We start from the raw sequence: 57,671 nt of genomic DNA on the forward strand, positions 1-57,671 counted from the left end.
AAAATCCTTTGAATTGTATGGTATCAACTTTTGAATTAGCTGAAAATGTAGTGGGAATAATAATAGATACAGATCTTGATGAGGAGCTTATTGAAAATGTGCAGGCTAAAATTCTGGATAAAATAGAAGTTCATGAGGAGATTAGTATCTTTTTTGAGATCAAGAGAGGTAGCAAATTAGGTTTTAAAGCTTTTTTAGAACAAATGGCTTTTAACCTGAACCACACGAGAAATTTCAGAAAGATTGCAGTGGTGTCAGACCTTGATTGGCTGAGGAACAGTATGTTTATCAAAGACCTTATTATGCCTACTGATATCAAAACTTTTACAAATGAGGAGCGGTTAACAGCTCTAGCCTGGATCTCCGAATAATTTTTTATTTTTTTCTTTGGTAAAGAAGAAATCGGTTGTATATTTGCAGTCCAATATCGCGGGATAGAGCAGTAGGTAGCTCGTCGGGCTCATAACCCGAAGGTCACTGGTTCGAGTCCAGTTCCCGCTACTAGCAAAGACAAGGCTTCACAGAAATGTGAAGCCTTTCTTTTTTTCCATGGGTACAGAATAGGTACAGAATATTTATTTTTTGCTAAAACCATCTTTTTCTTCTTCATTTTCATATAATTCCTACTAAATTTCTTCAAAGCGACATATCCGTTAATTATCAAAACGGAAAAAGCTTAGGATGAAAAAGTAATTGAGGATTTTTTCTGTGCTTTTGAATAAACCCGACTTATTTTGTCGCTTTCTCTCCGTTTCTTTACTTCACTAACAATGAGAAGCGATTATGAACATTCTTTACCTGCACGGTTTGAAGAGCAAATTAAGTAAGGAGAAACGGAAGGTCCTGGCGGAATTTGGAAATGTCTTTGCTCCCGACATTGACTACTCCGGTGGAGATGCCTACCATCTTCGTATTCTTCAAAATTATCCTCACACCGAATTCAATGTAATTATTGGCAGTAGTATGGGAGCTTTAAATGCCTATATCATTTCGAACTGGATTGGGCGTCCTGCTCTTTTATTTAATCCTCCCTTACATAAACATCCATGGAGTCTAATGCTCCCGGAGGAAAAATTCCTGAAGGCTGATTCTTCAAAACAGATACTACTGGGGGCAAAGGATGATGTGGTAGACCCTCAGAAAACTTTGGCTTTTTTGGGTAAACACCTGCAGGAGCATGAACTTGAGATAAGGGTTGATCCTCTTCTTGGTCACCGCATCCCACTTGAGCTTTTCAAAGAGCAGGTTTCGAATTTCTTTTCTAAACTATGTTATTAATCACTATGTCCGTACGCCAAACCATAAAACGACACTTCAAGATCATTTCATTGCTCAGAACAAGATCAATGAGTTTTGAAGAGCTCCAAAATGAGATGTCCAATGATCCTGATTCTATCGAAGAAAATCTCCTCACCTCCCAAAGAACCTTTCAACGTGATCTTGTAGATATAGACTCCATCTACGGAATCGCAATTAAGTCTAATCGGAGCCATAACCGGTATTTTATAGAAGATGATTTTGAAGACAATCATTCTCAACGGCTCAGGGAAAATTTCGAAATATTAAACGCTATTCGTCTTTCAAAAAGCCTTGGTAATAATCTCATTTTTGAAAACCGTAGATCTTTAGGCACAGAGCACATGGCAGGTCTCCTTCATGCCATTCAGAACCACCTCGCTGTCACCTTTGGTTACCATAAATTTTGGGATGAGTCAGAAAGCTGTCGGACTGTGAATCCCATTGCTTTAAAAGAAGCCAGGAACCGCTGGTACTTGATCGCATTGGATCAAGACAAGGTTAAAAATTTTGCCTTGGACAGAATTTCAAATCTGACGATTACAGCATTGAAATTCACTCCTGTAGAATACAGTGTTCATAAAAATTTTCATGATAGTTTCGGCATCATTAACGGCACAAATGAAGAAGCTGAAAAAGTGGTGCTGTCTTTTACTCCCCGGGAAGGTAGATATGTAGAATCCCTCCCACTCCATCACAGCCAGGAACTGGTTCTAAAGAACGAAGATGAAATCAGGTTTACCTATTTCATCCGGTCTACTTACGATTTCAGAATGGAATTGCTTTCTTATGGCGATCAGGTAAAGGTGCTGGAACCGGAAAGCCTGAAAAAAACTATCAAAGTACAGCTTCAGAATGCCTTAAAGGGCTATTAATAATTTTTTAACGCGTCGCGAATTGGCGTGAGCTTTATTCATTTTTGAATTATCAAATAAAAACATAATCCGTTTCGGGTGAAACTTTCCTGGATTGTAGGGGTAAAGGAGAGATGGTGCCGGGGCGGAATTTTATCTACAACTAAAAAAGCTATTATAAAACCATGAACTACGGCAATAAAACGGAGCCTCAATTTCTTCCGGAATTTAATCTGACTTTTATTATAGACAGGTGGGGCTCATTAAACCCAGAACTTCTTTATACAGGTTATTATGGAACTATAGCAAGTCAGCAGACGTTTAGTAATGTAGACATGAAGAAATTCTACAGGGAATTTCCGGTTCGTTTTCAAAAAAATATACTTGGACATCATTTCAAAAAAAATGATTCAGTTGAGGAATGGAAATGTGATTATAGCTATGTTTTAGAAGATGAAATTGTGGTTTATAAGGACAATGATGAGATAACGGTTTTCTTCAACAAAGAAGATCATGAATTGTTAAAAGACACCTTCAGCTTTACCAACTCTCTAAAGATAGCAGAGGATAAAGGAGCACGTATAAACCTCATTATATCGCAACCCCATGGCCTTGATAATAAAAAAATCAAATTTGCCAAACCCGAGCTTGACCTTAAAGAGGTTTATAATGATGATTTCACGGAATATCATAAGAAGATCTTTTCAATATTGGAAGAAAACGACAGGAGTGGTCTCCACCTACTGTACGGGAAACCGGGAACCGGAAAAAGTACCTATCTAAAATATTTATGTGGGATTTTGAATAAAGAAATCACATTTCTCCCCGGTCAGATGGCACAAAACTTGGATAATGTTGCTATGACACGGTACCTCATTAAAAATCCTAACTGCGTACTTATTATCGAAGATGCCGAAGAGCTCATTGTCTCCAGAGACCACCAACGCAATTCAAATCTCGCTATGATCCTCAATATTACCGACGGGATACTTGGAGAATCATTAGGCATACAAATTATTGCCACTTTCAACACTGATGTAAAAAACATTGATCCCGCCCTTAAACGCAAAGGCCGGTTAAAGTCTGCTTACGAATTCAAGCCTCTGTCTCCCGAAAAAGCGAATGCTTTACTCAGAGAGCAGAATACCGACTACTATGCCAGTAAGGAGATGACCCTGGCGGAGATCTATAACATTAGCGAAGAAGAGCAGTATAAGAGTCCGCAGCGGAAGGCGGTTGGGTTTAGGTAATCTGCGATGAAAAAAATGTTTCTTGATGACATACGGGAAGTAGAATGGATCTATGATGCTGAGTTAGCTGCGGAATTTGAAGTGGTTCGAAGCTATGCTGATTTCCTAGCTTATATTCAGAAAAATGGGCTCCCTGACTTCATCAGTTTCGATAATGATCTGGGTCTGGATGAAAATGGCCAAATTGCACCCGATGGTTATGCTGCCGCGAAATGGCTGGTTTACAAATCAGGTCTCGACCTGAGGAACCTGAAATTCAAAGTACATTCTGCAAATCCTGTGGCGGCTGAGCAGATAAGAAGTTTGTTGAAGAATAATATTCGCTACTCAAAATATTATGAAGAGAGCTTTAGTAATATATAGAAACAGTGCTTTTGGAAGGTATGTTTTCCGCAACCAAAAGTACGCTCCCATTCTTTTTTTTATGGGTGGTTTTATATTTGATACATTGACCTTAGGGCGAATAGATCGTGTTTATGATACGGTGGTTCTTTGCTCGCATATGACCTTATTGTCCCTAACACTTTATTTATATAATACAGTAGATGAAGCCAAGTGGGAAGGTACTTTTATCAGACGTTATTCCGAATATTTTCCGCTAGCCATACAGTTCTTCTTTGGCGCACTTTCAAGTGCATTTGTGATCTATTTTTTTAGAAGTGTGTCCATGTCAAAAACTATGTTTTTTTTCATACTGCTGGTCCTGCTCTTATTTGCAAATGAGTTTCTTAAAAAGAAGATCTCCAATAAATACCTTCAGTTTAGTGTTTATTTTTTTATCAGTTTTACCTTTTTCGCTTTTATGATTCCCACGCTGATAAGGAAAATGAATACCTTTATTTTTATCATTTCGGGACTCGTAAGTTTGTGGTCTACGCTGGCACTCATCAGGTTTATTTACAGGTCAAGCCCGGGCATGAGAGCTGAGATAAGTCTGAAAAAACTGATCACACTTATCCTTTCTATTTATATAACGATTAATATTTTTTACTATTTCAATCTTATTCCACCGGTACCGCTGGCTATGGATACCGGGTTGGTGGCCCATGATGTGCATAGAAAAAATAACGAGTACATCGTTACTTACGAGAAGAATCCATGGTATGTATTCTGGCGTAAACATGACACCAATTTTCATCTCCAGGCAGGTCAAAGAGTTTATGTATTTACTTCTGTTTTTGCACCTACAGATTTAAAAAAGTCAATTTTTCATAGATGGAAATGGTACAATCCGGAAACTGAGAAATGGGAAGTAACCGATGACATTAGCTTTAAAGTTACCGGTGGGCGTGATCTTGGTTTCCGTGGATATACTCATAAAAACAATCTTAGGGAAGGCCAATGGAAAGTTGATGTAATTACAGAAGAGGAACTGGTACTTGGTGTTGTGGATTTTGTGATTAAAAACACTTCTGAACCTCATGAAGAAGGAATGGTAAGGAAATCATTTTAATAACTGTTTTTCTCGATATCGAGAACAGAGGCGTACGGAATAGTAGTCAGTGCGCAGTGGTCAGTTAGCAGTTATATTCCAGAATGCCAAAATCTAAGTTCTGAATCTGGAATCGACCTCGCCGTCAGTTGGAGTGGTTTTTACTGAGCGAATGCGAAGGGAAAATTATATTGAGAACAGGAAGTATCGAGAACAGGCGACTCTGAAACTCCGTCGTTCTCGATACAAATCTGCCCCTGCTAGCGCTAGTGCAGATTCACTCGAACTGATGGGAGAAAATTTGAATAAAAAAGACCCAAATTACCGCAATAAGGAAAAATGGGAGCCATAGGTTTTCCCGTCAGCCAGGGATATCCTGAACCAGTAATCATCTGCCGGCATAGGTGTGTCGTTATAGGTGCCGTCCCACCCTTCACCTAAAGCAGAGAGTTGCTTCAAAAGCTTTCCGTAGCGGTCATAAATCTGAATTAGGGGATCCTCATTAGCGGGTAGTCCGCTAATATTCCAGCGGTCATTGTAGCCGTCGTTATTGGGGGAGAAAAATCGTAGATAATTGAGAAAATTTATTGTTTGAGAAACTTCTCCGCATCCATTGATATCCCTTACCGTTACTATATATGTTCCGCCTGCTTCCGGAGTAAAAATGTTGGAAGCCTGGAAATCATTGCCGTTTATTGAATATTCAAAGACTCCGTCACCAGAGGCAAGAATTTCAATCCTTGAATCTTTTGAAAAATTGCTGTACAAAATTTCGTCAATCTTTGGTGCTTCAGAATAAAGTAACTCAAATTCCTTAAAGCTTTCGCAAATGATCCCATTCTTTTCTTCCAGCACACTTAACCCGTAGGTACCTTCAGCAGATATGGTAACAGAAGCTGCTTCTGAAATAATATTTCCTGCCGGCCCGAACCAGGTCCAGGCGGTGTAACTACCATTTACCTGCAATTCCAGGGATTCCCCCAAACTGCAGATCTCGTAAGTTTCCTCAAGCTCAACTTTCGGTGGAAGGACAGTTTTTAAAATGAAGCTGACTTCAACACTACAGGAGGAACTATTAGGATCTTCAACTTTTGCGGTTATTTCCTGCTCATAGGGAACAGAATTTATGAATTCCGAATTGCTGAAACCGGACAGTTCCTTTCCGCTTTTATCAAAGTAAGAGATCAGTAAACCAGATTGGTTTCCAATCAATTCAGTTGCTATGTTGGATGTATCAAAAGCAGCTATTCCATTACCCGTATCACAGGCATAGCGTGTTGCAGGTTGATTAACTGCCGGTTTGGATGAAGTAACCAAATTTATAAGAGTCTCCGCGAAACAACCGGTTTGCAGATTCGTAACTCTAACTGTCAGGGTTTCCTTATTAGGTTGAGTATTGGTATAAGGATTGGGCAAGGGGCCGGGCAATGGGTTTCCCGATCCATCAAAATAAGATACTTCCATTCCTGCCTGGTTTCCCAGGACTTCGGTTTCAATATTTGAAGTATTGAAATATTCAGAAATACCGTCGTTGTTATCGTCGCAGCCGGTTATATCGCTTACAGTATTTGCAATTGGGGGAGGAGTTACAACAATTTGAAAATTTATTTCATTGTAGCAACCCGTTACAGGATTTGTAGCCCGAACGGTGATGGTTTCTTTATCCTTTACTTTATTAACAACTTCGTCTAACTGAGAATTAGAAATTTGCTGACCGTTCTGAAAGTAAAAACTTATATCGGTGCTATTTTTCGAAAGATCTGCATGGATCTGTGACAGGTCGAACGTAGCAAATCCATCAGTATCTTCAGTGCACATCATTATATCTTCAATAACAGACAGATCTGGCAAAGGATTTATAATTAAATCGAAAGAAGTTTCGGAGTAACAGCATAATTCATCGCTTCTCGCTACTCTTACCTTGATCGTTTCCCGATTCTTTACAGTGTTTGTAAAGGGATTAGGCAGCTCATTGTATCTATTTCCGCTCCCATCAATGAAAGTTACCACCTTATTTGTTTGATTTCCTAATACCAGCGATTTAATGCCTGAAGTGTCAAAACCTGAATAAACTCCTGTGCCAGACTGAGTTTCACAGGCTTCTAAATTATTAATGCCATAAGCTTTGGGAGGTTCCTTAACATCTATAGTTTCGGTCACCACTTCTGTAATTCCGTTTTTACCTTTAACAGTAGCGGTTACAGTGTAAGTCCCATCTTCTGAAAAATCGTGAAAGGGCGATAGATCTGTCGAAGTGTTAATTGATCCTGATGCGGGATCTCCAAAATCCCATGTGACCGATGATACTTCCGAAGCATCTGTAAGGCTGAATTCTTTTAAAAATTCTGAACAAATATTGCTTATGTTCATTTGAAAATCGTTGGCAACATGGTTTACCTTTCCCGTAACATTGATATACAATTTAGTATCTGGCCACCCCAATCCTTTAATGTCAACAAAATCTTCATAGCGGCTGCAGCCGCCTGCATAAAACTTAAACCAGGAAGTGCCGGTATCCTGGGCCGTAGAAGCCGGAAATGCGTAATTCCCTCCATTATATACTTCTACCAATATTCTTTCAACCCCTTCTGGAACGATGACCGGTTCCTCAAAATCTACATGGAATATCTTAGGTAACTGGGCATTGCTAACAAAATATGGAACCGGTTCCACCTGGCTACTACCAATTAGATCATTTTCTGAAAAGGAATCAGGAAAATTGGCATCAATTTTATATATCCTGAATTGCACGGTAACGGAATAACCCACTTCCTGAATTCCTACCTGTCCTGAATTGATGACAAATTCTTCATTTGTACCTATTCCAAAATCATTCAATATATAATCCCTGGACCAGCCTACACCTCCACCATTGCAGCCAGTGATATATGGCTTGAGTAAATCATCACAAACACTATGACTAAGCGTAGTACTCGATCCCGAATTGTAAGTGCTAAAGACTTCCCCGGTAGCATTGATAAAAAAATTGGCATTGGGAACAGGAACTTCCAAATCGTGGGTTGAAGTAAAGGAATAGTATTTTCTGCATCCATAGTAATACGATTCCCCGGTGTCTTCTTTTGTACCAGCAATAATTACCTCGGCGGAATTAGGATTATAATAATCTTGAGATTTTCCAATAACGATCATTATTCTTTCCACACCTGCCGGCACAACAACAGGTTCCTCAAAATCGAATTGAATAATTTGTGGGGTATCTATTTTGGGCAGGAGAATATTTTCTCTACTACCTATGAAAACTGGTTCAGATTCCGGGAAATTCGAATCAATACTATATACGCCAAACCCAATCCAGGCGCCATTATCAGATTTACTTATACCCACCTGCCCCGATCTAATGATAAATTGCTCATTTTTAGTCACTCCATAATCTGAGAGATTAAATACCCTCCCCCAGGTTTCTTCTTCTTCACAAGAGGACATTCCACTATCAATTAAATCCTCGCCAACATTATGGTTTAACTTTATCTGGGCGCTTACACTTTGAAAAAACAAAACCAGGAGTAGTAGTGCTACGTGCTTAAACATAATTATTTCTGATAACCTGATGGTAAAGATTTTGATCCTCAATATTATTATTTAAACCCATAAAATCTTAAAGAGGTTTTGAAATACCCTTTTGGGAGGCTTTTTTACCGGACAAAGGACAGGGTTAAGTATTCAAATGTTCAGATTGCTTAAAAAATTACTTCATCGCCTTCTTCCAATTCTTCCTCAAGATGGGTCTGGCAAAACAGGTTTCTCCAAAAGATTGTTCACCCGAATAATGACAGTAAGCTTCACCATAATTCACATCTTGAAACTGATTCCACTTTTTAAAGGCTTGTACTGACATAGGTTTTTCGGGATTAAATTCAATTTCCTCCCCTGTTCTAATGCAGTAACCTTTTCTCATCTCTTCAAGTGGCGACTTGTTCAAGGCTTCAACAACTTCGTCCCATTTCCTTCCTGAACTTTTAGCCACTCCTTTAATCTGTTCTTCTTTTTCCCAAACCCGTTCAGGCCGTACATCAACATTACTATCTAATTCATCCGGAAAATCTCCGAGTCTTTTTCCAGAATCCTTCCTGTTAGCTTTTTTACCGTAGAAGTTATCTGTTAAATCAAGAAGGGTCTCAGATTTTATATATTCTTTACCAAGATTAATGATAGCTTTTTTCGTTTTATAAATCGGTCTTCTAACAAAAACTGCTTCGTAATCATGTGCAAGATCTAAACAATGGTTCCAGGCATCAATATCGGCAGATTTTGAAAATTTGCTCAACATACTTTGTTCGGAAAAAACACCAAATTCAATATTATTTTTAAAGGAATAATCATATAAGTTTATAGAGGTAATGATTCCCTTTTTTTCATTGCCGTAATATTTTCCATGTAAATCCTGAACATATATAATACTAACATTTGGGAACTGTTTGAAAAAATCAAAATCCTCATTCCGAAGACTGCGATTAACATCTTTTTCATTCTTTCCAAAAACTATGGTCAATCTTAGCTTCGGATTATTTAAATGTTTTTGAAATAAGTTTTTGAAATATTCGTCAAGTTTGATGTAAGGAGAAACAATTAATAGTGACTGTTCTGCTTCCCAAATGATATCATAAACAGTATTTTCTAATTCTTCACCGGTTAAAAATTTACTCATGATAGTTGGTGTAATTTATAATTGATTTCTATTTTCTCCCATACTCACCATCCGCTTCATCGTATCAAAATAGGCCTTGTCAAAAACCCATCTTTTACGAAGAGGTGGTTGAGGTTGAATTCTTGTTTATCTTGATCAATACCCCCAATCGCTATTCGCAATGGGTAAACTGTTCAACTCATCACGATGCAATCGCCACTTCGGCATAAATTCATCAAGGTATGCAACAAAGCGCTCATTATGGTTTCGCTCTAACAGATGGATTAGTTCGTGAACAATTATGTATTCCAGGCAGATCTTCGGCTTCTTAGCCAACTCGAGATTTAACCAGATTCGCTTTGCTTCAATATTACAAGCTCCCCATTTGGTCTTCATTTGTTTGACCCTCCAATCATTCAGATTCACGCCAATCTTATCTTCCCAACTTTTAATCAATGGCGGAACCTGCTTCTTCAATTCACTCCTATACCATTCCTTTAGTAATTCTGCCCGTTTTGGTTTAGCCGTTCCCGGTTTACAGTACATGAGGATCTTTTTATTTCCTTTGAGCTCAACCTTATTCTGGTCTTCAGCGTCTATTACTTCTAATAAAAATCTCTTCCCCTGAAAGTAATGGCTCTCTCCTGAAATGAACTCCCGGGGAGCTTCCCTGGCTTGTTCTTCAAAACTTTTCACCTGCTTCTTGATCCATCCAAGCTTGGAAATTGTAAATAAGCGTAAAACCTCCTTATCTGTTTTCTCCGGAGCAGACAAACGTATTCTGCCATTTGGCGGGTAAACAGCCAGATGCATATTTTTTATATCCTTCCTCACCACATCAACTTTGATGCTTCCAATCTCTATCGTCTCCACTTAATATTCTTTTTGAGCCTTAATGATCTCCATTAATTCTTCGGTTCTTTCATCATCTTTTATCAACTCATTAACGGCCAACTTTAGCTTTCTTTCTCTAATACCTCCATCTCTCCAGTCATCCAGTTTACTCGTGCGAATTACATTGTCAAGAGCCAGGGCAAGCATTTCATTTTCCTCCAGGTTATCATAAAGCGCTCTTTTTGCAGGAGAAGTCAATGTTTTTGGATAGTTATTCTTAACATCAGAGCCCGACAATTCATCAGCCAGTCGTTTGATTTGCTCCAGATATTGCTGATAGGAAATAGTCTCAGTTTTTCTCTGCTGAATAAGTTCGTCCAGCAACAAAGACATTTTGCTATAGTATTTCGGATTTGTCTGGGACTCTTCAATTATTACCTTTCGAACATTGTTCTCGATGGTTTCCGCAACCGCTTCTTTTGATCTTTTTTTGGTATACTCATCTTCCGGCTCACTTAGTTTGACAATCAAATCTACTAAGGATCGGTTTTCAAAATCAGATAATTTCTTGCTGCTATGTGCATCCAAATACATGTCCATTAGCTGTCGCATACCCGGTTCAAATCTTTTGAAATCTACCCGCTCACCGCTGGCCTGTTTAATCGTGTCGCGAATATCAGTATAATATTTCACCTCCTCCTTTATGCTCTTAGCTTCAGCTTCTGACAAACCGGCTTTATGCATTTCATTAGCAAGATTTGCATAAGCCCGAATTAAACTTACTGTTGCTTTATAAAGACTGAGGCGCTTCTGTTCGGTTTCCTGAAGCTCGTTTTTATTTGCGGTATTTCCACAAAAATATCGAATGAAAGAAGGTTCATCTTTTGGATGTACGGGTTCACAAATCGCCCGGACTTTTTCCAATGCTGTTTCCAGTCTATCCCTTCCTTCCTCATAGCGGTCTTTCAGCAATCCTTTCACGTCCTCCTGGTCATATAGATCGAATGCTCCGGAAGTATAATCTGATATGGAATTTTTAAGGCTTTCAAAAAGGTCTTTATAATCTATGATATATCCGTACTCTTTATCATCAGTATCTACCCGATTCACCCGACAAATGGCCTGAAATAACCCATGATCCTGCATTTTTTTATCGATATATAAATAAGTAGCCGATGGAGCGTCAAAGCCGGTGAGAAGCTTATCTACCACAATGAGCAGCTTCATTTTTCCCGGTTCATTTTTAAATGTGGTCTTAACTTCATTTTCAAAATCCTCAGTAGATTTGCCATTGAGCATTTTGGTATATACCTCGTACTTCTCCAGATTATCGGTCATTCCCTCGCCGGTTTCCTCGCCTTTGATATCACTATGATGAGGCTCGTAGGAGGTAATTATCGCGCACTCTTTAAGGCCTGCATTCTGAAAAAGCTCATAATATTTACAGGCCTGGTAAATACTTCCTGAAACCAGCATTGCATTACCTTCACCGCTGGACAGTCTGGGCTTGACCTTAAAGTCCTTTATAATATCAAATACTATCTTTTGAAGCCTGGATTTAGAACCCAAAACTTTTTGCATAGTTCCCCATCGCTGTTTAAGCTGGGTTTTTGCCACATCTGTAAGACCTTTGGTTTCTGCCTCAAACCAATCATCGATACTTCGTTGGTCGGTTATGAATTGCTCTACATCTCTTGCTTCATACAAAAGATCCAGAACCACTCCGTCTTCAACGGCTTCATCAAATTTGTAAGGTTCACCTACGTACGGACCGAAAACCTCTATACTTTTTTGTTTATCCTTTTTCAGTAGAGGAGTTCCTGTAAATCCAAAAAATAATGCATCCGGTAGAATGATTTTCATCGCTTCGTGGAGTCTCCCCGACTGTGTCCTGTGACATTCATCTACAAAAACAAAAATGTCACCCTTTGGATTGAAATCACTGCTTAGGCTCCTTTTTACCTCCGCTATATAAGATTCATAATCTCCCCCTTCGGAATTCCTACCGAACTTATGCACCAGGCTACAGATCAACCAGGGCGAGTGGCTGTTGAGGGTAGTAATGAGATCTTTACCGCTTTTGGTGCGGTAGATATTTTCATCAACTCCTATAAATAGCTTTTCGATCTGGTCATCCAGTTCCTCGCGGTCGGTAATAATAAGCACCCGACTATTCTCAATATTCTCCCGGATCCACTTGGTGAGCCAGACCATCGTCAAACTCTTTCCGCTGCCCTGGGTATGCCAGAAAATACCACCTTCTCTTTGTGCGATCTTCTCCTGTCCGGCTTTGATCCCGAAAAACTGATTAGGGCGGCAAAGCTTTTTTACACCCTTGTCAAAAACCACAAAATCGTGAACCAGCTCCAAGAAGCGTTCTTTTTGAAAAAGAAGAAAGAGATCTCTATCAATGGTATAGTCAAACTCTTTATAACAAACTTCTTTCCACTTTAGATAGTATTTCTCTGTCGTTCCTATCGTTCCATACCGCAATCCCTGGGTATCATTACCGGCTAATGCCAATTGTATTGTAGTAAAGAATTTTGGGATAAATTCCAGCTTCTGGTTATCTAAATTCTGGCGAATTCCATATTCCAAACCTTTACGACTACTCTTTAATTCAAGAACTCCTAAAGCAATTCCATTTATGTAAACTACTACATCGGGTCGTTTGTCATATTTACCTTTTACAGTGACTTCTTCAGCAACTGCAAAATCATTAGTATCAGGATATTTCCAGTCAATCAACCAAACCGTTTCCTTTGACATTCCTAACTCTTCCCTAACCGGCACGCCATAGCGAAGTAGCTTATAAACTTCTTTATTAGCATCGTAAAGGTCCTGAGAGATATTAGCTACAGCCAAGTTAAATTTTGATATAGCTTTTCCGGCTAAATTCTCTGAATAGCCTTTTCCAACCAAATAACTTAGAAGCAGGTCCTCTTCCAAAGGCAACACCCGTTCTTCCTCCTGCCAGTTTCCTAAATATTGATATTTCAGCTCATTTTTAAAAAGCTGAATGATACGGTTTTGGGACTCACGTTCGGACTTGCCTATGCTATTCATATTAATCCATTATTTTAGTAATTGTATTCTGGAAAATTTCATTATTTGAATGGAATAAAGAGGAAAACTCGCTAAAGTTATCTGCATCTGGCACAACCACAAATAAAATATAAAAGTCCAAGATTTTACCTCCAACTGAAAGCTTCTCTGAATTAACTGATTTCCCAAGGTTTAACTTCTCGAAGTTTTTTTGAGACATTGGATAAACAAAACCAGCAGAAGTTACCTTTCCATAATTAGAATACTGCCCTACGTAAGTGTGTAGCTGAAAAAGATCCTCTCTTTTAACACCATAGCGAGGATCAAAACTTTTATACTTGACATCAAAAATTGCAAATTTTCCTTCCTCTTCTAATACAATATCAGGTTGAAGTTCATGTTTTTTATTGAACCCTTTAGTTATTCTCTTGGCATTTGAAAATTTATCCAAAACATTTAATCCTGATCTTCGAAATAGTCGTTTTACGAAATACTCAAACAACATAGATACATCAAACAAGAAAGCACTCTCCTCACTTTTATCACCGAATTCGAGACTTTTTCTCTTTAAAATTAACTTAGAGAGGGAAATTACTTCATTATATGAATGATAATAGGGATTAGAAAATGGATTAATTCGATCAATGTCGTGCGGTTTAACAAAGTTTCCTCCTGAAGCAATATAAAAAGCTGACCTTAATCTGATCTGATTTTTAAATATTGAGTTCTTTTCATTCCTTTTGAACACCGTAGCTATTAAATTTGTTGCGGGATTTTCGCGGCTTAAAGAACTATAATTACAGGTTAAAATAGCGGAATTTTTATTTTGATAATATTTAATTACGTCTACACTGCCTCTTATATAGGTTAGATTTTCTTCCTTTTTTATATAGTTTTTGGGAATTCCTAATCGGAAAGCTTTCTTAAGCTTGGTAAGCCATAAATGGTATATAAGCCAATCATAAGAAGATTTTTTATTAATACCGCCAGAGTTTTCAATTTCCAAGAAACCTTCAGCATCTGAAATTATATACCGTAGAAAATTATCACCGAACCTGGATCCGATCTTTAAATTATATCCGTTAACTTTAATTTCACCAATAATATTTCCGGTTTTAATTTTAAAATTCCCACGGTTGAAACCAGTAAAATTTATAAATGGATCATCAGAATTATGTTCGTAGTCTTTGCTGCCAAAAAGAAATATTTCATCTTTATTTCTTTTAATTTTCTCGTTCACCTTTACAACATCCCTCCCTAAAAACTCAAAGGCTCGCCGATAAAATTCAGCGTTATTAACCCGATAAGGTTCTTTTAGTTCAATTTCACCTAATCTATGATTTCGTAAAATATGTCCTGAAGCTAGGTACTCTTGATTATCTACGATATCACCTGAAGCCAATATTTCTGTTAAGAACTTAGACTCCAAAGCTTGTCCTGAATTGAGATGAATCTGAACCGGTCCCTCGAAGATACTCGTCTAGCAGTGGTGCTATTCTAGACTTCCATATCTGTCTTTTTAGCTCTGGTTTTGGTGTATCTTTGCGGTAGGGTAAGTTCATCAAATATGCATGTCCTATTTGGTGATCCTGGCTCAATAAGTCATGGCTTGCAATTTTTGCATTGAGTCTTTCCAAATTTTCCGCTAAATCTTCCCATTCTTTTAAATTCAACTGGTTATAATGATATTTTAAAACCATATAATCGGGATTTCTTCTTTCCCAGAAAAATCTTCTTCGCAAAGCAAAATCGAAACTTTCTACGCTGCGATCTATTGTATTCATTGTACCAATGATATATACATTCACGGGTACAAAAAATAAATGATTCGCCCCTCTCCTAATCAATGAATCTGAATCCTGATTCAATTGTGCATATTGAGTTTTAATAGCGCCCTCTATACCGCGATTTTCAAGACTAAACATAAGTTCTCCCATCACTCGGGAAAGTTCCGCTCGATTTATTTCATCAATTATGAAAAAATAGGGAGGTAATGCATCTGCCAGTAATTTATTGGAAGGATCGGAAATATCGGATAAATAAGTCCAATCTTCTTCCAAGCCGACCGACTGTTCCCGAAGATTATCAAGAAAATTTTGAATGGTATAATTACTCCAATTAACTTCTTTTCCATTGAGAATTTTGGAGAAATCAACTTCCCATTTTGAAGCTTTTCTACAAAATTCCTTGAATACTCCATTTACCAGTTTTAATTCCGTACCACTTTCTGTTGGAACCGGACGTAAGCCTTCAATAAAATCTTCATATCCAAATGAAGGATGAAATTGGACGGTTTCTATATGATCTTCTTTATTCCCGTTATATTTTGGATTATATTCCGCCTGCCAAATATCAAATTGGAGTTTAGAATCCAGGCGTGCAGTATAAGTTTTACCCGTTCCGGGTGCTCCATAACGAATTACTTGCTTTTGAAGATTAAAGGGTTTAGACAAATAAACATATAGTTCCCAAACAAATATGCTTAGCCAGACATCATCATCCATTTTAGCTGTGCCGTCTGTATAATGAGACAGACCATCCTTTAGCTCCTTAATAACGTGTGCGTTTTTCTCATACCAATCAGTCTCATCTCCGGCTTTTGAAACTAATCCATTCTTCTTAAGATATCTGTAAACTACATCAAACAAATCTTCATTTACAGTAGAGGATACGGATAATGTACAGGCAGCTATAATTCGGTTTATCAAAAGGTGATTCATTTTTACATTTTCACCCTTTTCTTTTTGCTCTTTCCAAACTGAAATTAATTGATGAAAGGTATCGTAATTGGGAATTTTAATAGCCTCTTCAATTGCCAACACGAAATTTGGATCATTAAGAAATAAGCCTTCTTCATTCGAAAAGTTTTGTTTACTAACAATTGACTGACCATTTGACGAAATTCCATTACTGTCTTCAGTAATTAATTTTCTCATAAATTTTTCAAATGCCTGCCCATCATTTTCCCAAGAAGTATTTCTAAATATTTCTTGATGATGACCTTTATCTGTAAATGATTTCCCTCGATTTAAATTTTCGCGAACTATTTCAATTTGAGACGTAAGCCATTTGTAAGCAGAATGCCAGTCATACCTTTCGTGCTTCCTATTTGTTATTATATAGGTGTACAAATTATCTAAACGACTTGGTGAAGTCTGGTTTTTTTTGTCCTCCATAGGATTGGCAATTGTTTCTGTCATCATATTTTTAGTTGGTTATTTTGATCCTGGTTAATGTTGCTTTTAAAACTTCCAAATCCCTCTCCCTATCTCTAACAATCCTCTTCCTGCCATCATACTCAAATTGGGTATAGTCTATCTCGATTAAGCGAATGTCATTTTTTGGAAGCAGTTCTCTTCTTCGCTGGTCGTAAATTTTTCTTTGTTCGCCGCGGTGGACTCCGCTAACGGTTATCTTATGTGGTTTGTCAAAATGAGAAACGGCTTCGGAGTGCTGGCGCTCCCGGTATTCTACTGCTAACTTTAGTTCTTCGTAGAAGGCATCTACCGGCAATCTCCTGCCGGAATCTCCTTTTAAAAAGTCAAATTTGTGCTGACGGGAAGCTTTTTGCCCCAGGATCTCATCACAGAGATCAAGCACATAAGCTTCATCACTATTTTGCCTTGCCGTTTTAAGAGAATTACTTTGGGTAGGTTTTGCCAGTTTATTAATCGACTGGCCGCCAAAGCTCTTTGAAGACCGCACAAAAAACCAATTGGTATTGGCCGCACCTCTTTCTGCAAAGGCAAAGGGAATGACCTTTAGTTGGTTATTCTTATCAAGATCTCGTAACACTTTTCTAATGGGCAAACCATTGCGGTGGTCTTTGGGGAAGATACCGTGCTTTACAAATTCAGGCATTAGATCTTTAGCAGGAATTTTCGTCTCTCTTGGATGCTTTCTAAAATACTGCTGCAGCACGAGATTTACTGCCGAAATTTTTTGTTCTAAATCCATTATTTTACTTCAAATAGTCTGTCATTAGAATCCATGTAAAAAGCTGTACGGCCGTATTGTTCTATCTCATTATTCCAAGCTTCCTGTATTATTGGATTATTGTCATACCAACTATCCATTCCTTTTTTCCAACTGGTCCAAATTAGTTCATCTATTCGCCCTTTTTTATGCCAGTAATATTCTTCTGCACACAAATTGAAATAGTCGCTAAGACTATAGTATAGGTCATTTCCTGTCTCACAATTTTTTAGTTCTTCAAGAGTGTCGTATTTAACAAGCTCCTCCAGTGACTCATTCAAACGGTCATAACGTTCATTGAATTCAGTAAAGAGTTCCTTTTGAAGTTTATCATTAGCAAGATTGATCTGGGTTTTATTATATTTTCTTGTTGAAAGCCAAACCAAAATTCCTAATGCAACAGGAGCAATAATTTTAGAAACATCTATCCATAAACTTAAATTTTGATACCACATAATTACAGCAACCTCGTTTTCCCGGTTAATAATTCCTGCATCATCCCCTGCTTAAGCTGCTCATATTTTGCCTTTTTTGACTCCAAAGCTTCTATTTCTTTATCCATATCCGATAAAATAGATGTTATTGATAATTGTTCTTCTAGTTTAGGTATTTCCAAATCAAATTCCTTAAGAAACTTAAAATGACGATTGTATCCCGTATTAGGAATTTCTTTCATCAAAAGGAGATAATAGAGAAACTTAGTTAAGGCCATTTCTTTTGCTAACAATAATTGCGTTCCATCAGCGCCCACGACAAAATCAAATTCAACAAACTTGATCTCTCTGGTATGATCACCAAAAACAATTATTCCATTTTTTGGAACAGTAAAAACTTTCTCACTAATCTCAGTATAACCTACTACATATTTTTGTCCTTGATCAACAACTGGATATTTTCCAGTGGAGTTATATTCTGCAGAAGAAATCTGGTGTTCCTTTGAAGATACTTTTTGAAATAGAAAGTCAAATTTATATTTCTCCCAATCCCCACTAAACCCCGGTAAGCGTTTTCCTCCTTTATGCGGCGGAGTCAACAACTGCTGCATCGCGCCTTGTTTGATGGCTTTCTTTTTGGCAATAAGTTTTTTCAGTCCGGCGATCAAAGCATCGGTATCGCTTAAGGTGGAGGCAATAGCTTTTTGTTCTTCAATGGTTGGAGGTACTCCAATCTTCATTTTATCAACTATTGTTATATAGATATGTTTAATAGTTGAGCCACCAGCATTTTCGATCATTGTACGCTGATAGTGAGAACTTTCTAATAAAATTTTCAGGAATGTTGGATCAACTTTTCCATTCGGACGAATAACTGCTACTGACTGATTTATGCAAATTTTGACTTCATCTACAACTGCCAATCTCCCCAATGTTCCATCCTTTGTTAAAAGAATATCATTAACTTTTGGCCTGCTCTTATCGGAGATGAAATTATTATAGGCTTCGTCTGAGGTATTTCTTGCAGTTTCGTAATTTATTTTACCATTCTTTATATCATTTGCGGTAATCATAAAGACTCCATCAGAGACAGTAGGCATTGGATTGGTAAATCCATAAGAGATATATGAAAAATAGTGGCTTAGCTGATTAACCTCCCAATCCGTAGGTAGTAAACCTACTTCTGTTTCTTTAAGTTGAGACTTCGCAATGTTGTTATCGATTAACTCCATACCAATCCCATTTTTTCAAGATGAGCTGAAACTTTGGTCTCAAATTCCTCCACTTCCGTATCCAGTTCTTCTAAGGTCTGAACATAGCGTTCTGCCAGTTCTTTGATCCTGCCAGTGAGGCTTTGGGAGATAGCATCAATTTCAGTTTGAATGGTAAACTGTAAAGTTGCCAGCCACTTTTTATTCAGCACCAGGTCCTGTACTTCGGCCTCGCTGAATTTGGGATATTGTTTTAAAGCCAGCTCATCCAGTTGCTGCTCTTGTTCTTTTACTTCTTTTTTCAGGGCTTTAATGGCTTCGTCATTGGCAAGCCAGGTCTGGATGATTTTCACCTCGGGAATATATTCCTGTTTTGAGCCGTTTTTGATCCATTCATCTACCAGAACTTTAATGATCAAAGCTTCCTTCTTCTGCTTTTTCACGGCAGCCGCCAGCGCTTTAAAGTTTTCTTCCCATTCGGTAAGCAGATTGTGTTCATTTCCGTAGCCATTCAACTGCTTCAGCCTTTTAGCCACTGCGGTTTTGGTAATGGCGCCTTTGGCATTTTTCAGAGCTTCAAATTCGGCTTTCTGCTCAAGGGAATTTTTCTTTTCAGATAATTCTTCGATCGCTTTTTCAGCCTCCTTCAGCAGTTTGTATTTATCGGGGAAATGAGCTTCCGCAGCCAGGCAATGGTATTCAAAAAGGGCATTTTCAGCATCCTTTTTTGAGCTCACCTCATTCAGCGCCCCTTCCTCGCCGGAATGATCTTCGGTAAGCGCATTTTGTTCGGCTTCCATAGATTCCAGTTGCGCCTCCAGCTCCTGTAGTTTGGCCTTTTCTTCAGCTAAATAATTAGCTACGATGTACTTTTTAGGAAGCAGGTCACAGGTCCAGCCCTTATCTACTTCCTTGCCCTTTTTATTCTTTTCCAGGATGCGCTTCACCCGTGCCTGCCAGCCATCTTCAATAATGATATACACATCATCCTTCATCGTTTCCTTCCAGTAATCCATCAAATGCTGGTAAATATCATAAGGATCTACCAGGGGCTTGTCATAATAGGCTGAAAGCAGTTTTTCTGAAATATGATGGATCAGTTCCTTTGGCGCGGTTTCCTTATTAATGGAAGTGAGTTCAGGATACACCTTATTTTTCCATTCGGTAAATACCCGGTCTATTTTTTCTGAATAGTCGGTAAATTCTGAATGTTCAAAAATGCGGTTTTTTACTTCGGAAGCTTTTGGCTTCAGTTTGCTGTAGTTTTCCCGAAGCGGCTCAAAAAGTTCCTGCTGAAGCGTGGGATACACCTCCCAATACTTCTGAAGATTGGCGATATCCCGGTTTGGGATCCCGCCATTCAAGTGCGCATTGAGATCCTGAATATCCTCTTCTTCCTGGGTATCTATATACCGCGGAATGTTCAGGTTGTATTCATTGGTTTCAATCTCATCGAAAGGCACCATCCTGGAGAATTTATCCAGTGGTTTCTGATAATTAAAATAATCGACGATCTTATGAAGATCCTGCTCCCTGAGACGGTTCTTATTTCCGTCTTTGATAAAACCTTTACTGGCATCAATCATAAAGACACCTTTTCGTTCCTGTACATTTTCCTTATCAATGACGATAATACATGCTGGGATTCCGGTACCGTAGAAAAGGTTAGCGGGTAAGCCAATAATGCCTTTGATGATCTTTCTTTCAATAAGGTTTTGCCTGATCTCTGCTTCGGCATTTCCACGGAATAAAACCCCGTGCGGGAGAATTACCGCAGCTTTTCCGGTGCTTTTAAGGGAAGCGATGATATGAAGTAAAAAGGCATAATCTCCGTTCTTATCCGGCGGAATGCCATAACCTTCGAACCTTCTAAACTCATCATCTGAAGGAGTGATTCCGTTACTCCAGTTTTTGATAGAGAACGGCGGATTTGCAACCACGAAATCAAAACGCTTTAAAGAGCCATCTTTCTCCTTGAACTGAGGATCTGAAATGGTATTCTTTCCTTTAATAGAAGCTTCCGGATTCCCGTGCAGCCACATATTCATAATTGCCAAACCTTTGGTGGCGATATCTTTTTCCTGTCCGTAAACCGTAAGTCCGTTTGGCGCCTCATCAACCACTTTCAATAGCAGCGATCCCGAACCGCAGGTCGGGTCATATACCGTATAAGAAGGAGTTTTAGCCTTATCAACATCAATGATCTTGGCCAGGATTCGGGAAACTTCAGCCGGAGTATAGAATTGCCCTTTGCTTTTTCCTGATTCGGTCGCGAAGTGACGCATCAAATACTCATAGGCATCCCCAAGAATATCATCGTCTTCGGCTCGGTTGTTTTTAAAGTTCAGCGATTCGTTCTGAAAGATCTCGATCAGGTTGGAAAGGCGATCCACCATTTCTTTTCCACTGCCAAGCTTATCCTCATCATTAAAATCGACAAGTTCCATCGAGCCTTCAAGTCCATTGGCCGCAAAGAGTGGCTTCAGGATTTTTTTGTTGATCTGGTCTCCAATATCCGGTTGCCCCTTTAAAGCGATCATATCTTCAAAAGTAGCTCCTGCCGGAACCTGGATTAAGCTGTTCGGATTGTGCCCATACTTATCCGAAACATATTTCACGAAAAGTAAAGTAAGTACGTAGTCTTTATATTGAGAGGCATCCATGCCGCCTCGTAATTCATCACAACTCTTCCACAGAGAGCTGTATAATTCAGATTTTTTTATAGCCATTTATAGGGTGTAGTTTTGAGTCAATCCTTATATCCGCGAAGTAGGGGGTGCGGTAAAGGTTGGTTTGTAAATCTAAATATTTTCTTAAAGAAAAGGAAAGGGATTGAAATAAAAGATCAAAAAGCAATATTAGCTTTTATTAAAAAACTCATGAATATCAATTATGCTACCTCGGCTGATCTGAACTAAATCACGGGTTTCTTTAAGGTATATTCCAAGGGATCTTTCATTATAGATTATTTTCATTTCAGATGAATAATCAGTAACCAGGTACATGTCTCCTTCAAGCTTATAAAAGGGTATGTCTTCACCTTTTCTTGTCTTCACTCCTTTGTTGACGATTTTTCCATCTCTGAGTGTTTCCCGAATGAGGTTCTCATTAGATTTGTCGGAAGCTACTTTGGAATAAGCTATCATCATATTCATCCATTCATCAGCATCTATTAGGTGCCATTTCACTTTACTGAAATCAATTCCATATTCGCTTATCCAACCGCGGCTGGTAAATGCAAAAAGAATTTGTTTTTTACCATTAAGCTCTGGCTTGTTTGCAGGCTCAAATTCCTGAATTTTAAAGGTCATTACTGATGCTGAAGATATGTCTTTGAGCTTCTTTCCGTCAAAATCCAAGGTTTTTAATGAGAAGTTCTCTAGTTCAGGTTGGTTGGAGAGAATCCATTCTGTAGCGGATAATTCTGCCTGTTCTTTCATTTGTTCTACCGCTGCTACCCCGGCACCAATGGCTATTAATCCTCCGGCAATTGCTGCAATAGCCTCACCTTCATTCTGTGAATAAATGTTTTTTGGTAAAATTGATAATACCATTAAAACTACAAGAGTAAATTTTTTCATTTTTAAATAAATAAATAAATAATTAATAATAGTGTAATCGTGCTTGTAGGGGTAGCATGTATTCTTCTGCAAGATACTCCGTTTAAGAAAAAATTAAGAATTATTTTTCCGGTGTTTTAGTCAAAGAGTTAATCTGTCAAAACTTCTCTTCCGGTTCCTGTACAATATCTCTCTCACATAGTATTTGAGGTTGAATGGAAATAAATTCCAATCCTCCGCAACAATGAATTACCGCCAAGCTATAGGTGACGTGAATTGATCTTGTTTACATTTACGATAAAGAAGTAGTAGAGTTCATGCCCTAGCACTTAACTTTTTTGAAGTTTTCGCATTTCTGATGACTTGAACAAGGGAGAAGGCGATAAATGATGGCGTGCAGAGTTTGATTGTAGCCCAGGGAGAAAGTCACAGGGGGTATAAGCAAGAGGATAACACGCTAAAGCGGAGTTATTTAATTAAACCCCCCAGTAATTAATTGATTTCAAGAGTTTTATGACAATTAATTATACATGCCAACACTTCCAATTTAGTTGCACTGTAATTAAATCCTCTAAACCCCCTGTTATTGCTGGGATAATTTAATTAGTAATTAATTAGCAGTAGAGAAATGTCACATTGCGCTCACCACATTCCCTTTCATTTCGCAAAAGCTTCATTTCAGGAAAAGAGGTTCGGCTAGAAGTCTTGGACACGAGCCAAAAAAGATCATGAATTTTTTAAGAGGAGATTGCGTGTTTTCTTTTTTGGCTCAAGTCCGCTGTTCAGAACCAGGAACTATTTTTCGTTTCAGAAGAATTAATTCGAAATTCAAATTTGCACCTTGTTTCAGACGCTTTACCTTTTGATGTTAAAGGAACAGGATTTGCAATTAGCGGCCTGCATAAAGCCGCTCCGCTTTTTATAAGGCCTTTCCTAATTCCAAATCCTGAAATGTAATACCACATCAAAAGGTAATGCATACGGCTCTGAAAGAAGTAAGTGAAAATGGCAGAATTAGTATTTTCATTTCAGTTGTATAAACACTAACCGTTTGTAAAAGATTGTGTTCTCACCATTTTTTAAATGGAACACCATCAAAAGGAAAATGCGCCGGGTAAAAAAAGTAAATGTTTTTTGATTCTGTGGTAAATCTATAATCCTCTTTCTGCACGAGGTTTATTTTCCTCTTTTTCATGGAGTAAACTGATAACTTCATCAATAAATTTCATCTCCGAAAACGGGAGCAATTTTATCACAATACCAATGACGTCCGCTATGTTATACTCCGGATCAGTGATATAAGTCTCTTCAGAAACATGAAGGCCATCAAGTGCTTTCTTAGAAGTTTTAAGAAGATCGGCAATAAGGTTGATCAGTTCTGAATAATTAGAAGCGAGCCCACAGGTCATATTGATTCCTTGATTAGGGTCAATCATTTCTATGTGAGTCCTTTTCAATTTATGGAGCTGTTTTATAAAATTTTTATTTTTCATTTTAGGTGGTTTTAGAGTTTCCAGAAAAATTATGCAACTGATATAGTTCTTGAAGCTTTTTCGTTCCCTCTAGATTTGCTTTGTCTAGAAATCGACGACATAGCGCGTGTGCGTGATAGGTTTCTTCCAGGGAAACATTGCTGTTTGATTTGAAGTTTACATTATACTGTGCATGACATAGGGCATGATATTCTTTGTAGGACCGGAAGGAGCTTTTAGGGAATAGCATCTTTGGGCTTTGGCAAAAGTGGCTACAAAGATTTAAAAGGTAGTTCAGGTCATAATAAGGAGTTTTCCATTCCCAAAAAACATATAACAAAGCGGCACATGCTTGTTGTAGTGCCTGAGACAGCAAGAGCATCTTAGCGTTTTGATCATATGCGGAGTCGGATACATCTGCTTTATCTTCAAAATAATAGGCGCGCTTCATTCTGAATTCCCACTCTTGATGAATAATGTCATACATTTTTGGGTGATGGCAATATCCAAAAACCAATAAGCGATGTGAACAAAAGAAAGTATTTTCAGGAAGTAGGACTCGGCTTAAGAAATTGTCACCGGAATTCAATCTGTACCTGACATCATTTAGGGTGTAATGGATGGAGTATAACTTTACCCTTTGATCCATTTTTGTAAATACCTCATTCATAAATTCTTTTGTTAGAGCAATGTATTCCTCGCTAATGATCAGGAGGGTAATTGTATATAGATCTCCTTCTGAACATTCTTTGTCGGAATCAAGAACGTATAAGGAAGAACAGCTTTCCCTTTGAACCCCGATGAGGTAGATGGAATGGACAGTAACGATTGACTGTATCACCTTCATTAATCTGGCAGTTACTTTTTTTGGAATGGGATAGTTTTCCATAATGCGAATTTTAAAAGTTGTTATTGTCTTGTTCTTAAGGATTAGGAACATAGCCATGAGCCATTTCAAACTCATTCATTTTTTTAGGTTCCTCTTACCCTTTTTTATAGCCTTCTGGGTTTAATCCGGCTTGATTCTCTTCAGGATGGTTGTGATTATAACTAAATCCTTGATCAATTATCTCTTGGATACGATCTATACAAACCATCTGGTCAGAAGGTAGCAGGTCAATGGCCATTTCCAGAACCAGGCTTACGGTGCTTTCTTTCGTGATAGGGGCGAATTTCTTAGAATAGAAACTGCCGTGTCCTTCCAATGCGAACACACAGACTTCCAGCAATGCCCGGATCCTCATTAGGTAGTCTTCATGATCTTCTACAGTAAACCCAATCTGCTTTAGGTTTTTTCGGCAACCAGGGATAGGCTGCAGTCTTTTTTCACGATTTTCCAATAGTTCCTTTATCGCATTGTACTTCTTATTGTTTTTGACTTTTGTTTTCATGGGCTTTGGAATTTAGTTGGGATATCCGTTCTTGAAGGATTGGTGCAACTTGTCCTTTAAATGCAAGCACGTTCTGATAAAGCAGCTGAACTTCTTTTTTGCTGAACCTATCGGTACTGTGGAATCGTAGAGCGCTGGCACTTGTTTTTAGTAGTCCTTTAAATTCTTTCTCCTGAAACAGACTATCAGGGAAAACCGGTGCGGGAAGTCCGCAGCAGCTTTTACAAAGCTGTACGAGGTACTGAACATTAAATTGATTAGGATGGTAATGAATGAAGGCATATAAAATTCCCAGACAAAGCTGTTCAATTGTATTGCGAAGCATATAAGCAGCAACAAGGGGCAGATCAAAGAACAATCCTGCATTTTCCAGTAAGCCCTCTGCAATGCTTAGACGGTTTCTTGTGTAGCTAATAATGCTATTATAATCCAGATCAGGAAAATTATCTAACTCTGGGAAGGCTAATTCTGGGTGTTCTCCATAGATCAACCAACCTGACCGGATTATTTTTGCAAAAAAATGTTTGTGTTCAATTTTGGATTTAGCGATCTCTCTGGGGCTGAAGAATAGAAGAATTAGGCTTATTTCTCCTTTGTATTGCTGTTTTACGATATCAGCCAGGTTCGCTGTGGAATTGAAGGGAATGTTCTCACCGATAAGCAAGGAGTTTAATTGCCATTGCCGGTGGTTTTGACGATTTGCTTCTATGATCATATTCTGCATAAAATAACACTTGGATTCAAAGCCAAAGCAATAAACTGCTTGTAAATTCACGTGCTTCAATAGTATTTGCAGCACATCGTTCAAAACTTGTTGAATAGTCTCTTGAACTTCTACCTTGTCTGCAGGATAAATTCCTATATTTGTTAATGCCTTCATAATGTGATCTTGTTTTGGTTCTTGTTGAAGGTAGAAAGATGCAGTGCCGTACCCTACCAAAGCACTTTGTATAATACCTGAAAGTATTTGTTTTTTACCCGTGAGGGTTATCCGCAATTTTTTAGGAAAAGAAATTTTTATTATTGTAGTATGGAAACAGCAACTAAACCGAACCACATCGGCCGTAAGATTAGCCGAATAAGAGAACTGCGAGGCATGAAGCAGGAAGCTTTGGCCGCAGAGTTAGGAATGAGTCAGCAGAGTGTGTCTCATCTTGAGCAGAGCGAATCTATAGACGACGATAAGCTTGAAAAAGTAGCTAAAGCCTTAGGAGTAACTAAAGAAGGAATAAAAAACTTTTCGGAGGAATCGATTTTTCATAACATTAATAACTTCAATGACAATAGCATAAACAATGGACCTTTAAACAATTTTCACTGCACTTTTAACCCCTTAGACAAAGTTGTAGAACTTTATGAGCGTCTGGTTGAGGCGGAGAAGGAGAAGGTGAAATATCTGGAGGAGTTGTTGAAGAGGAAGTAAGACTAAATTACCCTCTTGTGTAGAGAAAATTTAAAAATATATTTAGAGTTCAAGGAATAAATATTTAGTCAAGCCTGTCATTGGCTGGGCAGACAAAAATGGAATGAAGAATTATAATTACAGTCTAAGCCTGTGATTATAGCCTTCTAGGAGAACAGCTCATATCTCTTTTATTTATTTACATTTGGTCCAATATCCATAAAACATGAATCAGGTCCTTTTAACTAGGCTTTTTAAATCCATTGAGGGAGATGAAAATACTCCATTGATGAAGATTGCCCATAACATTATAGAAGATGAAAATAAAAAGGGACACACAAAATTGGCTAATAAGCTTCAGGCTATTCTAAATAAAAAACTAGATCAAAGCCAAAGGGCTCCTGCTTTAAAACAGGTAAAAGAGCACATTTATAAAATACCTTTAGACCGAAGGTACCGTTTGCCACTTGCCACCCATATTGAACATGAATTTCTGCGTCACGAAATGGTTCTTCAGGCCAGTGTTGAGGATAAAATCTTCCGTATAGAAAAAGAATATGCTGCTCGAGAACGATTAGCTCATTATGGACTGAAGCCACGTCGGAAAATTCTTTTCTATGGCTCTTCTGGTTGTGGAAAAAGTATGGGCGCTGAAAGAATAGCCTGGGATTTAGGTTTACCTTTTCATAAAGTAAGGTTTGACTCCATAATGTCATCATATTTAGGAGAATCTGCTGCGAACCTTCAGAAATTATTTGACAGTATAAAAGATTATCCCTGTGTCTTATTACTTGATGAATTCGATATAATTGGAAAGCAAAGGGAGTTGGCTTCGAATGATGTTGGTGAGATGCATAGAATAGTTAATATCCTGTTGGGTCTTTTGGAAGAATATGATGGGGAAGGAATATTAATTGCAACTACGAATTTGGAAGGGAGTTTGGATAAAGCCTTATTTAGACGATTTGATGATTTTATTGAATTACCCAAACCCTCTAACAAGGAAGTAAAAGAGTTGCTCGTAATGACTTTTTCAGCTCTGAATCTGAGTAAAGAAATTGACCTCAATTTGTACGCAAAAAAAATGATCGGATTTTCTTCTGCCTTAATAGTTAAAATTGCGCAAGATGCCGCCAAAAAGTCGATCATTAATTCTACCGGACTAATTTTACCAGTTCATTTGGATCAAGCCTTAGAAGAAAATATGGCTCTAAATAAGTCTTAATGGAACCTTTCCCCCATTTAAATTTCATAAAAAAACAATCTGGTAAACCTCGTTTTTTTGGAGGAGGCGACGATGAAAGGACAAAGTATAATAAAGAAAATCGTAAGGAACATAGTTCTAATCTTAGCAAGCAATCTATCAGCCTTCGTTCTCAATGGTTAGGAGATTTTGAAAAACGAGAAAAAGAAGGAAAAGCTCCGATTGAAGAGGAGGTTGTACCGGTTTTCCTTCAAATTAACCCGGCCTTGTTGGGAGATATGGAATTTAGTCTTCATAAGTTTGGAATTGAAATAATTTCAGAAGAAGATGATGGTTTCATTATTGGAGCCTCCACAGATAATTTAAGATCTCTTCAGGACAAAATAGAAGGTTTTATTACTAAGTCTCATAATACTGCGAAAATAGCCGATTTATGGGAGATAATTGAAGGGAACAGAGATGCATGGAGACCAGAACATATTCTATCAGAACAACTTCTTAAAGACTGGAGCAGTCTAAGTGATGAGGATCTATATGAAGTTGAAGTGAGTATTGCCTTTGATAAACCGAGCTTAAAACCACCTAGTCCCGGAGTCAGGGGATATGAGAAGAAGTTACAGGAATATCGAGATTCTTTAGTTGAAAGAGATGACCTTTTGATGGAGAGAGAAAATCATTTCCAAGAATTTATAAGCCATTACGGAGAAATAAGTAGTGACCTAGTTCATCTAGAAGATAGCTTTGGCTGTAACGTATCGATTTCAGGTAAAGGTTTAAAAGATTTAGTTTTAAACTATCAATATGTATTTGAGGTTTCTGAAATTCAGGGTATAAAAGGAGTTGAAGGTGCTGAATTAGAAGAAATTCCTTTAGAGTTCGAAGTAATACCTCCAGACGAAGATTCTCCTGAAATTGGGGTTGTGGACAGTGGAATAATGGAGGAGCACAAATATTTAAAGCCCGCTATCAATTCTGACAAGTCAAAGTCGTATGTCAGGGGCGATACAAGTACAGCCGATCATGTTCCAGGTGGTGGGCATGGTACAAAGGTAGCGGGTGCAATCCTTTATCCTGAAGGAATTTCTCATTTAGAACCTCCTTACAAATTGCCATTTTTTCTAAGGAATTTAAGGGTGTTAAATAGGAGAAATGTATTAGAGAATGTTTATCCTGCCGAATTGATGATGAAAATTGTAGAGGAAAATTCTGATTGTTCACTCTTCAACTTAAGTATAAATTCGGACTGCCCTCACAGAAAGAAACATATGTCAACATGGGCAGCCGCAATTGACTTCTTAACCCATAAGAATGATTTACTCTTTATTGTGTCGGCAGGAAATATACATAAAAGAATTATTCAGCGACTTTTACAAAGTGGGAATGATTATCCAAGATATTTAGAACAACCAGATTGTGGTATAGCTAATCCTGCTCAAAGTAGTTTTGCGTTATGTGTAGGGTCAATAAACCATGATGTCTTCAAAGATGATTACTTTGAATCTTTAGGGGGCAAAGATGAGATTTCTGCATTTTCCCGGATTGGAACAGGAATATGGGGAAAGATAAAACCCGATGTTGTTGAATATGGAGGAGGGCTTGTAAGGGCGAACAATGGATTAAATACGGTTAATCAGAAAACTACAACCTCACCAGAATTGATTAGGTCAACTCTCGATGGAGGAAGTGCCTTTGGTAAAGATAGTGTTGGAACCTCTTTTGCTGCGCCTAAAGTAGCTAACATTGTTGCGAAATTAAAGAAAATATACCCAGAAGAAAATGCTAATCTATTACGTGCCTTGGTGGCACAGGGGGCAAGATTACCAGAACAGCATTTTGAATCGCCTAGTGAACTAAGTTTACGCTACTTTGGATACGGTATTCCCAAGTTAGAGAGAGTTTCAAAAAATACAGAAACTAGAATAACTTTTTACGATAGTAATGTGATTAAAGCGGAGGAGGGGCATCTTTATTCGGTTAAAATTCCTGAAGAACTTCGTAACCCATCAGATGAATTTGAAGTTCTTATTGAGATTACATTAGCTTTTACAAGTAAGGTTCGACGGACAAGACAAAAGACAAAGTCATATCTTGGTACGTGGCTTGATTGGACTACTTCTAAAATTGATGAAAGTTTCGAGGAGTTCCAGGAATATGCCCTTTCCCGCATTGAAGGAAGGAGAACCGAATATGATAAAGATGGAAGAAATTCAAAAAATTCTTTCAATTGGAAAATAAGAGATCGTACAAATATTGGAGAAGTTCAAGATATTAGTAGAAATAATAGTACTCTTCAAAAGGACTGGACTGTTTTGTCTTCATATGAGCTACCGGAATCATTAAATATTGCGGTTAGAGCCCATAAAGGCTGGGATAAAAGTAAGGATGAAGTACCTTATGCTTTGGTAGTTTCGGTTGAATATCTTAATTCAGACCTCAATATTTACGAAAAAATCCGGATTGAAAATGAAATTGAGTTACCGCTGGAAACTGAGGTATGAAATCTTTAAATTCTTATTCCCTTTTTAATCTTCTCAGAAGCCGGTTTTCTTCTTTTAATTGCTGCCCATTTACTGCAGATTCAATAGGTGCACTTTTGATGACGGTAAGTTTATTGTAAAAGTGTTCCTGGTTAAGCATTTATGGTCCCTCACATCATCAAGATCTCTTTTAAGAATACATTAGATTTTTTTCTTAAAAATTGATTACACTTTCTAGGGCATCATCAGCCTCTTTATGAATAAAGTTAGCTTGATAATTTAAGGTGGTTTTTAGGTCACTATGCCTGTAAAGTTTCTGCAACATTAGTGGATGTATTTTGTCTCCTGCAATATTTCCGAAAGTATGACGGGCAATGTGATTAGAGAGGTTTTTATCTATTTCACACTCTATTGCAATGCGCTTCAGGAATTTGTTCAAAACCTTAGTAGCGTTCCTCATTTTTACGAATATATCCTTCTGATCCTGTGGATCTGCATCTTTTAAAAAAGGAAAAATATAGCCGTTGTTTTCCTTGATATCAAGAAGATAGAGGTTGAAAATAGTTCTGGCTTTGTCTGGGACTTTAAAGCTCAAAGGTTTCTCATTCTTATTCATCACATAATAAAGACGGCCGTCTTTTATATCTGTCCACTTTAGGGCTACAACATCCGAAATTCTTATACCTGCAAAGTAGAAGGAGACAAGCCAGACATTCCGGGTATGCCAAATGGAAGAATGAGTTTCTGCTTCGAGATTTTCTATTTTTGTCACCTCTTCAGAAGTCAGACCTATTTTATTTCCTGAGCCAATCCGTATTTTTTCTTTTTCGCCCGCGAAAGGATAATATTTAGGAGAGACAATCCCTTCCTTTATGGCGACATTAAAAAGTGTCCTGATGAAAATAAGCTGGTTTGTAATGGTTCGGGTCTTGTGTCCCATATAAGTCGAGCAAAAGATCTTGTACTTGTTGAGAAATGACTCATTCATTTCCCGAAACTCCAGTCGGGTATTTCTCCTGAAATAGGTGACGGCATCCTCAAAAGAGTATTGACCTTTTCTGGTTTTACTAACTCGTTGTCGTCTTCGTTCCTTGATGGCTTTTATTACATCTTCTTTCTTTTGACTGGTTTTAAGGTTCAGAAACTCTTCCAGGTTATAGAGAATGGACAGCTCAGATTTGGCGACGGAAAAAGTTCCTTTGTCGTATTTCTGTTTTACGCGTTCAGCAGCCACAGCAAAGAAAGATTGAGAGCCGCCCGGTCCTTTGAGTTTATGTTTGATCTGCCTGGGAGTTAAAGCATCTTCTGAATGAAAATACAGATCTTGTGCTTCAGTAATTTTCTTCGTGAGAAAGTAGTTTAGCTTTTTGTGGTTTGGATGGCTTTTCTTTATTTTTTTTAAATCATCGTCCCAATCCTTTTCTAAAATCGAATGGCCCAAAAAGTAATAATTTGTCTTGTAATTCTCACTTATTCTTAGCGCAAGAGGAATGGTGCCATTTTTCTTCTTTTTGTTGGGTCGTAAAACTACTTGAATATTTGACATAACCGACTAATTTATAATCCTTTAAATATAAAGTAATTTTTCAAAAAAGGGTACAGAATAGGTACAGAATAATTGCATTTTACTCCCTATTTTTTGATATCAAAAAAAATGTGAATCTCTGGAAACCCCAGAATTTATGCGGGTTTGGTAGATTTTGTTATTTCCCCAATTGCAGCTCATAACCCGAAGGTCACTGGTTCGAGTCCAGTTCCCGCTACTAAGAAAACCACCTTCAAAAGAGGTGGTTTTTTATTTTATATGCTTCAGTTTACTTCGCCCTTTAATATCTCTCTTTTCTCTTTTTTCGCATGTAATTCCTTCTGAGTAAAATTGTTACCTTGCCCGGTAATCATTAAATCTAAAATCATGAAAAGAGTTTTTACGTTGCTTCTTGTTCTTTTTGCCTTCACCGGGTGCGATGACACAGATGGAGGCATTCTTTGTGAAACAGGGCCTGTAGGGTTTACGTTTGAAGTCGTGAATGAAACGACAGGTGATAACCTTTTTGAGAATGAATTATTTGAAGAGAATCAGCTTCAAATAACTAATAGTGATGGGGAAGCTGTTGTGTTCGATTATGAAACAGATCGAAATGTAGTGAATGTACTATTGGGCTGGGAGTCAAAATCTGATGGGTATACAGTCACAATTGGAGATGAAATAACTTTTAATTTTGCCTTTACTCTGAAGAAATCGAGTAGTGGAGGTTGTACTTCAACAAAACTTACTGAATTAGAAATGAGCGGTGCCACTTATGAAACCAATGAGACGAGTGACGTTACCACTATATTTGTTAGTGTTGGAGGTAAATAATACCTAATGGTGTAAGAGGTTTTAATGGGAACCAGGACTTCTATGAAATCGCTTGATTTTTCTGCTTTTTTAGCCCTTAAATAAGCCACTCAAAAGAATGATTTGTATGTTTAGTGAAAGTGAACCTTTTTTACGTCTTGTTTTTTCTCAAAAAAGATTTTACCCGATGGAATTTCTTGGGGAAGTTGAGGTTTAGTTGTTAGGCGGAAAAATGGAATTCATTTTTAGATCTGAATAATGAATCCTTTCTCCCTTCCAGAGCAGCACTTTTTCTTCCTCATCTGTGGGAAATTCGGGGTCAATGTGTTTGTCTATGACCGCAGAGTTTTCGTTCGTGATTACCCAAAAGGTAGCAATATTACCATTGGTCCCGGTTTTAATCCATATATATTGGTGCCACTGGTTCTTTTTTGAATCGAATTCCAGGTGGAGTGCAATTTCTTTTTCTTCCAGAGGAATATCAAAAGCTGAAGGGTTGTGCGGCTTTAAAGTACCAAGGTCGCTAAACTTCCCTTTTTGATCCAGCTGTAAAGTCTCCTTGGCCGAATAGTTAAAAATGACATTTCTCCTGAGTTTTAAATTGGGGATTGGATCCTGGCCATTGAGAGAAATAAGAACAGTAGCCACAGCCGCTTTTAGCTTAGAGACTACAGTAGCCTGAGGGTAGCTGTAGATACCGCGGGAGGTCAATTCTTCCGAAAGTTGCTGATTCTTCTTTTCAAGAATCTCTATTTCTGCGTGGCGTTCTTCCAGCAGTTCTTCTACTTTGAGGTTTTCCTTTTTCATTCCTAAAAAGAAGGATGCTGCCGCGACTGCAAGTAAAGCTAGTGCCCAAATAAGATCTGAATTTATCTTCATTAACCAGAGGGGAGTTTTAATGCAATATAAGATTATCCCTTAAACTACAATTATTATAAGGATTTTAGAAATGAGTAATACTCCTGGCTTTTCGGCAAGATCATTCCGAAGTAGTCCAAAAGTCAGTAAGGGAAGCGGCTGGGAAACTATATAGTAGTTAAAACATCAAAAAAATGTCTCTGCGGATTCCCAAAAGTGAAACTTATAGAGAAATTTTATTCTCTCTAAGCTCTTCTCTGGCACTCAATTTGCTCTAAAGTACGAAAAATGGTTATATGTCAAAAAGGGATATCATAAAGCTTATTAATAACTCTCATGTGAGGTTAATTGCGTTATTTCTTTTTGCGGCAGTGGCGGGAATCATTCTTATTCTTTCTCTTCACCGGCTGTGGTCCTTATAAGCTGTATCTATTCCACAGGCTTTCCATTGAACCAGGTGCTGTACATGATGTAATTAGCAGCGGTTTTTTCCAGGTTGGCAATTTGAGCTTCAGATAATTTTTTCACCTTTTTTGCAGGGATTCCGGCGTAGATGTGGCCGGCTTCACATACTGTTTTTTCCAATATAACGGCTCCTGCAGCAATTATGCAGCCTTCCTCAACTATGGCATCGTCCATCACAATAGCTCCCATTCCAACCAATGCACGATCTTTGATGTGGCAGCCGTGAACTATCGCCCTGTGTCCAATCGAGACATCGTTTCCTATAGTTGTTGCTGCTTTTTTATAGGTGCAGTGAATAACCGCCCCATCCTGGATATTGGTTCTGTCTCCAATGTGAATTGAGTTGACGTCCCCTCTTATTACGGCAGTGAACCAAACTGAACAATCCCTGCCTAAAATGACATCTCCAACTATGGTCGCATTTTCAGCAATAAAACAGTTTTCGCCTATTCGGGGGCTTTTTTCTTCTACGGGTAAGATAAGTGGCATAACAAACATTTAGTACGATAAAGTTACGAAACAAGCGGGGTTTATCTGCTGCCTGGCCATAATTTTAAGCTCTTTTCATCTGAGTTGATTTGAAAAATAAATTTTACTATCTTCTGTTTTCCTGAACCAGAGAATTATGGAAGAGAATATTCCTGATAATAAGTACAATGTGGTTTTGCGCCTGCCGGTGAGAATTGATTACCAGGTGCTTGAAAACTATCTGCAAAAGAAACTACAGGGAAAAATCCTTAGTAAGGGAAAAGCCGATGGTGAAACCTCCGATCATGCCAGAATTCGCAACATTAACCTGCGAAAGAGTCATTTAGAAGATTTTGATTTGGCTGTGCATGTACAGCTAAGCCTTCTCACCACATTATTCAAAAATAAAGAGATCACCGCCGTTGCCCATCTTTCTATTCAGTTTCGGGAAGCAGAGCAGGAGGTGCTTATCAGTCATTTTAAGGTAGAAGGAGAAAATGATGGCTGGTTTGTGAACAGGCTGGTAGAGGCACTTATCAATAATTTTCTGTATTCTAAGCTCAAATCGAAGATGAAGTTTGATATTCGGCCTGTTGTTAAAGTGCAACTTGAAAAAATAAATAACAAGTTGGCCGATGCGCTAGAACTTACCGATGGGATTAATGTCACCGGAAAAATAAACGAATTCCGGATTCAGGAAATTATTGCAGGCCAGAGAAAATTACTGGTTTCTGTAAGTATCTTGGGGAGCAACGTGCTTAATGTTGAAAATATTGACTTTTAAAATATAAAGAGGTTCCCAAAATACCTTTTTTGGATACTATGGGAACCTTTGTTTTTGCTAAAGCTTCAGTGTAGCCCTATACTGTGGTTACATCTCCTGGCTGTTGCTGTCAATTAAATTCTTGCGAATTTCATCGTGCTTGTTCATCATTTCTTCATGCTCACTCCTCATGCTGCTGTGCTCATCCATCATAGTCTGGTGCACTTCTTTCATTTTAGAGATCTGCGCTTTCATTTCTGAACTGCTCAAATTTCCGAAGTTATCCTTCAGTTCGCGGTGTCCTTCCATATATTCTTTATGCCCGGCTAAAAGTCCTTCGTGTTTCTTGATGATCACTTCATTCTGGGCCATTTGATCATAATAGGTAGAGTCCGATACCTGCATGGTGTCCAGCTGTTGCATAAGGTCCTGGTGATTTTGCTTCATCCTTTCGTGGGTAGATTGAAATTCTGAATTTACCTGCGCAATGCTGTCATTCTGGGTCATTAATTCATCAAATTCTTTTGAAAGGTTCTCTTTTTCATTATCTCCACATGAAGCCATAAGTGCCATGCTAAAGATTAAAATCATAAATTTTTTCATTATTTTCTAATTTTGTGGGTTAGTACCTTTAAAAATACAAAAGATAGGATTTACTTCTTGTAATTATCTGTTAAAAGGGAAGTTGGGTGAAGATGGTGAGAAAAAATTATCTTCTAAATTATAAGAGCAGGTTCAAATTTTTGCCACTGGTTGCCTGCTTTATAATTGAGTATCTTTGCAAAGAAAAATTGAATTATGGCACATAAAGCAGGATTTGTAAATATTATAGGAAACCCAAATGTGGGTAAGTCTACGCTAATGAACGCCTTTGTGGGCGAAAAACTGAGTATCATTACCTCCAAGGCGCAAACTACACGACACCGTATTTTGGGAATAGTGAATGGAGAAGACTTCCAGGTGATTCTTAGTGATACGCCGGGGATCATTAAACCGGCTTACCAGTTACAGGAATCGATGATGGATTTTGTGAAGTCGGCTTTTGAAGATGCCGATGTCCTGGTGTACATGGTTGAAATAGGCGAAAAGGAATTAAAAGATGAAGCCTTTTTCAACAAGATCATCAATTCTGAAATACCTGTTTTATTACTTCTGAATAAGATCGACAAATCCAATCAGGCTGAACTGGAAGAACAGGTGCAGCTTTGGAAGGAAAAAGTTCCCAATGCCGAAATTTATCCTGTATCTGCACTTCAGGGATTCAATGTTGCCGAAGTATTTAATCGCATAGTAGAATTCCTTCCCGAATCTCCTGCCTTTTACCCTAAAGACACCCTTACCGATAAGCCCGAGCGTTTCTTTGTAAACGAGATCATCCGCGAAAAGATTCTGATGCACTACAAAAAGGAAATTCCTTATAGTGTAGAGATCGATACCGAAGAATTCTTTGAAGAAGAAGAGATCATTCGCATGCGTAGCATTATCATGGTAGAGCGGGAAACTCAAAAAGGGATCATTATTGGCCATAAAGGCGCAGCTTTAAAAAGAGTGGGCGTAGAGGCTCGTAAAGACCTTGAGAAATTCTTTGGGAAGCAGGTGCACCTTGAGCTGTATGTGAAAGTGAATAAAAACTGGCGAAGCGATATAAAACAGTTGCGACGCTTTGGCTACTCTGGAGACAAGAAGTAAATCTGCCTTTTTTGACAGGTTAATAATTTTTCAGGTGGAGGGGGCAATCCTTTATCAAAGGATTTTCCTCTCTGTAATTACTGAAAATTAGGCAGCTGTAAGTACAGGGCATTTGTTTTAAATCCCCTAATTTTGCACTCTTATTTAAGAGAATATATTTATGAGCAGTATTGTAGCTATTGTAGGACGACCTAACGTTGGGAAATCTACCTTTTTTAACCGGTTGATCCAGCGCCGTGAAGCCATTGTAGATTCGGTAAGTGGAGTAACCAGAGACCGGCATTATGGAAAGACCGACTGGAATGGCCGCAATTTCTCTGTAATTGATACCGGCGGATATGTGCTGGGAAGCGATGACGTTTTTGAAGCCGAGATTGATAAGCAGGTAGAACTTGCTATTGGTGAAGCCGATGCCATTATTTTTATGGTAGATGTTGAGACCGGCGTCACACCTATGGATGAAGACGTGGCACAATTGCTTCGGAAGGTGAACAAACCTGTATTTCTTGCTGTAAATAAAGTAGATAATTCCAAACGGCTTGAAAATGCTGTAGAATTTTACGCTCTTGGACTTGGGGAGTATTTTCCAATTGCCAGCACCAATGGTAGTGGTACAGGAGAATTACTCGATGCCCTTGTTGATGCCCTGCCCGAAGATACCCGCCCCGAAGAAGCCGAGTTACCCCGCTTTGCAGTGGTGGGAAGGCCCAATGCAGGGAAATCTTCGTTTATAAATGCCCTTATTGGAGAAGATCGTTATATAGTAACCGATATTGCCGGAACTACGCGCGACTCTATTGATACAAAATACAACCGCTTCGGATTTGAATTTAACCTGGTTGATACCGCCGGGATACGCCGCAAATCTAAAGTAAAGGAAGATCTTGAATTTTATTCGGTAATGCGCTCGGTTCGGGCTATTGAACACTGCGATGTGTGCTTAATAGTCATGGATGCTACCCGTGGTTTTGATGGGCAGGTGCAAAATATTTTCTGGCTTGCGCAGCGCAACCGTAAAGGTATCGTGATCCTGGTAAACAAATGGGATCTTCTGGAAAAGGAGACCAATACCATGAAAGAATACGAGGCCAATATTCGCCGCGAAATGGAACCTTTTACCGATGTGCCAATCGTCTTTATGTCGGTACTCACTAAACAGCGAATCTTTAAGGCCATAGAAACTGCAGTTGAGGTCTATAATAACCGAAGCAAAAAGATTAAGACCAGTGAGCTTAACGAGATAATGTTGCCTATAATAGAATCATATCCGCCGCCAGCCTATAAAGGCAAGTACGTGAAAATAAAATTCTGTATGCAGCTGCCTACGCCACAGCCCCAGTTTGCTTTTTTCTGCAATCTTCCGCAGTATGTGAAAGATCCGTACAAAAGGTTTTTGGAAAATAAATTGCGGGAGAAATTTGATTTCAACGGTGTGCCGGTATCGGTGTACTTCAGGAAAAAATAGTACGTGATGTAACTTTTGCCCTTTTTGGGAGTCCAATAAATGCTGTTACCTAAAGTAGCAGCATTTAATATTTAAGACCTCCCTTATAATGAAGTATTTTTTCTTCCTATGCCTGCTCCTAATCTCTTCAGGTGCAATGGCTCAACAATTCTCTATCTCGGGTAAAATTGTAGATGCAGAAACTCAACTCCCTTTAGAATCGGCTACACTATTTGTTGAAAAGGTGCAGGACAGTAGCCTTGTTTCCTACACTATTTCCAATAAAGTAGGAGAATTTGTAATTGAAGGTTCCGGGAAAATGGATAGTTTAAGGTTAGTGGGCACGTACAACGGCTACGATCCGCTTACCCGATTAATAATCCTGGAGCAGCCAAATATAGCTTTGGGACAGCTAAAAATGCATGTGGCCAACAACATGCTGGGAGAGGTTACCGTAGTTTCTCAAAGAGCTCCTGTCACTATAAAGTCGGACACCCTTGAGTTTAATGCAGGTTCCTTTAATACCAGGCAGGATGCTAACCTTGAGGAGGTGATGAAAAAGCTTCCGGGGGTCGAAGTAGATGCCCAGGGAAATATTACCGTCAATGGGAAACCTGTTTCCCGTATCCTCGTAAACGGAAAAGAATTCTTCGGAAATGATCCCAAGATCGCCACTAAAAACCTTCCGAAGGAGATTATAGATAAAATACAGGTAGTGGATACGAAAACCAAATCTGAAGAATTCACGGGCAAAGCAGGAAACCCCGATGATAAGACCATCAACGTAACCATTAAGGAAGATAAGAACAAAGGATATTTTGCACGCGCAACTGCAGGTGGGGGGACAGATGACAGGTACGAGTTAAGCGGAATTGGAAATTATTTTAAAGACGATATGAGGCTGAGTGTACTGGCCAGCTCCAATAACATTAATTCTTCGGGCTTCTCTTTTGATGAGGTTTTTGACATGATGGGGGGCAGGGCGCGCAGCGTCTCCTTTAATCGTAACGGTAGCTTCAGCATTAACGGGAATAGTTTTGGCGGCAGCGGTGGTATCACCAAAAGTGAGACTGCCGGCTTCAATTTCACTAACGACTGGGATAAAAAATATGAACTGACTGCCGATTATTTCTTCGGAAAAAATGACACCGAAACCTATTCAGTGGTAGAGCGGGAGACTTTTCTTCCCAATAGTACTTTCTTCACTAACTCTGAATCTTCAGGAAACATGGTGAACGAAAGTCACCGGGCAAACCTGGCTTTTGAGGTAGAACTCGATACGCTAACCAGGATCTCGGTAAGGCCATCGGTAAATATCAATAATGGATTTTCAGATCGCAACAGCGTTTCAGAAAGAATGGAAGGGGCCTCTCAACTCCTTTCCAACACCTTTGATAATGAAGAATTGTACAGCAGCAACTTCCGTAATAGAATAGATTTTATCAGGAAGTTTGGCAGCCGCGGGGCCTATTTGCAAATTGATTTTAACAACCGGAACGAAAAGCAGGAAAGCGAGAATTTCTTTTATTCCGAAAAGTTTACCGTAGAAGACGGCACCACCACAGGCACTGCGATACAGGATCAGTTCATTGATGAAGATAACAGCTCAGATGAATATGAGGCGGGAATCACCCAGCGCTCTGTTCTTGCCGATAAGCTTTTTCTTGATCTTTCTTACGATTTCTCTGTGCTCAACCTTTCCAATACCCGTTCTGTTTACCAGTTTGACGAAGACAGCGGTGAATATGACCTTTTAGAAGAAGAACTCAGCAACGACTTTGAGGTGACGAGTTACAAGCATATCCCAAATGCCGGACTTAATTACGAAGGCAAAAAATTAAGGGGAGGATTTAACCTGGGACTTCTAAATACATCTCTTGAAAATGAGGATTTCCTGGTAGAGAGCTCCTTTAAGAAAAATTACAACGAGCTTTTTATGGAAGCCGACATTAGGTATGAGATCACCCGTGGTAAATCATTTTACTTTAGGTATCGTACAGATAATAACATCCCATCAATTTCACAGTTGCAGCCGGTGCCCAACCTCACCAACCCACTGAACATCATTGTGGGAAATCCCGAACTCGATCCAACCTACTCCCAAAACCTGAATTTTGGGTACCATAACTTCGACTTCGCCACCCGCAGCGGAATGAATATCTATGCGTCGGCAACATTTTACGACAACCAGGTGGTGCCTTATTCAATTACTGAAGACCTTATAACCACCACCACTTACAGGAACCTGGATGGAGGTTTGACTTCCTATGCCGGAGTTTTCTATTCAAAGCGATATAAAAAGGAAAAGCAGGAGTATAACTATCGCGTTGGTCTTAACGGAAATTATAACCGGCAGTTAGGATTTTCAAATGGTACCCGCTATAAGGCAGATCGTTTTGGAGCTAATCCTTCATTGAGGCTGGGCTATAATTATGAAGAGGTTATCGAGATCAATCCGCGGTATGAGCTAAGTTATGTCAACACGCAGTACGGTATTAACAACAACAGGGAAGAAGAGTATGTGAATCATACGGTGGCCCTGGAAGCGACAACATACTGGCCCAAAAATGTGGTTTTTGGCAATGATTTTTCCTTTAATTCCTACGGAAATGTTGCGCCTGGGTTTGATGATACCTCACTTTTATGGAATATGAGCCTTGGCTACAAATTCCTGAAAGACGATGCCACATTAAAGCTGAAGGTTTACGATTTGTTAAATGAAAATGTGAGCACCTCCCGTACCACGGGCGAAGATTTTGTGCAGGACACCCGCGAACTCATCCTTGAACAATATTTTATGCTTAGCTTCACCTACAAACTAAGTAAGTTTGGAGGAAAGGATCCAAACCGAAGAGGCGGAGGGATCATAAGAATGTAGAGGAAAGTAGAAGGTAGATCTTAGAAGTACGAATAAAAAGGAGGGGTTCAAAAATGCCATTTTTGAACCCCTCCTTTTTTAGTTTGCAGTTGTTAGTAAGCAGTAAATAGGAAGGTTAAATCTCAGCTGGCGCGGATTTACAATCCGTGCCGTCTACATATTGGAATTTTTTATTCGGAATTTGGTGCTTGAACCATTGCTGGCACAGATTTGCAATCCTGCCGTGCACTAAATCATCTTTCAACCTCCCAATATGCCGTCCCTCCGGGACTCTTCATGATTCGGGAACAAAATGCTATAAATATGCCGCCCCGCTGGGGCTTTCCATTGGAATTTGTTTTTTGGGATTTGGTGCTTAAAAATTGGTACTTGAAAATTGGAATTTGCACTATTGTTGGCGTGGATTTGCAATCGGTGCCGTGCATTAAATCATCTTTCAATTTTCCAATATGCCGTCCCTCCGGGACTCTTTATGATTCGGGAATGAAATGCTATAAATATTTCACCCGCTGGGGCTTTCCATTGGAATTTGTTTTTTTGGGATTTGGTGCTTGGAATTTGGTACTTGAAAATTGGAATTTGCACTATTGCTGGACTAGATTTACAATCGGTGCCGTGCATTAAATCATCTTTCAATTTTCCAATATGCCGTCCCTCCGGGACTCTTTATGATTCGGGAATGAAATGCTATAAATATATCGCCCTTTCAGGGCTCCTGATGTGGGTGGTGCTCTTTAATCCCGGGGTTGAAAACCCCGGCTACCAATATTTTGCCCCGCTGGGGCTTTCCATTGGAATTTATTTTTTGGGATTTGGTACTTGAAAATTGGAATTTGCAATATTGTTGGCGCGGATTTGCAATCCGTGCCGTGTGTAAACTTATTTTTTGGAATTAAGTGCCTGAACTATAATATTTGAATTTTCCTGACAACTGCACGTCCCTGATATAGGTTGACCATAAAATCAACTTACATGAAGTCAAATATTCGATTGCTCAGTAAACATCGGAAGTTCTCCGATGAGTTCAAAAGATAAATTGTGAATGATTATGAAAGTGGCAGGTACAGTGTATTTCAACTGTCTAAGCTTCACGGAATGTCACGGTCTATGATCTATAACTGGATTCATAAATTTTCTACCTTTAACGAGAAAGGATTTAGAGTCGTAGAAATGAAAGACAGTAGCAGTAAAAAAATGCAAGAGCTGGAGGCCAGGAACAAAGAGCTTGAAGCAGCTTTAGGACGTAAACAGATACAGCTAGATTATCTTGAAAAGATGATCGAGTTAGCTAAGTCAGAGCTTGATATCGACATTAAAAAAAACTACAGCACCCCACAATCAACTGGTTCAGGAAAAACAAAGAAAAAGTGAGTTATTTCATGAACCAACTCTATGAAGGCATTGGGATCAGTAAACAAGCTGTCCATCAATATGCTAGAAGACAAAGAATTTTTGATCATCGTTTGATGGAATTAATGTCTGAAGCTGATGATATTCGTAGAGATCATCCTGGTTGTGGGGTGGAAAAAATGTACTATACTTTAAAGCCTGATTTTATTGGGAGAGATCGTTTTGTAGAGACTTTTATGCAATTAGGTTATCTTCTCAAAAGAAAGAAGAATTATAGACGCACAACCATTGCCGGTAATATCTACTATCCGAATAAAATTAAAGGAATAGAGGTCAATGCACCTTCGGTGGTATGGCAAAGTGATATTACCTACTACCGGGTGGGAGATAAATTTTATTACGCAGTCTTCATTATAGATGTCTACACTAAGAAAATAGTTGGTTATGAAGTCTCTGATCACATGAGAGGAACAGCAAATCTGAAGGCTCTAAGAATGGCTCTAAAGAACAATAAAGCTCCGAAGATCCACCACTCAGATAGAGGAAGCCAGTATACTTATAAGTCTTACACTGAACTTTTAAAATCCCATACAACAACTATCAGCATGGCTTTAAGTGCACAGGATAATGCCTATGCCGAAAGGATTAATAGGACAATAAAAGAAGAATACCTAGACCACTGGAAACCACAAACCTTTAGCCAACTCAAGAACCAGGTGAACAAAGCAGTAAAAAATTATAACACCAAAAGATCCCATGATCATTTAGAGAAAAGAAACCCCGAAGAGTTCATTAGTTATTGGTCAACCCTCAAAACAGAAGAAAGACCAATTATTACTATTTTTGATAATGAAAATTAATATCTAAAACCGGTCAACACTAATCAGGGAAGTTCAAACTGACCAGTGATCACTGACCAGTGATCACTGAACCCTACTGCCTACTAAAAAATTACCATCCCCCGCCGGCACCACCGCCGCCAAAGCCACCGCCGCCGAAGCCTCCACCAAAGCCACCGCCGCCGCCAAAACCGCCTCCTCCGCCACCAAAGCTTCCACCGCCAAAGCCACCACGGCCAAGGCTGCTAAGCACCAGGATGTCGAGGAGTCCGCCGCCACGACGGAATCCGCCACGGCCACCGCCTCTTTTGTTGCGGGAACTAAGGATGATGAGAAAAACGATAAAAATGAGGGCCAGGACAATGAATCTTGGAGAAGCTCCATCGCCCGAAGCTGGTCGCGAACCTTCAAAAGTGCCGTTAAGCACCTGGAAAATTGCAGTTGTACCCGCATCTAATCCGCGGTAATAACTTCCGGAGCGAAATTCCGGAAGGATCACACTTTCAATAATTTGTTTTGAGAGGGCATCGGTAAGCGTACTTTCAATTCCGTAGCCTGTAGAGATCCAGATCTTGCGTTCGCTTTCGGCCAGTAAGATCAAAATTCCGTTGTCTTCTTTTGCCTGCCCCACGCCCCATTTATGAGCCCATTCGGCAGCATAGGTGCCAATATATTCCCCCTGCAGGGATTCTATTGTAGCAATTACTATTTGGGTGGAGGTAGTATCGGCGTAGCTAATAAGCTTGCGTTCTAAAGCCTGCTCTTCCTGTGGCGAGAGTACTTCGGCTTCATCATAAATACTGGTCTCTAAAGAAGGTCTTGCGGGAATGTCCCTTTGAGCATAGGTAGTAAAGCCGAGGCTGAAAAGGATGATTGTAAAAAGGAAATTCCGAAGTAAATTGTTCATTATTTGGATATTTTATCCGAAAGTTCATTGGTGTCATCTTCGCTCCAGGGAAAATGTTCCTGTAATTCCTTTCCGGCCATAAGGATTCCGTCAATGAGACCTTGTTTAAATTCCCCATTTTTGAACCTTGAAGAAATGGCATCTTTGGTGGTTTCCCAAAAACCTTCGGGCACCACTTTATTGATCCCTTTATCGCCGTAGATCACAAACTGCCGGTCTTCAATGGCAACATAGATGAGCACCCCATTGTCTTCTTTGGTGTTATCCATCTTTAACAAATGAAAAACCTCCATTGCACGGTCCCAGATTTTGCCCTTGCTGGTTTTCTCAATATGTACCCGAATTTCTCCTGAAGTTTTATTCTCGGCCTCTCTAATGGCTGCTACCACTTCGGCTTCGTCTGCTTCGGAAAGAAACTCTTCTATTTTTGACATTTTTGGAACTTTTAGAAATCAAAATCTACTTCGGGTGCGTTTTCTGAACCTGGATCGGCTTCAAAAAGAGGCATTCTTTCAAAACCATACATGCCTACAATAAGGTTGTTAGGAAACTTCCTGATGTAGGTGTTGTAATCCCTTACCTGTTCGTTGTAACGGTTTCTCTCTACGTTAATTCGGTTCTCTGTGCCTTCAAGCTGTGACTGTAGCTGCTGAAAATTTTGTGTAGCCCGAAGTTCCGGATATCTTTCAACGGTAACGAGCAATCGCGACAAAGCTGAAGAAACTTCTCCCTGTGCCTGCTGAAACTGCTGAAGGTTCTCCTGGGTGATATTGCTGGCATCTACATTTACAGAAGTTGCTTTTGCCCGGGCTTCAATAACATCGGTAAGTGTTCCTCTTTCAAAGTCTGCCGCACCTTTCACGGTATTCACCAGGTTTGGGATGAGGTCGCTTCGGCGTTGGTATGCACTCTCCACCTGTGACCAGGCTGTTTGTGCAGTTTCCTGCTTTACTACAGCATTGTTGTATTTTCCAACGGTTAACAGGTAAAGACCTAAGACAATAGCCCCAATGATCAATACGGGGACGAGCCACTTTTTCATATTACAATTCCTTTTTTAAGTTTATTAGTGTAGACTTTATATTTTCTAACTTGCGAATGACTTCAAAGTTAGACAATGTTTTCCGGCTTTTCTCTTCCTTCAGATGGATTTTTGCACCCTCAAGGGTAAAGCCTCTTTCTTTGACCAGGTGATAGATCAATTCGAGGTTTTTAATATCTTCTTTAGTGAATTTACGATTGCCCTTGGCGTTCTTCCGCGGTTTTATGGCATCAAATTCTTTCTCCCAAAACCTGATGAGAGAGGTGTTCACGTTAAAAGCTTCGGCCACTTCGCCAATAGAATAATACAACTTATCGGGCAGGTTTACGTGCATTAATCCAGGGATTGGTTTTCAAGTTGTGCCTGCTCCAGGATTTCGTCATATTCAGCTGGAGATAAATGTCCGTAGTAAAAGTTGATAGGATTGATCTTTTCATCATCCTTAAAGATCTCGTAGTGCAGGTGAGGCGCCTGTGAACGGCCGGTGCTGCCAACAAAGCCAATAAGATCTCCTCTTTGCACCTTTTGTCCTCTCTTTACATTGTACTTGTACAAATGTCCGTAAAGGCTCACGTAGCCATAGCCGTGATTAATTCTAATGTGGTTACCATAACCGCTGGAACGGTTGTCTGCGCGTTCTACAACCCCATCACCTGTGGCATACACAGGCGTGCCCCGTGGCGCTGTAAAGTCCATTCCATAATGGAATTTTCGCACCTTGGTAAAAGGATCTGTGCGCCAGCCATAACCTGAAGCCATCCTCTTTAGGTTTTCGTTCTTCACCGGAATAATTGCAGGAATTGAAGCCAGCAGGTTTTCTTTATCATTGGCCAGCTCTACGATCTCGTCAAGGGAGCGGGACTGTACTACCAGGCGCTTGGTAAGCATATCCAGCTTTTTGTGGCTTTCTATAATGAGTTTTGAATTGTCAAAACCTTCCAGGTCTTTATAGCGGTTTATCCCTCCAAATCCGGCAAGGCGCTGTTCTTCGGGTATAGGGTTTGCTTCAAAGTAAAGACGGTAAATGTTGTTATCGCGATCTTCTACATTGGCCAGTACATTCTCAATTTGCTCAATTTTACGGTTAAGCATGCTGTACTGTAACTTCATATTTTCCAGCTCGCGGGAAAGTGCTTTTTCTTTGGGGGTTTCCAGCTGCGGGATGTTGAGGTAGATCACCAGGAGAACAAAGCCTGCCAGGAAGGTCCCCAGCACACTAAGAGCAGCAATTCCAAGGCGGCGGCCTTTTTTGCGCTCAATCTTTTTGTAAGATAGCGTCTCGCTGTCGTAATAATATTTAACCTTAGACATATAAGTTAAATTATTCTATTTTTGCTTTACTTAATATGTTGCAAAAACAGTGCAACAATCAGCTTGAGAAACGAACAAATATAAAAATTGTTTTCCCGACAGCATAATATTAAATTCTAGCCTTCATGAAATCCCAGGAGATACGTTCTAAATTCCTCGAATTCTTTCAAAATAAATCCCACAGCATAGTGCCATCGGCGCCCATGGTAGTCAAAGATGACCCTACGCTCATGTTCACCAATGCAGGGATGAACCAGTTCAAGGAATTCTTTCTTGGTAACGGAACCCCAACCAGCCGCCGCATCGCCGATACCCAAAAATGCCTGCGCGTGAGCGGGAAGCACAACGATCTCGAAGAGGTGGGCAAAGACACCTATCACCATACCATGTTCGAGATGCTGGGCAACTGGAGCTTTGGAGATTATTTTAAGAAGGAAGCCATTCACTGGGCATGGGAACTGCTTACCGAAGTTTATAAACTGAACAAGGAAGACCTCTACGTTTCGGTTTTTGAAGGCAGTGAGGAAGAAGATCTGCCAGTAGACCAGGAAGCTTTAGATCTTTGGAAGGCAATAGTGCCCGAAGACCGCATTATCTACGGAAATAAAAAAGATAATTTCTGGGAAATGGGTGACCAGGGGCCGTGCGGACCTTCTTCTGAAATTCATATTGACCTTAGATCGGCTGAAGAGAAGTCGAAAACACCCGGAAGGGACCTGGTAAACAATGACCATCCGCTTGTAGTGGAGATCTGGAACCTGGTTTTCATTCAGTTTAACCGAAAAGCCGATGGTTCCCTGGAAAAACTTCCGGAGAAACACGTGGATACCGGGATGGGCTTTGAGCGTCTCTGTATGGCGCTGCAGGGCGTAAAATCTAATTACGATACCGATGTCTTCACCCCGCTCATCAAGAAGATTAGCGAGGTGACAACTTCAGAATACGGGAAAAACGAAGAGACCGACATCGCGATACGCGTAATTGCCGATCATGTGCGGGCGGTATCTTTTGCCATTGCCGACGGGCAGTTGCCGGGTAGTACCGGCGCCGGTTACGTGATTCGTCGTATCCTTAGAAGGGCCATTCGCTATGGCTTCACTTTCCTCAACCAAAAAGAAGCCTTTGTTTATAAACTGGTTGAGACGCTGGCAAGCCAGATGGGAGAAGCATTTCCCGAACTACGTTCTCAGCAAAACCTCATCACAAACGTGATAAGGGAGGAAGAAAATTCCTTTTTACGCACGCTTGACCAAGGGTTAGTGCTGCTGGACCAGATCATGCAGGAGAGCGAAGACAAAAAAGTTTCAGGCCAAAAAGCCTTTGAATTATATGACACTTTTGGATTCCCTATTGACCTTACCGCCCTAATTCTGAGTGAAAAAGGCTACAGCCTTGACCAAAAGGAATTTGAGGCCGAGCTTCAGAAGCAAAAAGATCGTTCGCGAAACGCATCCAAGGTGACTTCGGGAGACTGGCAGGTGGTGAAGGAAGCAGAGACCGAAGGTTTTGTGGGTTACGACAGCCTTGAAGCCGAAGTGGAGATCTTGCGCTACCGCAAAGTGGAATCTAAAAAAGAAGGAGAACTGTACCAGCTGGTCTTCAGTAAAACGCCTTTTTATCCCGAAGGCGGTGGCCAGGTAGGTGACAAAGGAACTCTGGAGTCAAAAAATGGCGCTGTAAATTACATTTTAGACACCCGTAAAGAGAACAACCTTATTATTCACCTTACCAAAGAACTTCCCGAAGATCTTTCGGCTACTTTTTCGGCCAAAGTAAATGCTGCACAAAGAGCGCGTACTGCGGCCAATCACAGTGCCACGCACTTATTGCACCAGGCGCTCAGGGAAATTCTCGGGCCGCACGTAGAGCAAAAAGGTTCTATGGTGCAGAGCGATTACCTGCGTTTCGATTTCTCTCACTTCAGCAAAGTTTCTTCGGAAGAATTGCAGCAGGTAGAGGATTTTGTAAATACGCGGATTGCCGATAAACTGCCGCTTGTTGAAAACAGGGAGATGCCTTATCAGGAAGCTATAAACGATGGCGCAATTGCCCTTTTTGGAGAGAAATACGGCGACAAGGTGCGTGCGGTTCGCTTCGGAAAATCCATGGAGCTCTGCGGTGGAACACATGTTGGAAATACCGCCGATATATGGCATTTTAAGATCATTTCTGAAGGAGCTGTGGCTTCGGGGATCCGACGGATCGAAGCTATTACCAATGAAGCTGCCAAAGAATATTTTACTGCTCAAACCCAAACTTTCGGTGAGATCAAAGCTGTTCTTAAGAACGCCAAAGATCCTGTGAAAGCTGTGGTGAACCTGCAGGAAGAAAATGCTGAATTAAAGAAACAGATCGAATCTCTGCTCCGCGATAAGGCAAAAAATCTGAAAGGAGATCTTAAAAACCAGATCAAAGAAATCAACGGCATCAACTTCCTGGCTCAAAAAGTTGATTTAGACATAGGCGGCATCAAAGATCTTTCTTTCCAGTTGGGAGATGAAATTGATAATCTATTTCTTCTTTTTGGTACCCAACAGGATGAAAAAGCAATGCTCTCCTGCTACATTTCTAAAAACCTGGTACAGGAAAAAGGTCTTAATGCCGGAAAGGTAGTAAAAGAACTGGGTCGCTACATCCAGGGCGGCGGCGGCGGACAACCATTTTACGCCACCGCAGGAGGTAAAAATCCTGCCGGATTGGACGAGGCCTTACAAAAGGCTGAGGAGTTTGTGAAGTAAAGATATCGCAAACCTAACAGGTTTTGAAAACCTGTTAGGTTTAACCTTGTTCTAACCTGCAAGGTCTTTTTTTGACCTTGTAGGTTTTAAATTGTCTGGCTAAGATCTACAAGGTTTTTAAAACCTTGCAGGTCTGCAAATAGAAACCAATGGAATTCCGTACTCAAGTTCCCGTAACTCCGAAAGAACCAAAAATTGGTTACTCTTCAAAAGTGCTGCTTTTGGGCTCTTGTTTTGTGGAAAATATCGGGAAGAAACTGGAGTACTTCAAATTTCCGAACCTTCTCAATCCCTTCGGAATTCTTTTTCATCCTGCTGCGATTCACAACTTCTTAAAAAGGGTAAAAGAGCAGCATGTTTTTACTGAAGCAGATATTTTTTACCACAATGAGACCTGGAAATGCTACGAAGCCCATTCCGATCTTAATTCCGTAGAAAAAGAGGAGATCCTGAGCAAATTGAACGCTGCAGTCAAGGAAACCCGCGAATTTTTGAAGACAGCCACTCATGTGATCATCACGCCGGGAACAGCCTGGGGATATAGACTGAATGAAACAGGACAGCTGGTGGCCAATTGCCATAAAGTGCCACAGGCGAATTTTAGCAAGGAAATAACAGAGGTCAAAAATGCCATTTTTGACACCTCAGAAATTGTGAGGTCGCTCAATCCTTCAGCCGAAATTATCTTCACTGTTTCCCCTGTGCGACATTTAAAGGATGGTTTTGTAGAAAATCAGCTGAGCAAAGCCAAACTGATCACTGCAATTCAGGAAGTGGTGGCTTCAGAAGAAAAATGTTCTTATTTTCCGTCGTATGAGATCATGATGGACGAGCTTCGCGATTACAGGTTCTATGCTGAAGATATGGTGCACCCTAATAGTGTGGCGGTAGATTATATTTGGGAAAAATTCAGGCAGGCCTGGATAGCTTCAGCAGCTTCCGAAGTAATGAAACAGGTGGATACCATCCAAAAAGGGCTTTTACACCGGCCTTTTAATGAAACTTCTGAAGCACATCAGAAATTCCGAAGAAATCTTCAGCAAAAAATAGAAAAGCTCGAAAAAGAAGTGCCTCAGATTCATTTTTGAGAGAAATCTTCACATTTTCTTCAAAAAAAGCAGGTTCCTAATTCGTATTTTTAGAACATGAAGAAATACATCCTTGGTGCCCTTGCAGTACTGCTTATTTTCATGGTTTACCGATATTTTGAGAACCGGAATGCCGAAAGAGATCGCCTGGAGGAAAGCACTGCGCTTATTCAGCAGCAAATTAAGAACGTTGGGAAACTTGTGGTGACCGAGGGAACTTTTTCACAGGTCTATACATACAAAGACACGAAAAACAGGTTTTTGGATGTGCTTCCTGCCCGAAAAAGAGCGCTAATTATTGTGAATACGAAAGCTACAGTGGCGTACGACCTGAGTAAACTGGTCACTGAGGTTGATGTTGAAAATAAAACGGTGCACATAAAACATATTCCGGAAGAGGAGATCAATATCTACCCCGATATTAAATATTACGACATCACTCAGGACTATCTCAACCAGTTCACGGCCGAGGATTATAACAAGATCAAATCGCGCATCAATAAATCTATGCGGGAAAAGGTGGAGAATTCTACCCTAAAATCGAATGCCAAAAACCGGCTAATTAGTGAGCTGCAAAAGATCTATATTCTCACTAACACCCTTGGCTGGACGCTCACCTATAACAACGAGGAATTTGGGGCGTCGCAACAAATGCAGGAGCTACAACTGTAGCTAACCCGTAACCAGTGAAGATTGTACCAGCTCTAATCCGTTGTCAATCAAATGGGCAACTTCGGGTCGTCGTTTCTTGACATCTTCCAGGTGTTCAATCACCTTTTGGGCCAGTTTTTCATCATGACCATGCGCCAGTTCAAAGATCTCTACGGAAAGCAGCCAGTCTTTAGGATGGTATTTTTTAGCGATATCAAAAGCTGCTTCGAGCGAGAATTTGGTGTTCTTGCCCTGTCTGATGTTCCGAACCGATTCGTAAAGAGGTTCCAGTTCGGCGCGCTCTGGCGTCTTTTTGCTCTTGATGGTGGTGGAAGATGGGGTGTGGGTGATCAAATTAAAAGATTTCGCATCTGCCGGACCGGCAAACGCAGAAATAACCTCTTTACCAATAGCCATATCGTAATTGCCCCAATCTGGTTGAAACAATATTTCATCTTTCCAGGTAACGGTGCAATTCTTTAAGCTGATAAGTATGATCTTTCCCTGTAAATTCCTGGTGCCGGTGATGATCTCCCCCTTAACAGTTATCCCGCCTTCAAACTCAAAATTCACCTGTTCGCCCTCATAAATATCATAAGCTCGCAGGTCACGCGGACTCATATCTTCAATGGCAAGGTTGATGCCTTTTAACCTTCCAACGGGAGAACCAAAGCCATCGGGATGGTTTTTCTTGCCGTGGCCCACCAGTTCCTTTTCTCTTGCCGAGAGAGCAGTAGCGCCGCTGGTTTGAAAGTAAATGGGCTTGCCGTTGTGTTCTATTGCTCTGGAAAATATACCGGAGATTTGTATTCCGGTGCTCAGCTCAATAGTTCCGATGTTTTTGGAGTTGATGAGCTTCTGTAAACCTTCGAGGCCGCCCACCCGCAGTGCCATTTTATTTGCAAACTCTTCCAGGACAAGGCTCAGGTGAGCAAAATCGGGTGTTACGTAGAGCTGTGGCTGAGGTTTTGTAATGTCAAATTCCTGCTGTGCAGCGCTAATGTCGTAGGGTATTTTCTTAACCTTATCGGTCATACACCAGGTGCTTTCACCAATAGAGGAAAGGAGCCCGGCGCCATAGATCTTAGGATCTTCGGGCGTACCTATGAGTCCGTATTCCACGGTCCACCAGTGCAGGTTTCTAATTTGTGCCATTTCGCTTTGCTCCCGCTGGTCATTTTGTAATTCATCGACCTTTTTTTCGGCAGCTTCTATTTCCTCCTGCGGAGTGTCTTCGGCTTCCTTGATGATGGAAAGGTGGCGAATGGCCTCATAAATCTCGTAATCCTTGGCGCTGGAAATGGCTTTGCAACCAATCTCCCCAAAGCGGCGGAGGTATTCGGCGTATTCGGGATTTGCGATAATGGGGGCGTGGCCTGCACCTTCATGGATAATATCGGGCGCCGGGGTGTATTCTATGTGCTCGAGTTGCCTGATGTCACTGGCGATCACCAGTACATTAAAAGCCTGAAATTCCATAAAAGCTGCCGGCGGAATAAATCCGTCAACCGCTACAGCGGCCCAGCCAATTTCTTTGAGGATCCTGTTCATTCCGTACATATTGGGGATATGATCTATGGAAATCCCTGTTTGTTTGAGTCCGTCGAGATAAGAGGAATGGGCAACCTTGCTAAGGTAATCTACATTTTTGCGCATCACATATCGCCACACCGCCTGGTTAATAGGAGTGTAGTCCTCGTAATTCTGAGGTTTTATGAATTGCTTCAGGTGTGCCGGAAGCCGGTCAATGATCTCGTTTGATTCAAATTCTTGATCCATAGCTTTATAAATTTACGGAAGTCTAAATCTCTCTGGATCCTGCCTGGAATCCCAAATAGTTAGAATATAAACCTTATTATTTTTGAGTTCGTAAAACTTGAGATAATGGAGGAAAACCTTAAACTGAACATTACCATTTGAAGTGGGTTTTCCTATGTCTGAATGTAGGGAAATTAAATGGCTGGCTTCCTTGAACAGTTTATTTAATTTTTTACTGTAGGTATCAGATTTATTCTTTTTAATCCAGAATTTCAAAATTTCTGAGCGTTTTTGGACAGCTAAAGGAGACCAGACTATTTGTTTAGCCATTCATCGAAATCTTTTTCAACTTGATCAGATGATATTCCTTTTCCACGACTCAATTCTTCCCTGGCCTGAGTTATTTCGGCCTCTTGATCTTCGTTTAATTGATAAAAGGTATCATCAAAATTTAGGTCAAGAAGTCTCTTAACTTCATCAAGAACATTCTCATCATCAATTTTTCTGATTCTATCAATTAAAGCCTCGCGATGTTTTTGATTTCCCATACTTAAATATAATAATCACCCATCCAATTTTTTTAGAGTAACCTGTGTTAAAAATCAAAAAAATAGAATCAACTACAGGTTACCTGTTGAGTCAACAACAGGATTTAAAGATACAAAAATATTAGGTTTGTAAATTATTGATCTTCATTAGGATAGACTTTAAAAGGAAAAGAAAAAGCCGCTAAATTTTTAGGGTTAGCGGCTTTAGTTGGGGGACTTAAAATGTAAATTAGTTCAAAGAAGGTGGATATTTCTCCAGGATCTCTTCAACTATTTCGTTGATCCTTTCCTGTTTTTGTTCCACTTTGCTCGATAGTGCAGCAGTTCCCATTCCCTGCCAAACCAATTCCTTTTTTTCGGCATCAATAAGATCAATATAGAGCGTGCCTTCGGTAGTAGAGCTAACAGTATTATACCCTGAACCCCAATACCATGGGTTCCAGCCCCATCCATAGCCATAACCGTAGGCGTTATTATAGATGTTCACATTCTCTTTGGTCTTGGTGAAAATGCTGATGAGTAAATCGGGGTTGTCAGATTTGGTAAAACCTTTTTGCTGCATTTCTTCGTCTATGGCCCTCAAGATCCGTTTTTTGTCAAGATCAGAAATTTCTGCTTTGTCAATACCGGGTTTGAAGAAGGCATAGGTCTGGTACTGTGAGAAGTTGACTTCCCTGTCGTAATCTGTCGCTACTTTCACGGTACTACAGGAAGTCATTACCAGCACGAACAGAACGAGTACCGAAGTAATTTTAATCGCTCTCATATGAATAGTGTTTTTTAAGGTTAATTGTCCAACAGGCGATCATCTACAATGTTGGGCATAGTGACTTTTAAACGAGGTTCTGCTGCCATTGCACGTTGTATGGCAAAAACGGCGCCCTCGTTACGGGCCCATGATCTACGGGCAATTCCGTTGTTTACATCCCAGAATAACATTGAGTTAAGTCGTCTCTCCGACTCCTGATTACCCTCAAGAACCATACCGAATCCGCCATTGATCACTTCACCCCAGCCTACACCGCCGCCGTTGTGAATGCTCACCCAGGTAGCACCTCTAAAGCTGTCGCCAATCACATTTTGTATGGCCATATCGGCTGTAAAGCGCGAACCGTCGTAAATATTGGAGGTTTCGCGGTAAGGAGAATCGGTTCCCGATACATCGTGATGGTCACGACCCAAAATCACAGGTCCAATTTCCCCTTTGCCTATAGCATCATTAAAAGCCTTTGCAATTGCAGTACGACCTTCAGCATCGGCATATAGTATGCGGGCCTGCGAACCTACCACCAGTTTATTGGCCCTGGCACCTTCAATCCACTTGATATTGTCCTGCATTTGCTGCTGAATTACTTCGGGAGCCTCTTTCTTTAACTCCTGAAGTACTTCCCGTGCAATTTGATCGGTTCTTTCCAGGTCTTCTTCTTTGCCCGAGGCACATACCCACCTAAAAGGGCCAAAGCCGTAATCAAAACACATGGGCCCCATAATGTCCTGCACATAGCTCGGGTATGCGAAATCTTTGTCTTCTCCTGCTGAAGCGCCGCTTACAAAATCACCTGCCTCATCTTTATAGATTTTAGCACCTGCCCTTGAAGCCTCCAGTAAAAAGGCGTTTCCATAGTCGAAAAAGTAGGTGCCTTTTTTGGTGTGGCGGTTAATAGCTTCGGTTTGCCTTCGCAAACTCTCCCGTACTTTTTCTTTGAACCTTTCGGGATCGCGGCTCATCATGGTGTTTGCTTCTTCCAGCGTGAGGCCTGCCGGATAATAACCTCCTGCCCAGGGGTTGTGCAGGGAAGTCTGGTCGCTTCCTAAATCAATATGAATATTCTCTTCATCAAATTTCTCCCATACTTCTACCACATTTCCGAGGTATGCAAACGAGATTGTTTTTCCTTCTTTTTTTGCTTCAGAAACTTTTTGGACCAGCACATCAAGGTCTTTAACAACTTCATCTACCCAACCCTGAGAGTGGCGAGTTTCAACAGCTTTTGGATTCACTTCGGCGCAAACCGTGATACAGCCGGCGATATTTCCGGCCTTGGGTTGCGCGCCACTCATTCCTCCAAGACCCGAAGTAACGAATAAAGATCCCTCTCCTAAAATGCCCTTTTTGACACCCTTGCCCTGGGGTGAGGTGGACGTTTGAGCAATTTTCCGAAGTGCATTGAGCACCGTGATCGTGGTGCCGTGAACAATTCCCTGCGGACCTATATACATATAGCTTCCTGCAGTCATTTGTCCGTATTGGGTTACGCCAAGGGCATTGAATTTTTCCCAGTCGTCCTGTTTGGAATAGTTGGGGATCATCATCCCATTGGTTACCACCACGCGCGGTGCATCTTTATGTGAAGGAAAGAGTCCCAGCGGGTGACCTGAATTCATCACCAAAGTTTGTTCTTCGGTCATTTCGGTTAAATATTTCATCACCAGCCGGTACTGCGCCCAATTCTGAAAAACCGCTCCGTTGCCGCCATAGGTGATCAATTCATGTGGATGTTGCGCCACCTGAGGATCCAGGTTGTTCTGGATCATGAGCATGATTCCCTTTGCCTGCTCGCACTTTCCGGGATATTCAGAAATTGGCCGGGCATACATCGCGTAATCGGGACACATGCGGTACATATAGATCCTTCCGTAGGTATCAAGTTCCTCTCGGAATTCTGGTAGCAGCTCTTCGTGATGTTTGCTGTCAAAATACCTAAGCGCATTGCGCAGGGCGAGTTTCTTTTCTTCAGCAGAGAGAATGTCCTTGCGTTTTGGAGCATGATTTACATTAACATCGTAATCTTTTGCAGGAGGCAGGATGTTGGGAATACCTTCTAAAATGGCATTTTTGAAGTCCATATAGAATTATTTTTTCTGTTGATTCGTTTTTTTATTGAAGCCGTAAGGGCAGTGACGGCAGCCACTTTCACAGCAATAACCTCTTTTGAGGTGGTATTGTTCGGTAAAGCAGCGGTAGCCTTCGGGGGTGAGATAATAATCGCCTTCTTCAAGCGAAATTTTTTTTCTTGAAAAACTCATATCACAAAAATAGCATTTTCTTATCTTGCCCTAATGTTTGTGGTGGTTAATAAATTTATTCTTGCCAAACACTTTGATGGCGTAGTCCTTTGGCCATTTATTATAATAAAGCGAAAAGATCTTAAAAGTAATCCAGTCTTCATGAACCATGAGCGCATTCACCTCAAGCAACAGGTGGAGCTACTGGTGATCTTCTTCTTTGTGTGGTACTTTTTCGAATATTTCATCAGGCTCATAAAGTACAGGGACTCCTATAAAGCCTATAGTAGAATTTGCTTTGAGCGCGAAGCTTATGCCAACGAAAGGAACCTGAATTACATTCCCCGCCGTTCATTCTGGGGTTTCAGAAAATATCTCTAAAAAGACCTTTTCAAGGCTATAGCTCCCGAAGATTTTCTAGCATGGTGGGAATAAGTTCGCTTACCGTGGGGTGAATATGTACGGCATCTCGCATTACCTGGTAGGTTGCGCCTGCATACATCTGGTCTATTACGGTGTGGATATATTCATCTGCCCCGGTTCCTAAAAATGTTGCTCCCAGAATCCTGTCTGTTTTGGCATCAATGAAGATCTTCATTTTTCCGGCGGTCTCTCCTTTTTCTTTAGCACGGGCAACCTTCTTCATGGGCATTTCAGCAACTTTAGCTTTTATTCCCTGAGCTTTGATCTGTTTTTCATCAAGACCTATCCGGGCAAGCGGCGGATCGATATATGCGGCATAACAGGGAAAACGATCAGACAGTTTTCTCTTCCGGTCTTCATACAAAGTGGAATTTACAATTTGGAAATCATTGTAGGCGGTGTGGGTAAAGGCACCTTCTCCATTACAATCTCCCAAAGCCCAAATGTGCGACACCGATGTCTGCAGCTCATCATTTACTTTGATGAATCCGTGGTCATTTAGCTCTACGTTGGTTTTTCCCAGCCCTAGATCATCTGTATTTGGAACTCTTCCCACTGCCAGTAAAAGGTGAGAGGTGGTTATTTTTTTACTTCCTGTTTCACAGTTATAGGTTACTTCAATTTC

52 protein-coding genes and 1 tRNA gene (1 of these 53 only partly in view) are annotated in these 57,671 nt (G+C 40.0%); 22 read left to right on the top strand and 31 right to left on the bottom strand.

Annotation, left to right across the window (positions count from 1 at the left end; genetic code table 11):
• Positions 1-17: 17 nt before the first annotated feature.
• The 7 genes from ACQ93I_RS03200 (at position 18) to ACQ93I_RS03230 (ending at position 4,853) form a co-directional block, all read left to right on the top strand.
• Positions 18-371, top strand: a complete 354-nt coding sequence (locus ACQ93I_RS03200) for an STAS/SEC14 domain-containing protein (protein ID WP_431697107.1) — start codon at positions 18-20, stop codon at positions 369-371.
• 57 nt (positions 372-428) lie between these two features.
• Positions 429-501 (top strand) — tRNA-Met (locus tag ACQ93I_RS03205).
• 282 nt (positions 502-783) lie between these two features.
• Positions 784-1,278, top strand: coding sequence for a hypothetical protein (locus tag ACQ93I_RS03210; protein ID WP_431697108.1), 495 nt, complete (start codon positions 784-786; stop codon positions 1,276-1,278).
• Positions 1,269-2,171 carry a helix-turn-helix transcriptional regulator gene (locus tag ACQ93I_RS03215; protein WP_431697109.1) on the top strand — a complete coding sequence of 301 codons (903 nt, stop codon included), beginning with the start codon at positions 1,269-1,271 and terminating at the stop codon, positions 2,169-2,171. Before ACQ93I_RS03210 ends, ACQ93I_RS03215 begins: the two co-directional genes overlap by 10 nt.
• A 164-nt stretch (positions 2,172-2,335) precedes the next feature.
• Entirely contained in the window at positions 2,336-3,400 is a 1,065-nt protein-coding gene (locus tag ACQ93I_RS03220; RefSeq protein ID WP_431697110.1) for an AAA family ATPase, read from the top strand.
• Between the two features lie 6 nt (positions 3,401-3,406).
• Positions 3,407-3,763 carry a cyclic-phosphate processing receiver domain-containing protein gene (locus tag ACQ93I_RS03225; RefSeq protein WP_431697111.1) on the top strand — a complete coding sequence of 119 codons (357 nt, stop codon included), beginning with the start codon at positions 3,407-3,409 and terminating at the stop codon, positions 3,761-3,763.
• A complete protein-coding gene (locus tag ACQ93I_RS03230; RefSeq protein WP_431697112.1) occupies positions 3,738-4,853 on the top strand; it encodes a DUF2914 domain-containing protein in 1,116 nt (371 codons plus the stop codon). Before ACQ93I_RS03225 ends, ACQ93I_RS03230 begins: the two co-directional genes overlap by 26 nt.
• A 300-nt stretch (positions 4,854-5,153) precedes the next feature.
• Here ACQ93I_RS03230 and ACQ93I_RS03235 read toward each other — a convergent pair whose 3' ends face one another.
• From ACQ93I_RS03235 to ACQ93I_RS03305, 15 genes are all read right to left on the bottom strand, one after another.
• Positions 5,154-8,381, bottom strand: coding sequence for a T9SS type B sorting domain-containing protein (locus tag ACQ93I_RS03235; protein WP_431697113.1), 3,228 nt, complete (start codon positions 8,379-8,381; stop codon positions 5,154-5,156).
• Positions 8,382-8,538: 157 nt separating this feature from the next.
• Positions 8,539-9,498 carry a phospholipase D family protein gene (locus tag ACQ93I_RS03240; protein WP_431697114.1) on the bottom strand — a complete coding sequence of 320 codons (960 nt, stop codon included), beginning with the start codon at positions 9,496-9,498 and terminating at the stop codon, positions 8,539-8,541.
• A gap of 135 nt (positions 9,499-9,633) precedes the next feature.
• Entirely contained in the window at positions 9,634-10,350 is a 717-nt protein-coding gene (locus ACQ93I_RS03245; protein WP_431697115.1) for a M48 family metallopeptidase, read from the bottom strand.
• Positions 10,351-13,377, bottom strand: coding sequence for a type I restriction endonuclease subunit R (locus tag ACQ93I_RS03250; RefSeq protein ID WP_431697116.1), 3,027 nt, complete (start codon positions 13,375-13,377; stop codon positions 10,351-10,353).
• A gap of 1 nt (position 13,378) precedes the next feature.
• Positions 13,379-14,785, bottom strand: a complete 1,407-nt coding sequence (locus ACQ93I_RS03255) for a 5-methylcytosine restriction system specificity protein McrC (RefSeq protein ID WP_431697117.1) — start codon at positions 14,783-14,785, stop codon at positions 13,379-13,381.
• Complete coding sequence (locus ACQ93I_RS03260; protein ID WP_431697118.1) at positions 14,775-16,559, bottom strand: McrB family protein; 1,785 nt, start codon at positions 16,557-16,559, stop codon at positions 14,775-14,777. Before ACQ93I_RS03260 ends, ACQ93I_RS03255 begins: the two co-directional genes overlap by 11 nt.
• A 4-nt stretch (positions 16,560-16,563) precedes the next feature.
• Positions 16,564-17,313, bottom strand: a complete 750-nt coding sequence (locus tag ACQ93I_RS03265) for a hypothetical protein (RefSeq protein WP_431697119.1) — start codon at positions 17,311-17,313, stop codon at positions 16,564-16,566.
• Entirely contained in the window at positions 17,313-17,786 is a 474-nt protein-coding gene (locus tag ACQ93I_RS03270; RefSeq protein WP_431697120.1) for a hypothetical protein, read from the bottom strand. Before ACQ93I_RS03270 ends, ACQ93I_RS03265 begins: the two co-directional genes overlap by 1 nt.
• 2 nt (positions 17,787-17,788) lie before the next feature.
• The gene (locus tag ACQ93I_RS03275) at positions 17,789-18,997 is read right to left on the bottom strand and encodes a restriction endonuclease subunit S (protein ID WP_431697121.1); all 1,209 of its coding nucleotides are present in this window, start codon (positions 18,995-18,997) and stop codon (positions 17,789-17,791) included.
• A complete protein-coding gene (locus ACQ93I_RS03280; protein ID WP_431697122.1) occupies positions 18,988-21,705 on the bottom strand; it encodes a type I restriction-modification system subunit M in 2,718 nt (905 codons plus the stop codon). The genes ACQ93I_RS03275 and ACQ93I_RS03280 overlap by 10 nt, the downstream gene beginning before the upstream one ends.
• Positions 21,706-21,834: 129 nt before the next feature.
• Positions 21,835-22,629 carry a hypothetical protein gene (locus ACQ93I_RS03285; RefSeq protein WP_431697123.1) on the bottom strand — a complete coding sequence of 265 codons (795 nt, stop codon included), beginning with the start codon at positions 22,627-22,629 and terminating at the stop codon, positions 21,835-21,837.
• Positions 22,630-23,687: 1,058 nt separating this feature from the next.
• Positions 23,688-24,029 carry a hypothetical protein gene (locus ACQ93I_RS03290; protein WP_431697124.1) on the bottom strand — a complete coding sequence of 114 codons (342 nt, stop codon included), beginning with the start codon at positions 24,027-24,029 and terminating at the stop codon, positions 23,688-23,690.
• A 1-nt stretch (position 24,030) separates the two neighbouring features.
• Positions 24,031-24,897: a hypothetical protein gene (locus ACQ93I_RS03295; RefSeq protein ID WP_431697125.1), complete on the bottom strand. Its 867-nt coding sequence runs from the start codon at positions 24,895-24,897 to the stop codon at positions 24,031-24,033.
• A gap of 94 nt (positions 24,898-24,991) precedes the next feature.
• On the bottom strand, positions 24,992-25,399 hold the full coding sequence (locus ACQ93I_RS03300; RefSeq protein ID WP_431697126.1) for a hypothetical protein: 408 nt from the start codon (positions 25,397-25,399) through the stop codon (positions 24,992-24,994).
• Positions 25,374-26,279 (bottom strand): hypothetical protein, encoded by a 906-nt coding sequence (locus ACQ93I_RS03305; protein WP_431697127.1) that lies wholly within the window; start codon positions 26,277-26,279, stop codon positions 25,374-25,376. The genes ACQ93I_RS03300 and ACQ93I_RS03305 overlap by 26 nt, the downstream gene beginning before the upstream one ends.
• A 150-nt stretch (positions 26,280-26,429) precedes the next feature.
• On the opposite strand from ACQ93I_RS03305, the gene ACQ93I_RS03310 reads away from it, so the two are divergent.
• From ACQ93I_RS03310 to ACQ93I_RS03320, 3 genes are all read left to right on the top strand, one after another.
• Positions 26,430-26,822 carry a helix-turn-helix domain-containing protein gene (locus ACQ93I_RS03310; protein WP_431697128.1) on the top strand — a complete coding sequence of 131 codons (393 nt, stop codon included), beginning with the start codon at positions 26,430-26,432 and terminating at the stop codon, positions 26,820-26,822.
• 205 nt (positions 26,823-27,027) lie between these two features.
• Positions 27,028-28,026 (top strand): AAA family ATPase, encoded by a 999-nt coding sequence (locus ACQ93I_RS03315; protein WP_431697129.1) that lies wholly within the window; start codon positions 27,028-27,030, stop codon positions 28,024-28,026.
• Entirely contained in the window at positions 28,026-30,503 is a 2,478-nt protein-coding gene (locus ACQ93I_RS03320) for a S8 family peptidase (RefSeq protein ID WP_431697130.1), read from the top strand. The genes ACQ93I_RS03315 and ACQ93I_RS03320 overlap by 1 nt, the downstream gene beginning before the upstream one ends.
• A 193-nt stretch (positions 30,504-30,696) precedes the next feature.
• Here ACQ93I_RS03320 and ACQ93I_RS03325 read toward each other — a convergent pair whose 3' ends face one another.
• Positions 30,697-32,028, bottom strand: a complete 1,332-nt coding sequence (locus tag ACQ93I_RS03325) for a phage integrase SAM-like domain-containing protein (protein WP_431697131.1) — start codon at positions 32,026-32,028, stop codon at positions 30,697-30,699.
• A gap of 366 nt (positions 32,029-32,394) precedes the next feature.
• Between ACQ93I_RS03325 and ACQ93I_RS03330 the strand changes: the two genes are divergently transcribed.
• Positions 32,395-32,841 carry a hypothetical protein gene (locus tag ACQ93I_RS03330; RefSeq protein WP_431697132.1) on the top strand — a complete coding sequence of 149 codons (447 nt, stop codon included), beginning with the start codon at positions 32,395-32,397 and terminating at the stop codon, positions 32,839-32,841.
• Between the two features lie 192 nt (positions 32,842-33,033).
• Here the strand turns inward: ACQ93I_RS03330 and ACQ93I_RS03335 are convergent, their stop codons facing one another.
• Together ACQ93I_RS03335 and ACQ93I_RS03340 are read right to left on the bottom strand one after the other, a co-directional pair.
• Positions 33,034-33,699 carry a hypothetical protein gene (locus ACQ93I_RS03335; RefSeq protein WP_431697133.1) on the bottom strand — a complete coding sequence of 222 codons (666 nt, stop codon included), beginning with the start codon at positions 33,697-33,699 and terminating at the stop codon, positions 33,034-33,036.
• A gap of 408 nt (positions 33,700-34,107) precedes the next feature.
• The gene (locus tag ACQ93I_RS03340; protein WP_431697134.1) at positions 34,108-34,632 is read right to left on the bottom strand and encodes a gamma carbonic anhydrase family protein; all 525 of its coding nucleotides are present in this window, start codon (positions 34,630-34,632) and stop codon (positions 34,108-34,110) included.
• Positions 34,633-34,768: 136 nt separating this feature from the next.
• Here ACQ93I_RS03340 and ACQ93I_RS03345 point away from each other — a divergent pair, with 136 nt between their 5' ends.
• Positions 34,769-35,395 carry a DUF4403 family protein gene (locus ACQ93I_RS03345; RefSeq protein WP_423819857.1) on the top strand — a complete coding sequence of 209 codons (627 nt, stop codon included), beginning with the start codon at positions 34,769-34,771 and terminating at the stop codon, positions 35,393-35,395.
• An 87-nt stretch (positions 35,396-35,482) separates the two neighbouring features.
• Here ACQ93I_RS03345 and ACQ93I_RS03350 read toward each other — a convergent pair whose 3' ends face one another.
• Complete coding sequence (locus ACQ93I_RS03350; protein WP_431697135.1) at positions 35,483-35,977, bottom strand: hypothetical protein; 495 nt, start codon at positions 35,975-35,977, stop codon at positions 35,483-35,485.
• Between the two features lie 195 nt (positions 35,978-36,172).
• Here ACQ93I_RS03350 and era point away from each other — a divergent pair, with 195 nt between their 5' ends.
• From era to ACQ93I_RS03380, 6 genes are all read left to right on the top strand, one after another.
• Positions 36,173-37,063, top strand: a complete 891-nt coding sequence (era, locus tag ACQ93I_RS03355; protein WP_266068489.1) for a GTPase Era — start codon at positions 36,173-36,175, stop codon at positions 37,061-37,063.
• A gap of 160 nt (positions 37,064-37,223) precedes the next feature.
• Complete coding sequence (gene der / locus ACQ93I_RS03360) at positions 37,224-38,528, top strand: ribosome biogenesis GTPase Der (protein WP_266068490.1); 1,305 nt, start codon at positions 37,224-37,226, stop codon at positions 38,526-38,528.
• A gap of 88 nt (positions 38,529-38,616) precedes the next feature.
• Positions 38,617-41,385, top strand: coding sequence for an outer membrane beta-barrel protein (locus ACQ93I_RS03365; protein WP_431697136.1), 2,769 nt, complete (start codon positions 38,617-38,619; stop codon positions 41,383-41,385).
• A gap of 679 nt (positions 41,386-42,064) precedes the next feature.
• Positions 42,065-42,208, top strand: a complete 144-nt coding sequence (locus ACQ93I_RS03370; RefSeq protein WP_431697137.1) for a hypothetical protein — start codon at positions 42,065-42,067, stop codon at positions 42,206-42,208.
• A gap of 215 nt (positions 42,209-42,423) precedes the next feature.
• A complete protein-coding gene (locus ACQ93I_RS03375) occupies positions 42,424-42,756 on the top strand; it encodes a transposase (RefSeq protein WP_431697138.1) in 333 nt (110 codons plus the stop codon).
• Between the two features lie 8 nt (positions 42,757-42,764).
• Complete coding sequence (locus ACQ93I_RS03380; protein WP_431697139.1) at positions 42,765-43,595, top strand: IS3 family transposase; 831 nt, start codon at positions 42,765-42,767, stop codon at positions 43,593-43,595.
• Between the two features lie 91 nt (positions 43,596-43,686).
• On the opposite strand, the gene ACQ93I_RS03385 is transcribed toward ACQ93I_RS03380, so the two are convergent.
• The 5 genes from ACQ93I_RS03385 to ACQ93I_RS03405 are packed head-to-tail and all read right to left on the bottom strand — an operon-like array spanning position 43,687 to position 46,834.
• Positions 43,687-44,481, bottom strand: a complete 795-nt coding sequence (locus ACQ93I_RS03385) for a TPM domain-containing protein (protein ID WP_431697140.1) — start codon at positions 44,479-44,481, stop codon at positions 43,687-43,689.
• The gene (locus ACQ93I_RS03390; protein WP_423819852.1) at positions 44,481-44,915 is read right to left on the bottom strand and encodes a TPM domain-containing protein; all 435 of its coding nucleotides are present in this window, start codon (positions 44,913-44,915) and stop codon (positions 44,481-44,483) included. Before ACQ93I_RS03390 ends, ACQ93I_RS03385 begins: the two co-directional genes overlap by 1 nt.
• Positions 44,916-44,926: 11 nt before the next feature.
• Positions 44,927-45,523, bottom strand: a complete 597-nt coding sequence (locus ACQ93I_RS03395) for a LemA family protein (RefSeq protein WP_266070443.1) — start codon at positions 45,521-45,523, stop codon at positions 44,927-44,929.
• 1 nt (position 45,524) lies between these two features.
• Entirely contained in the window at positions 45,525-45,857 is a 333-nt protein-coding gene (locus tag ACQ93I_RS03400; RefSeq protein ID WP_266070444.1) for a MerR family transcriptional regulator, read from the bottom strand.
• The gene (locus ACQ93I_RS03405) at positions 45,857-46,834 is read right to left on the bottom strand and encodes a M23 family metallopeptidase (RefSeq protein ID WP_431697141.1); all 978 of its coding nucleotides are present in this window, start codon (positions 46,832-46,834) and stop codon (positions 45,857-45,859) included. Before ACQ93I_RS03405 ends, ACQ93I_RS03400 begins: the two co-directional genes overlap by 1 nt.
• Before the next feature lie 125 nt (positions 46,835-46,959).
• Between ACQ93I_RS03405 and alaS the strand changes: the two genes are divergently transcribed.
• The 3 genes from alaS (at position 46,960) to ACQ93I_RS03420 (ending at position 51,332) form a co-directional block, all read left to right on the top strand.
• Positions 46,960-49,572, top strand: coding sequence for an alanine--tRNA ligase (gene alaS, locus ACQ93I_RS03410; protein ID WP_431697142.1), 2,613 nt, complete (start codon positions 46,960-46,962; stop codon positions 49,570-49,572).
• A 149-nt stretch (positions 49,573-49,721) separates the two neighbouring features.
• Positions 49,722-50,660, top strand: a complete 939-nt coding sequence (locus ACQ93I_RS03415) for a GSCFA domain-containing protein (RefSeq protein ID WP_431697143.1) — start codon at positions 49,722-49,724, stop codon at positions 50,658-50,660.
• A gap of 57 nt (positions 50,661-50,717) precedes the next feature.
• Positions 50,718-51,332, top strand: coding sequence for a DUF4230 domain-containing protein (locus ACQ93I_RS03420; RefSeq protein ID WP_431697144.1), 615 nt, complete (start codon positions 50,718-50,720; stop codon positions 51,330-51,332).
• Here ACQ93I_RS03420 and ACQ93I_RS03425 read toward each other — a convergent pair whose 3' ends face one another.
• From ACQ93I_RS03425 to ACQ93I_RS03450, 6 genes are all read right to left on the bottom strand, one after another.
• Positions 51,333-53,090, bottom strand: a complete 1,758-nt coding sequence (locus tag ACQ93I_RS03425; RefSeq protein ID WP_431697145.1) for an aromatic amino acid hydroxylase — start codon at positions 53,088-53,090, stop codon at positions 51,333-51,335.
• A 12-nt stretch (positions 53,091-53,102) separates the two neighbouring features.
• The gene (locus tag ACQ93I_RS03430) at positions 53,103-53,399 is read right to left on the bottom strand and encodes a type II toxin-antitoxin system RelE/ParE family toxin (protein WP_431697146.1); all 297 of its coding nucleotides are present in this window, start codon (positions 53,397-53,399) and stop codon (positions 53,103-53,105) included.
• Positions 53,384-53,617, bottom strand: coding sequence for a hypothetical protein (locus ACQ93I_RS03435; RefSeq protein ID WP_431697147.1), 234 nt, complete (start codon positions 53,615-53,617; stop codon positions 53,384-53,386). Before ACQ93I_RS03435 ends, ACQ93I_RS03430 begins: the two co-directional genes overlap by 16 nt.
• A gap of 229 nt (positions 53,618-53,846) precedes the next feature.
• On the bottom strand, positions 53,847-54,383 hold the full coding sequence (locus tag ACQ93I_RS03440) for a DUF4136 domain-containing protein (RefSeq protein WP_431697148.1): 537 nt from the start codon (positions 54,381-54,383) through the stop codon (positions 53,847-53,849).
• Positions 54,384-54,403: 20 nt separating this feature from the next.
• A complete protein-coding gene (locus ACQ93I_RS03445; protein ID WP_431697149.1) occupies positions 54,404-56,464 on the bottom strand; it encodes a urocanate hydratase in 2,061 nt (686 codons plus the stop codon).
• Positions 56,465-56,470: 6 nt separating this feature from the next.
• Positions 56,471-56,644: a DUF5522 domain-containing protein gene (locus ACQ93I_RS03450; RefSeq protein WP_431697150.1), complete on the bottom strand. Its 174-nt coding sequence runs from the start codon at positions 56,642-56,644 to the stop codon at positions 56,471-56,473.
• A gap of 141 nt (positions 56,645-56,785) precedes the next feature.
• Here ACQ93I_RS03450 and ACQ93I_RS03455 point away from each other — a divergent pair, with 141 nt between their 5' ends.
• Positions 56,786-57,004, top strand: coding sequence for a hypothetical protein (locus tag ACQ93I_RS03455; RefSeq protein ID WP_431697151.1), 219 nt, complete (start codon positions 56,786-56,788; stop codon positions 57,002-57,004).
• A gap of 16 nt (positions 57,005-57,020) precedes the next feature.
• On the opposite strand, the gene ACQ93I_RS03460 is transcribed toward ACQ93I_RS03455, so the two are convergent.
• Positions 57,021-57,671, bottom strand: partial view of an FAD-containing oxidoreductase gene (locus ACQ93I_RS03460; RefSeq protein ID WP_431697152.1) — the 3' end only. The gene runs 717 nt beyond the window's last position; the window shows 651 of its 1,368 coding nt (coding positions 718-1,368); its start codon lies off the right edge, out of view — the gene reads right to left on this strand; its stop codon occupies positions 57,021-57,023.

It is taken from the genome of Salinimicrobium sp. WS361 (genome assembly GCF_050750585.1).
Lineage (GTDB): Bacteria > Bacteroidota > Bacteroidia > Flavobacteriales > Flavobacteriaceae > Salinimicrobium.

Coding starts and splice junctions, on each gene's coding strand:
- ACQ93I_RS03300 (WP_431697126.1), bottom strand. CDS start 25,399: ATGAAAACAAAAGTCAAAAACAATAAGAAGTACAATGCGATAAAGGAA.
- ACQ93I_RS03440 (WP_431697148.1), bottom strand. CDS start 54,383: ATGAGAGCGATTAAAATTACTTCGGTACTCGTTCTGTTCGTGCTGGTA.
- ACQ93I_RS03270 (WP_431697120.1), bottom strand. CDS start 17,786: ATGTGGTATCAAAATTTAAGTTTATGGATAGATGTTTCTAAAATTATT.
- ACQ93I_RS03325 (WP_431697131.1), bottom strand. CDS start 32,028: ATGTCAAATATTCAAGTAGTTTTACGACCCAACAAAAAGAAGAAAAAT.
- ACQ93I_RS03320 (WP_431697130.1), top strand. CDS start 28,026: ATGGAACCTTTCCCCCATTTAAATTTCATAAAAAAACAATCTGGTAAA.
- era (WP_266068489.1), top strand. CDS start 36,173: ATGGCACATAAAGCAGGATTTGTAAATATTATAGGAAACCCAAATGTG.
- ACQ93I_RS03335 (WP_431697133.1), bottom strand. CDS start 33,699: ATGAAGATAAATTCAGATCTTATTTGGGCACTAGCTTTACTTGCAGTC.
- ACQ93I_RS03200 (WP_431697107.1), top strand. CDS start 18: ATGGTATCAACTTTTGAATTAGCTGAAAATGTAGTGGGAATAATAATA.
- ACQ93I_RS03295 (WP_431697125.1), bottom strand. CDS start 24,897: ATGGAAAACTATCCCATTCCAAAAAAAGTAACTGCCAGATTAATGAAG.
- ACQ93I_RS03310 (WP_431697128.1), top strand. CDS start 26,430: ATGGAAACAGCAACTAAACCGAACCACATCGGCCGTAAGATTAGCCGA.
- ACQ93I_RS03275 (WP_431697121.1), bottom strand. CDS start 18,997: ATGGAGTTAATCGATAACAACATTGCGAAGTCTCAACTTAAAGAAACA.
- ACQ93I_RS03290 (WP_431697124.1), bottom strand. CDS start 24,029: ATGAAAAATAAAAATTTTATAAAACAGCTCCATAAATTGAAAAGGACT.
- ACQ93I_RS03405 (WP_431697141.1), bottom strand. CDS start 46,834: ATGTCTAAGGTTAAATATTATTACGACAGCGAGACGCTATCTTACAAA.
- ACQ93I_RS03380 (WP_431697139.1), top strand. CDS start 42,765: ATGAACCAACTCTATGAAGGCATTGGGATCAGTAAACAAGCTGTCCAT.
- ACQ93I_RS03455 (WP_431697151.1), top strand. CDS start 56,786: ATGAACCATGAGCGCATTCACCTCAAGCAACAGGTGGAGCTACTGGTG.
- ACQ93I_RS03345 (WP_423819857.1), top strand. CDS start 34,769: ATGGAAGAGAATATTCCTGATAATAAGTACAATGTGGTTTTGCGCCTG.
- ACQ93I_RS03340 (WP_431697134.1), bottom strand. CDS start 34,632: ATGCCACTTATCTTACCCGTAGAAGAAAAAAGCCCCCGAATAGGCGAA.
- ACQ93I_RS03225 (WP_431697111.1), top strand. CDS start 3,407: ATGAAAAAAATGTTTCTTGATGACATACGGGAAGTAGAATGGATCTAT.
- ACQ93I_RS03400 (WP_266070444.1), bottom strand. CDS start 45,857: ATGCACGTAAACCTGCCCGATAAGTTGTATTATTCTATTGGCGAAGTG.
- alaS (WP_431697142.1), top strand. CDS start 46,960: ATGAAATCCCAGGAGATACGTTCTAAATTCCTCGAATTCTTTCAAAAT.
- ACQ93I_RS03395 (WP_266070443.1), bottom strand. CDS start 45,523: ATGAAAAAGTGGCTCGTCCCCGTATTGATCATTGGGGCTATTGTCTTA.
- der (WP_266068490.1), top strand. CDS start 37,224: ATGAGCAGTATTGTAGCTATTGTAGGACGACCTAACGTTGGGAAATCT.
- ACQ93I_RS03420 (WP_431697144.1), top strand. CDS start 50,718: ATGAAGAAATACATCCTTGGTGCCCTTGCAGTACTGCTTATTTTCATG.
- ACQ93I_RS03415 (WP_431697143.1), top strand. CDS start 49,722: ATGGAATTCCGTACTCAAGTTCCCGTAACTCCGAAAGAACCAAAAATT.
- ACQ93I_RS03445 (WP_431697149.1), bottom strand. CDS start 56,464: ATGGACTTCAAAAATGCCATTTTAGAAGGTATTCCCAACATCCTGCCT.
- ACQ93I_RS03450 (WP_431697150.1), bottom strand. CDS start 56,644: ATGAGTTTTTCAAGAAAAAAAATTTCGCTTGAAGAAGGCGATTATTAT.
- ACQ93I_RS03430 (WP_431697146.1), bottom strand. CDS start 53,399: ATGGCTAAACAAATAGTCTGGTCTCCTTTAGCTGTCCAAAAACGCTCA.
- ACQ93I_RS03370 (WP_431697137.1), top strand. CDS start 42,065: ATGAAATGCTATAAATATATCGCCCTTTCAGGGCTCCTGATGTGGGTG.
- ACQ93I_RS03265 (WP_431697119.1), bottom strand. CDS start 17,313: ATGGATTTAGAACAAAAAATTTCGGCAGTAAATCTCGTGCTGCAGCAG.
- ACQ93I_RS03350 (WP_431697135.1), bottom strand. CDS start 35,977: ATGAAAAAATTTATGATTTTAATCTTTAGCATGGCACTTATGGCTTCA.
- ACQ93I_RS03235 (WP_431697113.1), bottom strand. CDS start 8,381: ATGTTTAAGCACGTAGCACTACTACTCCTGGTTTTGTTTTTTCAAAGT.
- ACQ93I_RS03210 (WP_431697108.1), top strand. CDS start 784: ATGAACATTCTTTACCTGCACGGTTTGAAGAGCAAATTAAGTAAGGAG.
- ACQ93I_RS03230 (WP_431697112.1), top strand. CDS start 3,738: ATGAAGAGAGCTTTAGTAATATATAGAAACAGTGCTTTTGGAAGGTAT.
- ACQ93I_RS03435 (WP_431697147.1), bottom strand. CDS start 53,617: ATGGGAAATCAAAAACATCGCGAGGCTTTAATTGATAGAATCAGAAAA.
- ACQ93I_RS03390 (WP_423819852.1), bottom strand. CDS start 44,915: ATGTCAAAAATAGAAGAGTTTCTTTCCGAAGCAGACGAAGCCGAAGTG.
- ACQ93I_RS03330 (WP_431697132.1), top strand. CDS start 32,395: ATGAAAAGAGTTTTTACGTTGCTTCTTGTTCTTTTTGCCTTCACCGGG.
- ACQ93I_RS03315 (WP_431697129.1), top strand. CDS start 27,028: ATGAATCAGGTCCTTTTAACTAGGCTTTTTAAATCCATTGAGGGAGAT.
- ACQ93I_RS03280 (WP_431697122.1), bottom strand. CDS start 21,705: ATGGCTATAAAAAAATCTGAATTATACAGCTCTCTGTGGAAGAGTTGT.
- ACQ93I_RS03260 (WP_431697118.1), bottom strand. CDS start 16,559: ATGATGACAGAAACAATTGCCAATCCTATGGAGGACAAAAAAAACCAG.
- ACQ93I_RS03250 (WP_431697116.1), bottom strand. CDS start 13,377: ATGAATAGCATAGGCAAGTCCGAACGTGAGTCCCAAAACCGTATCATT.
- ACQ93I_RS03215 (WP_431697109.1), top strand. CDS start 1,269: ATGTTATTAATCACTATGTCCGTACGCCAAACCATAAAACGACACTTC.
- ACQ93I_RS03220 (WP_431697110.1), top strand. CDS start 2,336: ATGAACTACGGCAATAAAACGGAGCCTCAATTTCTTCCGGAATTTAAT.
- ACQ93I_RS03305 (WP_431697127.1), bottom strand. CDS start 26,279: ATGAAGGCATTAACAAATATAGGAATTTATCCTGCAGACAAGGTAGAA.
- ACQ93I_RS03365 (WP_431697136.1), top strand. CDS start 38,617: ATGAAGTATTTTTTCTTCCTATGCCTGCTCCTAATCTCTTCAGGTGCA.
- ACQ93I_RS03240 (WP_431697114.1), bottom strand. CDS start 9,498: ATGAGTAAATTTTTAACCGGTGAAGAATTAGAAAATACTGTTTATGAT.
- ACQ93I_RS03425 (WP_431697145.1), bottom strand. CDS start 53,090: ATGGATCAAGAATTTGAATCAAACGAGATCATTGACCGGCTTCCGGCA.
- ACQ93I_RS03385 (WP_431697140.1), bottom strand. CDS start 44,481: ATGAACAATTTACTTCGGAATTTCCTTTTTACAATCATCCTTTTCAGC.